Source organism: Bacillus sp. NPDC094077, from assembly GCF_050279465.1.
GTDB lineage: Bacteria > Bacillota > Bacilli > Bacillales > Bacillaceae_G > Bacillus_A.
On sequence record NZ_JBNNUF010000003.1, the window covers coordinates 119,242 to 176,446 of the forward strand.

Annotated in this window: 61 protein-coding genes, 2 pseudogenes and 1 other annotated feature (2 of these 64 running past the window's edge); of the genes and pseudogenes, 40 read left to right on the forward strand and 23 right to left on the reverse strand. The window is 36.3% G+C overall.

Going from position 1 to position 57,205, the window contains the following annotated elements:
- Both addA and ACQKNR_RS09255 read left to right on the forward strand, forming a co-directional pair.
- A protein-coding gene (gene addA, locus ACQKNR_RS09250) for a helicase-exonuclease AddAB subunit AddA (protein ID WP_427317226.1) crosses the window boundary here: on the forward strand, window positions 1-557 show its final stretch. Its footprint begins 3,169 nt before the window's first position; 557 of the gene's 3,726 nt are visible here — the last part of the coding sequence; the start codon falls outside the window, past its left edge; its stop codon occupies window positions 555-557.
- Window positions 558-580: 23 nt separating this feature from the next.
- Complete coding sequence (locus tag ACQKNR_RS09255; protein WP_427317228.1) at window positions 581-859, forward strand: RNA polymerase alpha subunit C-terminal domain-containing protein; 279 nt, start codon at window positions 581-583, stop codon at window positions 857-859.
- Between the two features lie 121 nt (window positions 860-980).
- On the opposite strand, the gene gerPF is transcribed toward ACQKNR_RS09255, so the two are convergent.
- The 7 genes from gerPF to ACQKNR_RS09290 all read right to left on the reverse strand — a co-directional run bounded on the left by gerPF (window position 981) and on the right by ACQKNR_RS09290 (window position 3,244).
- Entirely contained in the window at window positions 981-1,196 is a 216-nt protein-coding gene (gene gerPF / locus ACQKNR_RS09260) for a spore germination protein GerPF (RefSeq protein WP_001141570.1), read from the reverse strand.
- Between the two features lie 42 nt (window positions 1,197-1,238).
- Window positions 1,239-1,625, reverse strand: a complete 387-nt coding sequence (locus ACQKNR_RS09265; protein WP_427317230.1) for a spore germination protein GerPE — start codon at window positions 1,623-1,625, stop codon at window positions 1,239-1,241.
- A gap of 15 nt (window positions 1,626-1,640) precedes the next feature.
- A complete protein-coding gene (gene gerPD / locus ACQKNR_RS09270; RefSeq protein ID WP_193411667.1) occupies window positions 1,641-1,835 on the reverse strand; it encodes a spore germination protein GerPD in 195 nt (64 codons plus the stop codon).
- A 6-nt stretch (window positions 1,836-1,841) separates the two neighbouring features.
- Window positions 1,842-2,456, reverse strand: a complete 615-nt coding sequence (gene gerPC / locus ACQKNR_RS09275; RefSeq protein ID WP_427317231.1) for a spore germination protein GerPC — start codon at window positions 2,454-2,456, stop codon at window positions 1,842-1,844.
- Window positions 2,457-2,525: 69 nt separating this feature from the next.
- Window positions 2,526-2,732, reverse strand: coding sequence for a spore germination protein GerPB (gene gerPB / locus ACQKNR_RS09280; protein WP_087957704.1), 207 nt, complete (start codon window positions 2,730-2,732; stop codon window positions 2,526-2,528).
- Window positions 2,733-2,746: 14 nt separating this feature from the next.
- Window positions 2,747-2,968 carry a spore germination protein GerPA gene (gene gerPA / locus ACQKNR_RS09285; protein ID WP_193411665.1) on the reverse strand — a complete coding sequence of 74 codons (222 nt, stop codon included), beginning with the start codon at window positions 2,966-2,968 and terminating at the stop codon, window positions 2,747-2,749.
- Window positions 2,969-3,064: 96 nt separating this feature from the next.
- Window positions 3,065-3,244 carry an aspartyl-phosphate phosphatase Spo0E family protein gene (locus tag ACQKNR_RS09290; RefSeq protein WP_427317233.1) on the reverse strand — a complete coding sequence of 60 codons (180 nt, stop codon included), beginning with the start codon at window positions 3,242-3,244 and terminating at the stop codon, window positions 3,065-3,067.
- Window positions 3,245-3,491: 247 nt separating this feature from the next.
- On the opposite strand from ACQKNR_RS09290, the gene ACQKNR_RS09295 reads away from it, so the two are divergent.
- A complete protein-coding gene (locus ACQKNR_RS09295; protein WP_427317235.1) occupies window positions 3,492-4,391 on the forward strand; it encodes a fumarylacetoacetate hydrolase family protein in 900 nt (299 codons plus the stop codon).
- A 33-nt stretch (window positions 4,392-4,424) separates the two neighbouring features.
- Here ACQKNR_RS09295 and ACQKNR_RS09300 read toward each other — a convergent pair whose 3' ends face one another.
- Window positions 4,425-4,709 (reverse strand): hypothetical protein, encoded by a 285-nt coding sequence (locus ACQKNR_RS09300; protein WP_427317237.1) that lies wholly within the window; start codon window positions 4,707-4,709, stop codon window positions 4,425-4,427.
- A gap of 110 nt (window positions 4,710-4,819) precedes the next feature.
- Complete coding sequence (gene rocD, locus ACQKNR_RS09305) at window positions 4,820-6,010, reverse strand: ornithine aminotransferase (RefSeq protein WP_427317238.1); 1,191 nt, start codon at window positions 6,008-6,010, stop codon at window positions 4,820-4,822.
- Between the two features lie 150 nt (window positions 6,011-6,160).
- Between rocD and ACQKNR_RS09310 the strand changes: the two genes are divergently transcribed.
- Window positions 6,161-6,529 (forward strand): YisL family protein, encoded by a 369-nt coding sequence (locus ACQKNR_RS09310; protein ID WP_000233495.1) that lies wholly within the window; start codon window positions 6,161-6,163, stop codon window positions 6,527-6,529.
- Between the two features lie 206 nt (window positions 6,530-6,735).
- On the opposite strand, the gene ACQKNR_RS09315 is transcribed toward ACQKNR_RS09310, so the two are convergent.
- Window positions 6,736-7,290, reverse strand: coding sequence for a DUF2777 domain-containing protein (locus tag ACQKNR_RS09315; protein ID WP_427317240.1), 555 nt, complete (start codon window positions 7,288-7,290; stop codon window positions 6,736-6,738).
- Window positions 7,291-7,531: 241 nt separating this feature from the next.
- Between ACQKNR_RS09315 and asnB the strand changes: the two genes are divergently transcribed.
- The 11 genes and pseudogenes from asnB to ACQKNR_RS09370 all read left to right on the forward strand — a co-directional run bounded on the left by asnB (window position 7,532) and on the right by ACQKNR_RS09370 (window position 20,427).
- The gene (gene asnB, locus ACQKNR_RS09320; RefSeq protein WP_427317242.1) at window positions 7,532-9,379 is read left to right on the forward strand and encodes an asparagine synthase (glutamine-hydrolyzing); all 1,848 of its coding nucleotides are present in this window, start codon (window positions 7,532-7,534) and stop codon (window positions 9,377-9,379) included.
- Window positions 9,380-9,568: 189 nt separating this feature from the next.
- The gene (gene hemH, locus ACQKNR_RS09325) at window positions 9,569-10,528 is read left to right on the forward strand and encodes a ferrochelatase (protein WP_427317244.1); all 960 of its coding nucleotides are present in this window, start codon (window positions 9,569-9,571) and stop codon (window positions 10,526-10,528) included.
- A gap of 59 nt (window positions 10,529-10,587) precedes the next feature.
- Window positions 10,588-12,054: a catalase KatB gene (gene katB, locus ACQKNR_RS09330; RefSeq protein ID WP_427317992.1), complete on the forward strand. Its 1,467-nt coding sequence runs from the start codon at window positions 10,588-10,590 to the stop codon at window positions 12,052-12,054.
- A 127-nt stretch (window positions 12,055-12,181) separates the two neighbouring features.
- Window positions 12,182-12,396 (forward strand): annotated as a pseudogene (locus ACQKNR_RS09335) (hypothetical protein).
- 754 nt (window positions 12,397-13,150) lie between these two features.
- Window positions 13,151-13,501, forward strand: a complete 351-nt coding sequence (locus tag ACQKNR_RS09340) for a YtxH domain-containing protein (protein ID WP_427317246.1) — start codon at window positions 13,151-13,153, stop codon at window positions 13,499-13,501.
- Window positions 13,502-13,546: 45 nt separating this feature from the next.
- Window positions 13,547-18,079 (forward strand): HAD-IC family P-type ATPase, encoded by a 4,533-nt coding sequence (locus ACQKNR_RS09345; protein WP_427317248.1) that lies wholly within the window; start codon window positions 13,547-13,549, stop codon window positions 18,077-18,079.
- Window positions 18,080-18,092: 13 nt separating this feature from the next.
- Window positions 18,093-18,389, forward strand: coding sequence for a hypothetical protein (locus tag ACQKNR_RS09350; RefSeq protein WP_427317249.1), 297 nt, complete (start codon window positions 18,093-18,095; stop codon window positions 18,387-18,389).
- Window positions 18,379-18,612, forward strand: a complete 234-nt coding sequence (locus ACQKNR_RS09355) for a hypothetical protein (RefSeq protein ID WP_427317251.1) — start codon at window positions 18,379-18,381, stop codon at window positions 18,610-18,612. Before ACQKNR_RS09350 ends, ACQKNR_RS09355 begins: the two co-directional genes overlap by 11 nt.
- A 114-nt stretch (window positions 18,613-18,726) precedes the next feature.
- Window positions 18,727-19,344, forward strand: coding sequence for a sporulation membrane protein YtaF (ytaF, locus tag ACQKNR_RS09360; protein WP_427317253.1), 618 nt, complete (start codon window positions 18,727-18,729; stop codon window positions 19,342-19,344).
- Between the two features lie 20 nt (window positions 19,345-19,364).
- Window positions 19,365-19,601: a hypothetical protein gene (locus ACQKNR_RS09365; protein WP_427317255.1), complete on the forward strand. Its 237-nt coding sequence runs from the start codon at window positions 19,365-19,367 to the stop codon at window positions 19,599-19,601.
- Between the two features lie 184 nt (window positions 19,602-19,785).
- Window positions 19,786-20,427, forward strand: coding sequence for a DUF1232 domain-containing protein (locus ACQKNR_RS09370; RefSeq protein WP_427317256.1), 642 nt, complete (start codon window positions 19,786-19,788; stop codon window positions 20,425-20,427).
- Between the two features lie 120 nt (window positions 20,428-20,547).
- Here the strand turns inward: ACQKNR_RS09370 and ACQKNR_RS09375 are convergent, their stop codons facing one another.
- Window positions 20,548-21,783: an ammonium transporter gene (locus ACQKNR_RS09375; protein ID WP_427317258.1), complete on the reverse strand. Its 1,236-nt coding sequence runs from the start codon at window positions 21,781-21,783 to the stop codon at window positions 20,548-20,550.
- A gap of 212 nt (window positions 21,784-21,995) precedes the next feature.
- On the opposite strand from ACQKNR_RS09375, the gene ACQKNR_RS09380 reads away from it, so the two are divergent.
- From ACQKNR_RS09380 to ACQKNR_RS09395, 4 genes and pseudogenes are all read left to right on the forward strand, one after another.
- A complete protein-coding gene (locus ACQKNR_RS09380; RefSeq protein WP_427317260.1) occupies window positions 21,996-23,297 on the forward strand; it encodes an alpha-amylase family glycosyl hydrolase in 1,302 nt (433 codons plus the stop codon).
- A 10-nt stretch (window positions 23,298-23,307) separates the two neighbouring features.
- On the forward strand, window positions 23,308-23,535 hold the full coding sequence (locus ACQKNR_RS09385; RefSeq protein ID WP_427317262.1) for a hypothetical protein: 228 nt from the start codon (window positions 23,308-23,310) through the stop codon (window positions 23,533-23,535).
- Window positions 23,536-23,668: 133 nt separating this feature from the next.
- Window positions 23,669-24,063: pseudogene (locus tag ACQKNR_RS09390) on the forward strand (transposase); the annotation flags it as partial.
- 124 nt (window positions 24,064-24,187) lie between these two features.
- On the forward strand, window positions 24,188-25,081 hold the full coding sequence (locus ACQKNR_RS09395; protein WP_427317264.1) for a helix-turn-helix domain-containing protein: 894 nt from the start codon (window positions 24,188-24,190) through the stop codon (window positions 25,079-25,081).
- Between the two features lie 290 nt (window positions 25,082-25,371).
- Here the strand turns inward: ACQKNR_RS09395 and ACQKNR_RS09400 are convergent, their stop codons facing one another.
- A complete protein-coding gene (locus ACQKNR_RS09400; protein ID WP_001040149.1) occupies window positions 25,372-25,863 on the reverse strand; it encodes a YajQ family cyclic di-GMP-binding protein in 492 nt (163 codons plus the stop codon).
- Window positions 25,864-26,093: 230 nt separating this feature from the next.
- Between ACQKNR_RS09400 and ACQKNR_RS09405 the strand changes: the two genes are divergently transcribed.
- A complete protein-coding gene (locus tag ACQKNR_RS09405) occupies window positions 26,094-26,948 on the forward strand; it encodes a CvfB family protein (RefSeq protein ID WP_427317266.1) in 855 nt (284 codons plus the stop codon).
- Window positions 26,949-26,999: 51 nt separating this feature from the next.
- Here the strand turns inward: ACQKNR_RS09405 and prsA are convergent, their stop codons facing one another.
- Window positions 27,000-27,857 carry a peptidylprolyl isomerase PrsA gene (gene prsA, locus ACQKNR_RS09410; protein ID WP_427317268.1) on the reverse strand — a complete coding sequence of 286 codons (858 nt, stop codon included), beginning with the start codon at window positions 27,855-27,857 and terminating at the stop codon, window positions 27,000-27,002.
- A 130-nt stretch (window positions 27,858-27,987) separates the two neighbouring features.
- Window positions 27,988-28,119: a DUF3941 domain-containing protein gene (locus ACQKNR_RS09415; protein WP_001120847.1), complete on the reverse strand. Its 132-nt coding sequence runs from the start codon at window positions 28,117-28,119 to the stop codon at window positions 27,988-27,990.
- Window positions 28,120-28,219: 100 nt separating this feature from the next.
- On the opposite strand from ACQKNR_RS09415, the gene ACQKNR_RS09420 reads away from it, so the two are divergent.
- Window positions 28,220-29,077 (forward strand): YitT family protein, encoded by an 858-nt coding sequence (locus ACQKNR_RS09420; RefSeq protein WP_427317270.1) that lies wholly within the window; start codon window positions 28,220-28,222, stop codon window positions 29,075-29,077.
- Between the two features lie 26 nt (window positions 29,078-29,103).
- Here the strand turns inward: ACQKNR_RS09420 and ACQKNR_RS09425 are convergent, their stop codons facing one another.
- The 3 genes from ACQKNR_RS09425 to ACQKNR_RS09435 all read right to left on the reverse strand — a co-directional run bounded on the left by ACQKNR_RS09425 (window position 29,104) and on the right by ACQKNR_RS09435 (window position 30,359).
- Window positions 29,104-29,301, reverse strand: a complete 198-nt coding sequence (locus ACQKNR_RS09425) for a DUF3813 domain-containing protein (protein ID WP_427317272.1) — start codon at window positions 29,299-29,301, stop codon at window positions 29,104-29,106.
- A 3-nt stretch (window positions 29,302-29,304) separates the two neighbouring features.
- A complete protein-coding gene (locus ACQKNR_RS09430) occupies window positions 29,305-29,445 on the reverse strand; it encodes a competence protein (protein WP_193411641.1) in 141 nt (46 codons plus the stop codon).
- A gap of 104 nt (window positions 29,446-29,549) precedes the next feature.
- Entirely contained in the window at window positions 29,550-30,359 is an 810-nt protein-coding gene (locus ACQKNR_RS09435; RefSeq protein WP_427317274.1) for a Cof-type HAD-IIB family hydrolase, read from the reverse strand.
- 492 nt (window positions 30,360-30,851) lie between these two features.
- On the opposite strand from ACQKNR_RS09435, the gene ACQKNR_RS09440 reads away from it, so the two are divergent.
- On the forward strand, window positions 30,852-31,031 hold the full coding sequence (locus ACQKNR_RS09440; protein ID WP_000531421.1) for a YjzC family protein: 180 nt from the start codon (window positions 30,852-30,854) through the stop codon (window positions 31,029-31,031).
- A 212-nt stretch (window positions 31,032-31,243) separates the two neighbouring features.
- Entirely contained in the window at window positions 31,244-33,844 is a 2,601-nt protein-coding gene (gene clpB, locus ACQKNR_RS09445; RefSeq protein WP_427317276.1) for an ATP-dependent chaperone ClpB, read from the forward strand.
- Between the two features lie 38 nt (window positions 33,845-33,882).
- Here the strand turns inward: clpB and ACQKNR_RS09450 are convergent, their stop codons facing one another.
- Window positions 33,883-34,065: a YjzD family protein gene (locus ACQKNR_RS09450; RefSeq protein ID WP_193411638.1), complete on the reverse strand. Its 183-nt coding sequence runs from the start codon at window positions 34,063-34,065 to the stop codon at window positions 33,883-33,885.
- 156 nt (window positions 34,066-34,221) lie between these two features.
- Here ACQKNR_RS09450 and ACQKNR_RS09455 point away from each other — a divergent pair, with 156 nt between their 5' ends.
- From ACQKNR_RS09455 to ACQKNR_RS09485, 7 genes are all read left to right on the forward strand, one after another.
- On the forward strand, window positions 34,222-34,956 hold the full coding sequence (locus ACQKNR_RS09455) for an alpha/beta hydrolase (protein WP_427317277.1): 735 nt from the start codon (window positions 34,222-34,224) through the stop codon (window positions 34,954-34,956).
- Between the two features lie 29 nt (window positions 34,957-34,985).
- On the forward strand, window positions 34,986-35,858 hold the full coding sequence (locus tag ACQKNR_RS09460) for an NAD-dependent epimerase/dehydratase family protein (protein WP_427317279.1): 873 nt from the start codon (window positions 34,986-34,988) through the stop codon (window positions 35,856-35,858).
- A gap of 64 nt (window positions 35,859-35,922) precedes the next feature.
- Window positions 35,923-36,099, forward strand: coding sequence for a ComZ family protein (locus tag ACQKNR_RS09465; RefSeq protein ID WP_193411635.1), 177 nt, complete (start codon window positions 35,923-35,925; stop codon window positions 36,097-36,099).
- Between the two features lie 246 nt (window positions 36,100-36,345).
- Entirely contained in the window at window positions 36,346-37,278 is a 933-nt protein-coding gene (gene fabH, locus ACQKNR_RS09470; protein WP_427317281.1) for a beta-ketoacyl-ACP synthase III, read from the forward strand.
- Window positions 37,279-37,308: 30 nt separating this feature from the next.
- Window positions 37,309-38,547 carry a beta-ketoacyl-ACP synthase II gene (fabF, locus tag ACQKNR_RS09475; RefSeq protein ID WP_193411633.1) on the forward strand — a complete coding sequence of 413 codons (1,239 nt, stop codon included), beginning with the start codon at window positions 37,309-37,311 and terminating at the stop codon, window positions 38,545-38,547.
- A gap of 106 nt (window positions 38,548-38,653) precedes the next feature.
- Window positions 38,654-39,445 carry a DUF2268 domain-containing protein gene (locus ACQKNR_RS09480; protein WP_427317282.1) on the forward strand — a complete coding sequence of 264 codons (792 nt, stop codon included), beginning with the start codon at window positions 38,654-38,656 and terminating at the stop codon, window positions 39,443-39,445.
- 144 nt (window positions 39,446-39,589) lie between these two features.
- On the forward strand, window positions 39,590-40,336 hold the full coding sequence (locus ACQKNR_RS09485) for a YjbA family protein (protein ID WP_427317284.1): 747 nt from the start codon (window positions 39,590-39,592) through the stop codon (window positions 40,334-40,336).
- A gap of 81 nt (window positions 40,337-40,417) precedes the next feature.
- On the opposite strand, the gene trpS is transcribed toward ACQKNR_RS09485, so the two are convergent.
- A complete protein-coding gene (trpS, locus tag ACQKNR_RS09490) occupies window positions 40,418-41,407 on the reverse strand; it encodes a tryptophan--tRNA ligase (protein WP_427317286.1) in 990 nt (329 codons plus the stop codon).
- A 75-nt stretch (window positions 41,408-41,482) separates the two neighbouring features.
- Window positions 41,483-41,699, reverse strand: a binding site (T-box leader).
- 105 nt (window positions 41,700-41,804) lie between these two features.
- Window positions 41,805-42,185, reverse strand: a complete 381-nt coding sequence (locus ACQKNR_RS09495; protein ID WP_427317288.1) for a DUF3899 domain-containing protein — start codon at window positions 42,183-42,185, stop codon at window positions 41,805-41,807.
- Between the two features lie 319 nt (window positions 42,186-42,504).
- Between ACQKNR_RS09495 and ACQKNR_RS09500 the strand changes: the two genes are divergently transcribed.
- The 5 genes from ACQKNR_RS09500 (at window position 42,505) to ACQKNR_RS09520 (ending at window position 48,220) form a co-directional block, all read left to right on the forward strand.
- Window positions 42,505-44,160 (forward strand): peptide ABC transporter substrate-binding protein, encoded by a 1,656-nt coding sequence (locus ACQKNR_RS09500; RefSeq protein WP_427317290.1) that lies wholly within the window; start codon window positions 42,505-42,507, stop codon window positions 44,158-44,160.
- Window positions 44,161-44,287: 127 nt separating this feature from the next.
- The gene (opp3b, locus tag ACQKNR_RS09505; protein WP_427317292.1) at window positions 44,288-45,217 is read left to right on the forward strand and encodes an oligopeptide ABC transporter permease; all 930 of its coding nucleotides are present in this window, start codon (window positions 44,288-44,290) and stop codon (window positions 45,215-45,217) included.
- On the forward strand, window positions 45,214-46,230 hold the full coding sequence (gene opp3C, locus ACQKNR_RS09510; protein WP_427317294.1) for an oligopeptide ABC transporter permease: 1,017 nt from the start codon (window positions 45,214-45,216) through the stop codon (window positions 46,228-46,230). Before opp3b ends, opp3C begins: the two co-directional genes overlap by 4 nt.
- 18 nt (window positions 46,231-46,248) lie before the next feature.
- Entirely contained in the window at window positions 46,249-47,292 is a 1,044-nt protein-coding gene (locus ACQKNR_RS09515) for an ABC transporter ATP-binding protein (RefSeq protein WP_100061112.1), read from the forward strand.
- On the forward strand, window positions 47,285-48,220 hold the full coding sequence (locus ACQKNR_RS09520; RefSeq protein WP_427317296.1) for an ABC transporter ATP-binding protein: 936 nt from the start codon (window positions 47,285-47,287) through the stop codon (window positions 48,218-48,220). Before ACQKNR_RS09515 ends, ACQKNR_RS09520 begins: the two co-directional genes overlap by 8 nt.
- Before the next feature lie 102 nt (window positions 48,221-48,322).
- On the opposite strand, the gene ACQKNR_RS09525 is transcribed toward ACQKNR_RS09520, so the two are convergent.
- Window positions 48,323-49,768 (reverse strand): MATE family efflux transporter, encoded by a 1,446-nt coding sequence (locus ACQKNR_RS09525; protein ID WP_427317298.1) that lies wholly within the window; start codon window positions 49,766-49,768, stop codon window positions 48,323-48,325.
- 355 nt (window positions 49,769-50,123) lie between these two features.
- On the opposite strand from ACQKNR_RS09525, the gene ACQKNR_RS09530 reads away from it, so the two are divergent.
- Window positions 50,124-51,770 carry a peptide ABC transporter substrate-binding protein gene (locus ACQKNR_RS09530; protein ID WP_427317299.1) on the forward strand — a complete coding sequence of 549 codons (1,647 nt, stop codon included), beginning with the start codon at window positions 50,124-50,126 and terminating at the stop codon, window positions 51,768-51,770.
- Between the two features lie 26 nt (window positions 51,771-51,796).
- Here the strand turns inward: ACQKNR_RS09530 and ACQKNR_RS09535 are convergent, their stop codons facing one another.
- Window positions 51,797-52,000, reverse strand: a complete 204-nt coding sequence (locus ACQKNR_RS09535; RefSeq protein WP_427317301.1) for a hypothetical protein — start codon at window positions 51,998-52,000, stop codon at window positions 51,797-51,799.
- Window positions 52,001-52,592: 592 nt separating this feature from the next.
- Here ACQKNR_RS09535 and spx point away from each other — a divergent pair.
- Window positions 52,593-52,988, forward strand: coding sequence for a transcriptional regulator Spx (gene spx, locus ACQKNR_RS09540; RefSeq protein WP_000258267.1), 396 nt, complete (start codon window positions 52,593-52,595; stop codon window positions 52,986-52,988).
- A gap of 49 nt (window positions 52,989-53,037) precedes the next feature.
- On the opposite strand, the gene ACQKNR_RS09545 is transcribed toward spx, so the two are convergent.
- The gene (locus ACQKNR_RS09545) at window positions 53,038-53,712 is read right to left on the reverse strand and encodes a TerC family protein (RefSeq protein WP_427317303.1); all 675 of its coding nucleotides are present in this window, start codon (window positions 53,710-53,712) and stop codon (window positions 53,038-53,040) included.
- Window positions 53,713-54,082: 370 nt separating this feature from the next.
- Between ACQKNR_RS09545 and mecA the strand changes: the two genes are divergently transcribed.
- The 3 genes from mecA to ACQKNR_RS09560 all read left to right on the forward strand — a co-directional run.
- Window positions 54,083-54,766, forward strand: a complete 684-nt coding sequence (gene mecA / locus ACQKNR_RS09550; RefSeq protein WP_427317305.1) for an adaptor protein MecA — start codon at window positions 54,083-54,085, stop codon at window positions 54,764-54,766.
- 72 nt (window positions 54,767-54,838) lie between these two features.
- On the forward strand, window positions 54,839-56,383 hold the full coding sequence (locus tag ACQKNR_RS09555; protein WP_427317307.1) for a cardiolipin synthase: 1,545 nt from the start codon (window positions 54,839-54,841) through the stop codon (window positions 56,381-56,383).
- A 79-nt stretch (window positions 56,384-56,462) separates the two neighbouring features.
- Window positions 56,463-57,205: the 5' portion of a competence protein CoiA gene (locus tag ACQKNR_RS09560; protein WP_427317309.1), read on the forward strand. The gene runs 502 nt beyond the window's last position; only the first 743 of its 1,245 coding nucleotides appear in the window; its start codon is at window positions 56,463-56,465; the stop codon falls past the right edge of the window.

Here is a 57,205-nt window from a genome sequence, read left to right on the forward strand (position 1 = left end):
AGAAAAAAGGATTAACATATGCCGAAAGAGGAACGGCAGTCCATGCGGTTATGCAGCATGTTGATTTGAAGAAGCCGATTACAGAAGAAGTAATTCGGGAACAAATTAATGGCATGGTTAATAAAGAACTATTAACATTCGAACAAGCTGAAGAAATAGCAGTTGAAAAAGTAATTGCATTCTTTGAGAGTAACCTCGGTAAAAGGGTACTAGCAGCGAAAAGTGTAGAGCGTGAAGTACCATTTACGATGATGCTTCCAGCAGAAGAAGCGTATCAAGATTGGCAAGGGAAGAGTGAAGAGTCGATTCTTGTCCAAGGGGTTATCGACTGCATGATTGAAGAGGAAGACGGTATTACGTTAATCGACTTTAAAACAGATACGATTGAAGGAAAGTTCCCAGGCGGATTTGAACAAGCGAAACCGATTTTAGAAGAGCGTTATAAAGTGCAGCTTTCGTTATATGCAAAAGCACTCGAGAAAAGCTTGCAGCATCCTGTAAAAGAGAAATGTTTATACTTCTTTGATGGGAATCATGTTGTGGATATTGAGGAATAGACAAGGGAAAGGGGCTATAAAGAATGGCAACGTTAAGAACTTGTGAACGTGGACACGAGTACTATAAAAGTAGCGATTGTCCAACTTGCCCAACCTGTGAGAAAGAGAGAAAGCCAAAAGAAGGTTTTCTCTCTCTTCTTTCAGCACCAGCAAGAAGGGCATTAGAACATCATGGGATTCATTCGATAGCAGAACTCTCGAAATATAGTGAAAAAGAAATTTTACAATTCCATGGTATGGGACCAGCATCTTTGCCAAAGCTTAGAAAGGCTTTGGAGGAGAGTGGATTATCATTTAAATAAAAGGTGATGTGATGAATAGTTTTAAAAGAAAAGATATGAATGTAGAACCTATTCATGAAAAATTAAATGTATTGCGTAATGAAATAAAAGAGGTGTCACCTAGTAGGGGACACCTCTTTTTTTACGCTGTTCCAATCTGATCTTGATCGGCCACATCAGAATCAAACGTATTTGTTGCACTAACGCCGCTAAACGTATTCACGACAAATCCAACATTGGAAGCACCAGATCCGTTATAAGCTTTCGTATTTTCTTTCGGAGACACGTTATAAAAATCCCCTAAATTGAAAGAACCATTACTGTTTTGAACGACAAGATTTCCTACAACCGAAGGCATACCATCCACCTACTTTACTAAGCTTTTTAATTATTATATGAATTATTGAGCGGAAGGTTCATCAGTAATATATTGACGGATTTGCATAAAACGAGAGTTACTAAAAACATAATCAACATTTCCAATTTGAAAGCAACCAGAATTTAAAAGTGTTCGCAACTCAACGTTATTTACTTCAATAAAAGGGCATTCATTTATAATATTTAATTTTACATCTGTCGTTCTTTTTGGGATTGTGATGTGTTCATCTGTGAAGATTTCGAATGCATCTAAGCGACCTTCGCCTTTTATATAACAAGGGATTTCTCGGTGGACGGCAAGAGACCTACTTTTTAATTCTATTTGATTGGCATCCCCAACTTGAAATACGGCAGCAATCCCTAAAGAAATAATAGAAACATCTTGAACAACTGATACGTGATGTAACATAATTTTTCAGTCTCCTTAACCTGGAGTAGAAGGGACATCTGTTACTAATGGTACAAATGGCCCCTCCGTAACAGTTTCAAATGGTGTATCAAGAATGGAAGATAGAATGAGGAAATTGGCATCCCCAATTAAAAAGAGTGCGGACGACGATACACCGTTCATTTTAATCTGTCCGACTTTTAACTCGCGATTGACAACGTTAACATTCATACATACTTACTCCTTTCGGAAATTGCCTGGTATGTGTTGAATAAAGGATAGGAAGGCTTTGTCGATATCTTGTTTCATTGCTTGAATAATGATATCTCGTAAATAATCTGGATTTGTTGAAACACCTTCATATGATTGAGCTTGTGATAAATAATAAGGAAGTCTATGCTCCATCTGTTTTTTTATGTCATCAACCATCATTTGTCGATACATTTCATCAAGCGGTGTTCTCTCTTCTTGTTCAAAATGGAGAATTCGATTATATGCTTCTTCATCTAAGTATCGATGCATTTCTTGAAGAATACCTTGGTAAAAATCTGGATTTGTTTCAGTTTCAGGATTTACTTTCAATGTTTCTGTATCCACTTGAAAATCTTCAATTTGTTGTCCTTTTGTTGCAAATGGATTTAAGCCAATATTTAAAGTACCGTTTAAGTTTTCTACTTTTAATTGGTCGAATTTATATTCCACTTTTCCTATAGAAGAGGAGGGGCGACTTTTTAATTCATTAAGCTCTTCTTGTAATAGGCGTACTTGATCTTCTAGGTTAAGAATGGTTGCTTGTTGTGCTTGGAGAGCTTGCTGAAGTTGGTGTAAGTAAGTATATATATCTTGATTCATTTTGTGAAACCTCCTTTTCAATAGGGAGGGTATATACATTCCTGCTATATATTTTATGACAAGGATGCCTTAAGAAGAACTAGTTGATGGTTTGATAGAAATAATTTGTCCTTTCGCCTGTAATGGACGAAGGGGCTCCGTAAATCCACCAGTATTTGAAAATTTAGATAGAGCTTTAATACTTCCGGCAGTACCAATTTGGAATACAGAAGAGGTTGTAATGCTATCAATTCTAATGCTGTTAATGATGATACTTTGGTTTACATAAAAATTCAATGCAATCGCCTCCTTTAAGTTGAGCCAATTATCGCTTGATCAATGAAATCTGAATCATTGACGGTCGTTGAACTTTGATAATTGTAGACAGAAATATTATCTCCAACATTAAAGGAGCCGGCCCCAGCGAAAGCACGTGAATAACTAATAGGCCTAATCGCAAATACATCTCCAATATGAAAAATACCACTGGATCCAATATTGACGATACGAATATGTCCGACCATAGCTGGCATACAAAACACCTTTCGTTTTTAAAATTTTCTTTTCTACTATTGTATGGGCGTTTTCAATAAAATGTGTACTTTTTTGAAATAAAAGAAACACACACGTTATTGCGTGTGTGTTTCGAGCGTTTGAATAGGTTGGAAATCCGTGTGCACATGCCAAATCACATTTAAGAGCCTGTCCAGTTCTTGGCTACAATTCACTGTTTTTTGAGAAGTCATTCCGTAGCGTTCAGCAAAATAGATCATTTTTTCGCGTTTTTTTTCAATAGCTTGCTCAAACATTGAAATCGGCTCCATCTCTAAATGAAATTTTTAGTATATATGTAGTACATATTATACAAAAATTCCATAAAAAAGAAACACCTTCGCTAAAAAAAGTAGAATTTCTACATTTTATGTCAAATGATGAATGAGTAACGAATAGAATACGAGAGGAATATTGTAAAAATTAGCGTAAATGAGAAGGTTTTTTTCTTACGGATGCGAATACAATTAAAGGGTATGAGTTTTAGGATGGAGAGTGGAAATATTGCGTTTTGTAACAGCGAAGAAAGAAGAAAAGGTATTTGTAGGTATTGTGGATGAAGAAGAAAAAAAGGTATTGCATGTACGAGAAGCGCAAAGGCAAAAAGGGGAAAAGGTTACAATCCCTATTACAATGTTAGAGTGTATTGAAAGAGGGAATGAATGCTTTGGGAAAATATGTGATATTGTAGATTGGGCAAAGGAAAATGAAGGGGCAGCGTATTATCCATTAACAGAGGTGAAAATATTAGCACCAATTCCAAGACCGAGAAAGAATATTCTTTGCGTTGGAAAAAACTATCGTGAGCATGCGATCGAGATGGGCGGAGTAGAGTCTATTCCGGAAAATATAATGATCTTTACGAAAGCGCCAACAACAGTTATTGGAACTGATGAGAAAATCAATGGCCATCCCCACGCAACGAATGAACTAGATTATGAAGGAGAACTAGCCATTATTATTGGTAAGCGAGGGAAACAAATCAAAAAAGAAAAAGCGCTTAATTATGTTTTTGGATATACAGTTATAAATGATATAACTGCTCGCGACATTCAAAGGAAACATAAACAGTTTTTCCTAGGGAAAAGTTTTGATACATTTTGTCCAATGGGCCCGTATTTGGTTCATAAATCATTCATTGAAACGCCGAATGCATTACACATTGAAACAGTAGTAAATGGAGAAGTAAGACAAACTTCAAACACAAATAAAATGATTTTTTCAATAGAAGAAATTATTTCAACGATAAGTAAAGGGATGACATTAGAACCAGGGGATATTATTGCAACAGGAACGCCGGCTGGTGTCGGAAAAGGTTTTACACCGCCGAAGTTTTTGCATGCTGGTGATGAAGTTGTTGTTACAGTAGAAGGAATTGGTACTTTGCGAAATGTAGTGAAATGAAAAAAAGCTATCTTGTATAAAGATAGCTTTTTGCTATGGCCGTGGGTTATAGAAATAACTTATAATGGAAAAAGTGTAAAAACCAATGAGTGCAAGCGTACAAATACCAAATAGCATAACTACAAGCGCACTTTTTTCTTGTCTAAATCCAATAATAGTAAGAATAACAGCAGTCCAAAATGATGCTTTCAGTAGTGTGAATGTAGTAGAAGTTGAGTAGTGACTAAGCCATGTTGTGGAAAGTAGGAAGCCAAGAAATGTAACTAAAATAAAAGATGTAGCTAAATAGTTAATATGTTTGCCATATTTTAATAACATATAGTACCTCCTTTCATGATGTTAAATACAGAAAATTACAATTTTGTTTTATTGTAAATCAATATAAAAAGAAAGAGGTTGTCCCAACATGTAGGACAACCTCTCTATCATTAAGATAATACAGCTTTAATTTTTTGGAATGCCCACTCTAAATCTTCTTCAGAGATTACTAGAGGTGGTGCGATACGAATTACGTTTTCGTGTGTTTCTTTACATAATAGACCAGCTGCTTTTAGTTGTTCACAGTAAGGACGAGCTGGCTCGTTTAATTCGATACCGATGAATAAACCTTTACCTCGAACTTCAGTGATCATTGGGTTATCAATTTCTTTTAATTGCCCAACTAATTTTTCTCCTAATTGAAGAGAACGTTCTGTTAATTTTTCTTCTTCTAACACTTCAAGAGCCGCGATAGAAACAGCACATGCAAGTGGGTTACCACCGAATGTAGAACCGTGAGAACCTGGCTCGAATACACCTAAAATTTCGCGGTTTGCTGCAACGCAAGAGATTGGGAACACGCCGCCGCCAAGTGCTTTACCAAGTATGTACATGTCAGGAGTTACATTGTGCCAATCGCAAGCGAATACTTTACCAGTACGGCCTAAGCCTGTTTGGATTTCATCAGCTACGAATAAAACGTTTTCTTTTTTACATACTTCAAATGCTTCTTTTAAGAAACCAGCTGGTGGGATGTTAATTCCTGCTTCACCTTGAATTGGTTCTAAAATGAATGCAGCTGTGTTTGGTGTAATAGCAGCTTTTAATGCTTCTAAATCACCGTAAGGAATTACAATAATGCCAGGAAGCATTGGACCGAAGCCACGCTTGTACTCTTCGTTTGATGACATAGAAACAGCACCCATTGTACGTCCGTGGAAGTTATCTTCACAAACGATGATTTCAGCACGGTTTGCTTCTACTTTTTTCACGTCATAAGCCCAGCGGCGAGCGGTTTTAATTGCAGTTTCAACAGCTTCTGCACCTGTATTCATTGGAAGTACCATTTCTTTATTAGTTAGTTTCGCAACTTTTTCGTACCAAGGACCCAATTGATCACTATGGAAAGCACGAGAAGTTAACGTAACACGATTAGCTTGATCAATTAAAGCGTTAATAATTTTTGGGTGACGATGACCTTGGTTTACTGCAGAATATGCACTTAGTAAGTCCATATAGCGGTTTCCTTCAGGATCTTCTACCCAAACACCTTCCGCTTTAGAAATAACGATTGGAAGTGGATGATAGTTATTTGCCCCGTATGTGTCTGTAAGTTCGATAATATCCTTAGTTTGAATCATGATTGTTCCCCCTTTTGTTATTACAAGAAGTTTATAAATACTCTAAATATTATATCATTTAAATGTAAAAAAGCGAAACATTTCCTGAAAATAAGTGAACATGTTATCATATAGAGTGAAAAAGTGTGAAAAGAGGAGGTAAGGGATACGATGGTACATATGCATATTACAGCATGGGCGTTAGGTTTAATTTTATTTTTTGTAGCGTATTCTCTTTATTCAGCAGGAAGAAAAGGGAAAGGTGTACATATGGGGCTTCGCCTAATGTATATTATTATTATTGTGACAGGTTTCATGTTGTACATGAGTATCGTGAAGACAGCAACAGGTAGCATGCACATGTGGTATGGTTTAAAAATGTTAGCGGGTATTTTAGTTATCGGTGGAATGGAAATGGTGCTTGTAAAAATGAGCAAAAACAAACCAACAGGGGCGGTTTGGGGCTTATTTATTGTCGCGCTTGTAGCGGTATTATATTTAGGACTAAAATTACCACTGGGCTGGTACGTATTCAAATAAAAATAAAACCACCTTATGATCTCAAATGTTTGAGAGATAGGGTGGTTTTTATTTTATCCCGCTATTTGCGGTCAGTAAGACTCCCACCTTAAAATTCGGCGAATGTGAGGAAGTTAGGTGGGAGATAACTTCCCGTAAAAGCCCGATTGGTGTGGGCAAATAATCAGTGGGGGATGAACAAAACCCTCACTGATTAAAGTTTCACTTTATGTCGCATCGATATGCAACTCTTCTCCGTTTACTTTTGTAAAACGGAGAATATTTTTATTTGAAGTAGAGTGACGAACGAAATGGTGCTGTAATGTACAAATCATCTCTTCATTATCGAATAAAAGAATATTTACTCCTTCGCATGCTTCTTCTTTCGGCAAGAAGGATAAATAATTATGACAATACATGCAATCATATAAAGAGTAATGAAGTGATTGTAATGCCTCTGTTAATAATATAAAGACAGAATCAGGTAATTCCTCAAGCCATTCATTGTAACTAAGAAGTAATTTTTTTCGAATTCGTATCATTTCCCCATTTTGCAGAGGGTGTTGTTCATTTGCAATTTGTAATATGTTTTGTTCATAAAAACGCGCTGGTAGCCAGTTGTTGTTATATAAAATCTCAAAACCATCTTCGGCAATATCTTCTAATAAAAATGCTTCATCATTTTCATCATCAAAAAATACCCATTCATTGTTTATATATTCTACATTACCGAATGTATGAGCGCGAGGCTGATTATATAAAATATGTTTACGTTGTATCATACATGATTCCTCCTTTATTGAAAGTAGTTATTCTTGTTATAGACAGTTCGTGCATTCTTTATAACTAGACACACCTAGACATAGGTGGGCATACAATAAAACACGTTTTACTGAGTGAAATTACTATTCCATATGTGGATAGTAGGTTATCGTCAAGAGTTTGTCATTATTTTGATCCGCACTCATAGGGTGGGGATTACTGCTTGTTTAGGAAAAGAAATAAGATGGAAGGATGATTCGTATGTGCGGGATTACAGGATGGGTGGATTATAAACGCTCATTAGAAGGAGAAAGGGATGTTGTTACGAAGATGGCTGAGACGTTAGCAAAACGTGGTCCGGATGATAATAAAGTTTGGATTAAAGGCAATGTCGCATTTGGGCATAAACGTTTAATCGTTGTGGACCCTGAAGGTGGTAAACAGCCGATGACTTGTTTAAAGGATGAAACAAATTATGCCATTTGCTACAACGGCGAACTGTATAACACTGAAGACATTCGAAAGGAATTGTTAAGAAGAGGATATACGTTCAAAGGTCATTCCGATACGGAAGTATTATTAGCGTCGTATATTGAATGGAAAGAAGAATGTGTTGATCATTTAAACGGTATATATGCGTTTGCAGTATGGGATGAACAGAAAGAACAAGTGTTTATTGCGAGAGATCGATTAGGTGTAAAGCCACTTTTTTATAAATATGATAGTGGAAGATTATTATTTGGCTCAGAGTTAAAGGCGATACTAGCGCATCCAGATGTGAAGGCGGAAGTAACGTTAGAAGGATTATCGGAAATATTCGGTCTTGGACCGTCTAGAACGCCTGGTCACGGTATTTATGCTGGTATAAAAGAATTACGCCCAGGCCATGCGATGACATTTTCGAAGAATGGTTTGTGTATATGGAGATATTGGAATGTAGAAAGCAAAAAGCATGAAGAGTCCTTTGAAGAAACAGTAGAGAAGACACGTTTTTTATTACAAGATGCAATAACAAGGCAACTCGTTTCTGACGTACCGCTATGCACTTTTTTATCGGGCGGAGTAGATTCGAGTGCAATTACAGCAATTGCTGCGAAAGAGTATGAAAGGTCGGGAAAAGGTCAATTACACACGTATTCTATTGATTACGAAGATAATGACAAATACTTTAAAGCAAATGCATTTCAGCCAAATTCAGATGCGCCATTTATTAACTTAATGACTGAGACATTTGAAACGATCCATCATCGTTGCGTCATTTCAAATGAACTGCTGGCAGAGTATTTAACAGAAGCAGTACTCGTTCGTGATTTGCCTGGGATGGCAGATATCGATTCTTCATTATTATGGTTTTGCCGCGAAATTAAACAAGATTTTGTCGTTGGTTTATCTGGAGAATGTGCAGATGAAATATTCGGTGGGTATCCGTGGTTTTATAGAGAAGATGATTTACAATCGAGTGCATTTCCGTGGATGCGTTCTACAGAAGCGCGGGAACAACTTTTGAAAAAAGAATGGAGAAATAAATTGAATTTACAACAATACGTACAGCAGCGTTATGAAGAATCCATTCAAGAAGTTCCTATTTTAGAGGGAGAAAGCCCATTAGAAGCGAAGAGACGACAATTATTTTATTTAAACATGGTATGGTTTATGACAACATTATTAGACAGAAAAGACCGCATGAGTATGGGAGCAAGCTTAGAAGTGCGTGTTCCATTTGCGGACCACCGACTTGTCGAATATGCGTGGAATATTCCTTGGGAAATGAAAATGTATGAAAACCGCGAAAAAGGTCTATTGCGTAAAGCATTAGAAGGGATACTTCCACATGACATCTTATATAGAAAGAAAAGCCCGTATCCGAAAACGCACAATCCACACTATACAAAAGCGGTAACGGTGTGGCTACAGGATTTATTAGCGGATAAAGGCTCAATTTTGCATGAACTGTTTGATAAAGAGCAACTGAGTGGATTAATTCAATCTGGCGGCAGTGCATTCCAATCGCCTTGGTTCGGTCAATTAATGACTGGGCCACAACTTTTAGCTCATTTAGCACAAATTCACGTTTGGTTTAAAGAGTATGGAGTGAATATTAAAGAATAGCAGAAAAGCGGCTTACACGTATGTGAGCCGCTGTTTGATTAAAAAAAATGTCATATAAAATTAAAAATCATATTAGAAAAAATACTTATTTAGAATTATTATTTTGACGTACTTATTATTGTTTGTTATAATCGGAAACAAACGTTCTTGAAAAAGATTCTCATTTTCGAAAATTGAGGTGTTACATAGATGACAAAGAAAAAAATAGGTTTGCTAGTAATGGCGTATGGAACGCCGGAGTCATTGGATGATGTAGAGGCGTATTATACACACATTCGTCATGGACGTAAGCCATCCGAAGAAGCACTCCAAGATTTAATTGGGCGTTATAAAGCGATTGGAGGAATATCACCGCTTGCAAAAATTACGAAAGAGCAAGCGCATAAATTAACAGATTCAATGAATAACATATTTAAAGAGTATGAATTTACTTGTTACTTAGGTTTAAAACATATTGCACCATTTATAGAAGATGCAGTAGAAGAGATGAAGAGAGATGGGATTGAGCAAGCGATTAGTATCGTATTAGCACCGCATTATTCTACATTCAGCGTTAAAGCATATAATGACCGTGCAATCCGCCTTTCAAAAGAAATTGGTGGTCCTGTTATTGAACCAATTGAACAATGGTACGAAGAACCGAAGTTTATTTCTTATTGGGCAAATCAAATAAAAGAAACGTTTATTAACATTGCAGATAAAGAGAAGGCAGTCGTAATTTTTTCGGCGCATAGTTTGCCAGAAAAAATTATTGCAGCAGGTGACCCGTACGTAGAGCAATTACAGCATACAGCGGATTTAATTGCAGCAGCTGCAAATATTCAAAACTATACAATCGGTTGGCAAAGTGCTGGTAATACTCCAGATCCGTGGATTGGACCAGATGTGCAAGATTTAACGAGAGATTTATATGAAGAGAATGGCTATGTATCTTTCATATATTGCCCAGTTGGTTTTGTGGCGGAGCATTTAGAAGTTTTATATGACAACGATTATGAATGTAAAGTTGTAACGGATGAATTAAATGTCGCATATTTTAGACCAAATATGCCGAATGCACAATCTGTATTTATCGATTGCTTAGCTGAAATTGTTTCTAAAAAAATGAAGGAAATAGTTGACAAAAAAATAGTTTTGAATAATAATTAAATTATAATAATTTTAAATAAGTAATTATTCTTATGAAAGAAAGAGGAGGATCTCCCTTGATGAATCCAAATAATCGCTTAACAACAAACCAAGGTGCTCCAGTTGGAGATAACCAAAATTCTCGTACAGCTGGTCGCCGTGGACCGGTATTGTTAGAAGACTATCATTTAGTAGAAAAACTAGCGCATTTTGATCGTGAACGTATTCCGGAGCGCGTGGTGCATGCACGTGGTGCGGGTGCTCACGGGGTATTCGTAACGAAAAACAGCATGAAGCAATATACGAAAGCAGCATTTTTACAAAATGAAGGAACTGAGACACCTGTATTCGTTCGTTTCTCAACGGTTATTCATGGTCAAGGTTCTCCGGAAACAGCTCGTGATCCACGTGGGTTCGCTGTTAAATTTTATACAGAAGAAGGAAACTACGATATCGTAGGTAACCATTTGCCTGTTTTCTTCATTCGTGATGCAATTAAATTCCCTGACATGGTGCATTCTTTAAAACCAGCACCTGATACAAACGTTCAAACACCAGATCGTTATTGGGATTTTATGACGTTAACTCCAGAATCTACACATATGATGACATGGGTATTTTCTGATTATGGTACACCGGCAAACTACCGTGAAATGGAAGGCTTCGGCGTCCATTCATTTAAATGGATTAATGCAGAAGGTAAAATTGTTTACATTAAATATCACTGGAAACCACAGCAAGGTGTACGTAATTTAAGTGCGAAAGAAGTGCAAGAAGTACAAGGAAATGACTTCAACCATGCAACTCGTGACTTATTCAATGCAATCGAAAAAGGAAACTATCCGAAATGGGATTTACACGTACAAGTTATGCAACTAGATGAAATGGATTCTTTAGACTTTGATCCATTAGATCCAACGAAAGTATGGTCAGAAGATCGCTTCCCATTAATCGAAGTAGGGACAATGACATTAAATCGTAACCCGAAAAACTTCTTTGCAGAAGTAGAGCAAGCGGCATTCTCTCCAAGTGCAACTGTAAATGGTATTGAACCATCTGAAGATAAATTATTACAAGGGCGTTTATTCTCTTACCCAGATACACAGCGTTATCGCCTTGGGGCAAACTACTTACAAATTCCTGTAAACTGCCCATACGCAGCTGTTCGTAACCAACAACGTGATGGTGCGATGCAAACGAATCAAAACCCATCTACAATAAACTACGAACCGAGCCGTCATACAGAAAATCCAGTTGAAGATCCAACTTACCGCGATTCAACTATGAAAGTAGAAGGCTACGTATCTCGTGAAAAAATTGAGAAACCAAATGACTTCAAACAAGCGGGTGAGCGTTACCGTTCATTCTCTAAAGAAGAGCAAGATAACTTAATTGCAAACTTAACAAACGACTTAAAAGACGTAAATGAGCGCACGAAATTACTAGCTATTTGCAACTTCTTCCGTGCGGATCACGACTACGGAATGCGTTTAGCACAAGCGTTAAATGTTGATATTTCGCAATATGTAGGGAATACTCCAAAATAAATAGGAAAAGACGGCCGATTCGGTCGTCTATTTTTTGTAAAATATGTTTTGCATAATATGTAAAAGGTTTTGTGCTTTTGTCGAATAAGTTTGACATACTTTATTTGTATTGTTTGCTATTGTAAAGATGTTTATAGCAATCGGGAAACAGGGTGATGAGCGCGCCATGTTTATAGAAAATAAAGCGATGGCTGAAATCTTTCAAATCGCTATGGGGTTAATGGTATTTGAGATGATCCCCTTCATTTATCACCGTTTAATCCGGTTCGCTTTTTAGCTGTAATAGCAATTGCGTTTCTTATTATACTAAGCGCAAATAAAAGGAAGTACGGTGATTCGTAAGGTATTGTTCTTTCAGTCATGTCGGAATTTGTTGTGTCGAAACGTCGATATATTTAAAGGAGCGATCGATATAATTGAAAAATCGTTGATATATTTACGATAATACTAAGTGGGGTATGCACGGGTTTGAATAATTAATATGTATCAATCCCGATATAAAGCGGAAACGATAATTATAACTTAATAGAGTTAAGCAGCCTGAGTTCTACATCGATAGGAACTCAGGCTTTTTTATGCAAAAAATTTATGAAATCTTTTTGGAATAAAACTTAAGACAAGAAAGAGCGCGATTTCACCTAAAATAGCGACAGTGATATTGAATAAAAAGGTGCGGAAATTTGCAGTAATGTGATTGAGGATAGCGTATTTCCAATAGGATAAGCTCATGAAAGTCACTCCTTATAGCATTTTTTATAGTATATAAAATTTGTTTCGTAAAAGTGCATGTCCTGGTTTGTAATTTGTAAAAAAAACAAAATGAATTCTCAATATAATCTCAACAATTAAGTAAGTTGAATGGAATATATTACCTGTATCGTTACATAGAAATAGGAGTGTTCGCGAATTATTTTTTAGAATTAACATAAAATTCACAAAAAACTAATAAATTGTTGAAATAATACAAACGAAAATATATACTCGTTATATACTTTTTACAAAATAAGGATGTGATGTAATGAATAACATGTTTACTTAGTTGTATATGATTGATTTGTTTTACAAATTCGAAAAAATTAAGTGAGGAGAAATGTACATGTTTCGATTTATGAAATCACCAATCGGTATAGCGGTTGGGGTAGCAGCGGTTATATTGGCGTCACCAAAAGCGAGAAAGGGACTAAGAAACTTAGCGGTAAAAACAGTATCTGCTTTTCTCGGTGCAAAAGAACAAATTCAAAGTGCTGGTTCAGAAATGGAAGAAGCTTTACCGAAAGTAAAAGAAGCGGCACGTAAAGTGGCAGTAAAAACAGTATCACCAATTATTGGAGCGGTAGAAGCTGTCCCAACTACAATTTCTAAATTCCAGGAAAAATGGGCGTCTCGTATAAATGCATATCATTCCAATGAGAGTATAGATTACGAAAGCTTACCTGTCACTCCTTAGATAGTAAGTGATTTTACTTCCTTTACAAGGATAAGGAGGATGATGATGCAGAGTAAAACATTAAAAGCGAGATTTATAAGATCGTTACCTGGAAGAATTCGAATTGAAATATATAAACTAAAATACAACATGAACATGGCGAACTTGATAGTAGAACGTTTTCGTGACGTGGAAGGTATTTATCAAGTGAGTCCCTCTATTTCTACAGGAAGAGCCCTTATTATTTACGATATCAACAAGACCTCTCTACATACAATTTGCGAAATAATTCAACTCCTAGAAGAACAAATTACAAAGAATAATAACCTTAATAATATTGAAAAAACGAAGAAAGTAGAAGATTCTTCATCTAGTGAAGTTTCTTACGAGAAAAAAGGTGAAGGTGTTCCGATACCGCTAGCACTTTCTGTCGTTGGATTAGGTGCTTTCGGCATAAAACAATTGTTTATGGGCAGATCGACTTTAGCGAGAAGTCCGGGACTTTTTTACGCATCCGGTGCTTTATCCGTTGTGACGGGATATCCGTTTCTGAAACGTGGATTCAAAAAAATGGTTGCTAGCAAAAAAGTGAACTCCGATTTAGTACTTGGCATAGGAACGCTTGCACTTGCGCTCGCACGAGAAAACATTGTCGTGCTGGCGGGACTTGGTCTATTAAACTATTTAAATTGGAAGCGTAGTCAAGTGAAGATAGATGACGCTTATGAGGAAAGACTTTTGCCTCCGGAGATTAAAGCGTATAGCGAAAAACAATCAAAATGGGGCATGCTTTTTGGAGGAGCAACGTGGGCCTTTACGAGAAACCCATTGCGCGGAATGGCGGTTTTATTAGCTGCGAATCCGAAACCTGCTGTTTCATCTGCCGAGTATGCTTGGCGGCAAGGAGATCTCGTTGCAAGAGAAAGAGGGTATCTCATTCCAAACGAGGGATCATTATCTCAATTGTCTCGAACGAGAACAATCGTATTTGACGATACCTCGCGCATTTTCCACAAGGAAGAAGTGGAGACTAACTGCATTTCACAAGATGGAGATGAAGGGCAAGTTTGGTGCACGGCAGCCTCACTACTTGAGAAAAGTGAGTATGAATGGAACGATGAGGTTGTGCAGAAAGCGAAACAAACAGGAAGAACGTTAAGGAGAGCTTTTGAAGTCGAAGTTGATGATGAAGGGATAAAAGGTGAAATACAAGGTATTCCTTCCTTTGTCGGTAGTAAAGTGTTTGTAGAACGAAATGGTGTAGATACAAGCACTTATGAGTTAGAGGCAAAGAGACTTAGCAAAGAAGGGTTCAATGTTCATTTTGTTGCTAAAGGTCAAAAGTGCCTCGGATTGTTAGTTGGTTCAAAAATAGCTATTGTTCCTGAGTTTGCGGACATCTTTCATGAGTTAAATGAAAATAAATGGACGATAGCTGTTATGAAAAATAGTTTAAATATGAATCATAGCGTTCTTTCGCAGTATGGTATTGATACAAGCTGGCAACATAGTGATGTCACTAAGCGGGTGGAAAATATCAGGGCCAGCGGAGAAGAAGTGTTATTTGTCTGTGAGGATAACAGTGAATTTCCGTCAGTGCCTCCTCATGAGACGAAAAATATTTTTCAATCAAAAGCCTATGCGAAACGAATCGATATGTTGGTGAAAGAACATTTTCGAGTAGCAAAAATGTGGAATATTGCCGGAGAGATGCTGGCTGTTTGGTCTATATTCACAGCGCCTGTCATCGCTTTAATGGCGAACGCTCTATCTTTAACGTTTTTATCTAGAGCGAAGCGGGTGAGTGAGAAGATTTTTTCTAATAAAGAGCTATTGAATGTGAAGCACTCTATAGCGAAAGAAACTTCTAGTAAGTGGTATACACTCTCGCAAGAAGATGTAATGAATGATTTGCAAGTGGAAAAGCAGCAAGGGTTAAGCGATAGAGAAGTGCAAGTGCGACAAGAAAAGTATGGAATGAATAGAATTGAACCGAAGCAGTCCATCTCTTGGATTGTGTCATTTATGGGGCAATTTAAAGAGTTTACATCGCTTATTTTACTTGGAGCAGCTGGATTGTCTGTATTATCGGGCGGGGTGTTTGATGGATTAGCGATGGGGACAATTCTCATTGTGAATGCGGTAATTGGAACGCTTCAAGAGCGAAAGGCCGAAAAAGTAGTGGAAGCTTTAAATCAATTCCGTGCGCCGAACTGTACAGTAATCCGAGAAGGAGAAGAAGTAGAAATAGCAAGTAGTGAACTCGTTCCTGGTGATATTGTCTGCCTTCAAGCTGGAGATCGTGTGCCTGCTGACCTTCGTGTTATGCACTCTTGGAATTTAGAAGTTAATGAAGCGATGTTAACTGGAGAGTCTCTTCCTGTTGAAAAGAAAGTGAATGCTATAGAAGAATGCTCGTTAGCTGAGCGGAACAATATGGTCTTTATGGGAACGTCCGTAACGCGTGGCAAAGCGAGAGCGATAGTAGTAGAAACAGGGATGGGAACAGAAATGGGCTATATGATTTCCTTAATAAAAGGAGAAGAAACAGAGCCTACACCACTTCAGCAAAAGGTGACCTCTATTAGTAAAACATTTATTAAAGGGGCATTTGTAGCTGGTGGTATTGTGCTTGTGGCGGGGTTACTACGCGGTTTACCGATTACGCAAATGATTACAACGTCGGTTGCTCTTACGGCATCGGCTGTTCCAGAAGGTTTGCCGATTATGATTACAATTGCTTTAAGTGCAGGGATATTCCGTATGCAAAAGCAAAATGCACTCGTTCGGAAACTTTCTAGTTTAGAAACGCTAGGCCGGACAACTGTTATTTGCTCTGATAAAACAGGTACTCTTACGAAAAATGAAATGACAGTTAAAGTCATCGCTACGCCGAATCGTGTATGGAGTGTATCAGGTAACGGATATGAACCAGTTGGTACGATTTCGGATGTAACGTCATCTAAAGTCGCTGCTGCTGTAGAGATGGAAGTAGAAGAAGCGACTTATCATGAAAGTGAAAAAACACCGTTAGAACATCCAGATTTAATCCGCGTTCTTCAAATTAGTGTTCTTTGTAACAATAGTAAATTAGAACAAGAGGACGATCAGTGGATTGTGAAAGGTGACCCGACTGAAGGAGCTTTATTAAGTTTGGCTTCTAAAGCGGGTGTGTCACATGAAGGTATGACATCATTTGAACGGCATCATGAAGAACCGTTCGACTCTGAGACGAAAATTATGAGTGTCGTTTGTAAGGAAAATGAAGCGATATATAAGTTTTCGAAAGGATCTGTAGAGGCGATTCTTACTAGGTGTAAATGGTATCAACATAATGGTGAAATATATCCGTTAGGTGATAAAGAAAAAGAAGTCATTTTACAACAAAATGAAGAGTTTGCAGAACAGGCGTTACGGGTATTAGGCTTTGCGTACAGTGATGGTGAAAATGATGATCTTATTTTTGTTGGATTAGTTGGTATGATTGATCCGCCGAAACCTGAAGTAGAAGAGAGTATACGTGAAGCAATTGAACTTGGTGTAAAGCCTGTCATGATTACTGGGGATCATCCGACTACAGCGATTTCTATCGCGAAGCAGACTGGTATTTGGAATCGTGATGATCGTGTTTTAACAGGGATAGAAATTGATAGTTTGACAGATGAAGAATTAAAAGAAGTTGTAAAAAATACTTCAGTCTTTGCTCGGGTAACACCGGCTCATAAATTACGCATAGTGATTGCATACCAAGATGACGGTCAAATTGTTGCAATGACTGGAGATGGTGTGAATGACACGCCTGCTATAAAGAAGGCGAACATCGGTATTGCAATGGGGCAAACGGGAACAGAAGTAACGAAAGAAGCTGCGGATCTCATATTGAAAAAAGATCACTTCGGTTCCATTGTTGAAGGGGTAAAAGAAGGTAGAACGATCATTGGTAATATTCGTAAAGCAGTTGGATGTTTATTAACGGGGAATTTAGCTGAAGTATTAGTAACAAGTGTGGCGGTTATTGCTGGGATGCCGATTCCGTTAGTGCCAATTCAAATTTTATTGATGAACCTTATTACAGATGCTTTACCGGCAATGATTTTAGCAGTAAATCCAGGAAATAAAACGAAGCAAACGAAACGTCAAGATATTGTTGATAAAGAGTTGTACAAAAAGGTTGTAACACGCGGCATACTGCTTGGAGCGGGTTCACTTGCTTTATTTGGTGTGAGTTTAGCGGCTGGGGTTCCTCTTGCAGTAGCGCAAACATCAGCATTTGCTGCATTAGTTGCAGGTCAACTTATTCAAACGTTCTCTTGGAGACAAGAAGGATCGGACGAAACAATGCGCGATTGGTCAAAAGATCGTTTCTTTGTGACAGCGCTAGGAACATCTTGGCTCGTATTGCTATCAGCTATATATGTTCCGCCGTTCGCCCGTATATTCCATACAGTACCATTAACACTTATGCAATGGATACCTGTTCTTCTTGTAGCCGGCACAGTTTCTCAAATTTCAAAACCTATTATTAATTTAATTTCATATAAGAATGATGACTCAGAAAAGCCAGTAGTTAATGAACTAGCATTATTAAAAACAGTGTAAAGGAGCAATGAAAATGATACGGAAAATTGTTATTGGATCTACTTTAGCATTAGCAAGTGCCGCTTTATTACCTGTTGTAAGAAATACACTTCGTCCACTTGTTGAATCAGGGGCAAAAGGTGTGAAATCTACTTTTGAAACGATTAAAGAAGAAGTAGAAGATATTATTGTAGAAGCGCAAATGGATAGAATGCAGAAGCAATTTGAGAAAGAACTTTCTTATGTCGAAGATGATCATGATGATGAACAAGAGATAATAGAAGCGGCCGCGAAGATTGAGGAAAAGGAGGAAGTAAGAAATGACGCATAAAGCTGTGGAACAAGATGTAGATTACCATTTAGAAAAAGCGTTAGAGCATTTTGAGCAGGCGTTAGATTTAAGTATAAAAGCAGCATTAGAAAATAAATCGATGCAAAAGGAAATTTCTACTAAAATGGGATCCTTTACGGGAGAAATTTTTCAATCTGTTCGTGAAAAAGGGAAAGTGAATCGCATAAATATAATGAAGTGGTTCACTCTTCCTCGTTTTTAAAAAGAGGTGTTAAGTGGAAGGAATATAGGGAGTTTTTTCTCCCTTATTCATATTCCATACTATGTATGTCACGTTAGTTTCCGAAATGTTTAATGATACGAAGGGGTGAACGAAATGGCAGCATGGATGATGGTATTAGCACTGACATTTTCATCAAGCATCGATAACTTAGGGGTAGGAATTTCTTACGGTATTCGAAATATAAAAATTAGTCATCTATCAAATTTTATTATTTCGGTAATTTGTTTTTTATTTAGTGTAGTAGGAATATATTTTGGTTTATGGCTATCAAAAATTTTGCCAGGGATTATGCCAGTTGTAATCGGTTCGTTCTTATTAGTTATAATCGGTCTCCGAATTATTTTACTAGCTATTCCTCGTAAGGCTTCGGTGCAAGAGACTGAAGGTGAAGTGCAGGCGGCAGAAATAAATGGTTTAACGAAAAATATTGGTAGATCTGGGGAAATTGGTTTTGTGGAGTCTATCTTTCTTGGAATTGGTTTGTCTGCTAATGCGCTCACAAATGGATTAGGAGCAGGTTTATTCGGTTTGAATCCAATTGCTATTTGTATTGCAGCTGCAGTTGGTAGTTTTATTACAGTATGGGGCGGAGTTGTATTGGGAAGAAAGATAGCTCACGTTCGCATCGGTAAATTCACTTTAGGTCAGTTTGGTACATTGATTAGCGGAGCGTTACTATTACTTATTGCGTTTGCTGCTTTTTTGGATTAATTCGTAGAAGGTGAGTGAAATTGAGATTACTGTATAAAAGGCTAAAGTATTCGGAGCTAGAGTCGGAGTTACAATTAGTAGAAAGTGTTTTAAGTTCAGGCTACTTTATTTTATTAGATTTACTCTTTCTATCTTTCTTATTAATGGTACTAACCTTCTCTCTACATCATTCATTTTTTATGGCAATTATTATTTTCGTAGGTTCTTACATAAGTTGCGGTAGTGTATTTTTTTTATTGAGAAAATGGTTAAAATGATTTAGGAAAGCTATCTTATAAATTTAAGATAGCTTTCTTTTATATGTTTGCAAAATGTAAATGTATAATAGAGCTTCTATCTTGTAAATAGTCAAAAAAATTTGTTAATATGAATTATATAGAGGTTGTAGTTAATTTTCGTATAACAGCTATGATTATTCTCGTGAATAAAGGGGAATGGGATATGTCTCAAGACAATGATAAAAGTAATCTTGGATTGTTGTTGAAAAAATTACTGAAGGAAAAATCTTTATCAATGCGAAAACTGAGTTCGCTTACTGAAATTGATACCGCTACCATTTCAATGATTGTAAATGGTAAGCGAAAAGCAAACCCGAAGCATTTGCAAAAGTTTGCAGAGAGCCTTGATGTTCCGGTTGGTGATTTGTTTGTGGCGGCAGGTTATTCTATTGAAATGAAACAGGAGGAGCAATCTGATATTCATGTTTCCATTAATAATATTGAACATTTACTTGAATCTGCCCAGCTCTATGATCAAAAGTTTAGTATATCGAATGTAGAGCAGCAATTAGCGAATTATGAACAATATTCGCAAACAGAAGAGGGAAAAGAAACGATTGAAAAGGGGTTTCTTGAAAAGATTCAAAAAGTAAGCAGTATTGGCCCGTTTATTAATGATTTAAAAGAATTGTACGAGAGATTTACGAAGAAGAAGGGGACAACTGCAGAACTTGCTTTAATGGGAAGTGCGCTAATCTACTTTATATTATCGGTCGATGTAATTCCAGATTATATATTTCCAATCGGCTATTTAGATGATGCAGTTGCGGTACAACTCGTTTTAAATGCACTAATGAAGAGATAAGGTGCTTATATGAATAGATAGATAAATATATTTGTATACCGATAGTTTGGGATGATTGTGTCATTATGAATATACGAAAAAGGTGTACCCCGTGTTAGAACGGAGTACACCTTTTTCGTTTTAATTTGCGGATTTTTCTACATACTCATAAGCTTTCTCCCCGTGCATCGAAATATCAAGCCCCATATGTTCCTCATGTTCATCGACACGAACAGGGAGGAAGAAGTTAATTGCTTTAATAATGGCATACGTCATTATAATTGTGAATGCATATGTTGCCCCAATTGCTACGAGTTGTTTAAATAGTAAAGCGGTGTTTCCGTAAAACAACCCGTTGGCGCCATCACCGTTTACAGCAGTAGTTGCGAATAGTCCTGTTGCAATACCGCCCCAAGTTCCTCCGATGCCGTGGCATCCAAACGCATCAAGTGTGTCATCATATCCGAATTTATTTTTTAAGAAGAAGACAGCGCCGAAGCATAATACGCCTCCAATTGCTCCGATAAGAAGAGCGGAGAAAGGTGTAACAAATCCGCAAGCCGGTGTAATTGCGACTAACCCAGAAACAACCCCGCAAGCAGCTCCCATCGCAGTCGGTTTTGATTGGAAGAACCATTCAGATAGCATCCAAGTTAGAGCAGCGGCAGCAGCGGCTATATTTGTATTAATAAATGCAGTTAAAGCTACGTCGTTTAAGGATAATGCGCTCCCGACGTTGAAACCGAACCAGCCGAACCATAGTAGACCGGCGCCTAACATCGTAAATGGTAAATGGTGAGGAGAGGTACCGCTTATGTTTTTTCGTTTTCCGAGGAAAATAGCTAATACAAGACCAGCAACACCAGATGTGATATGAACGACATTACCGCCAGCGAAGTCTAACGCGCCGAGTTCTTTTAGCCATCCGCCGACGCCCCATACCCAATGAGCGACGGGGTTGTAAACGATTGTTGTCCAGAGAAGGATAAAAATAAGAAAGGCTGAAAATCGCATTCTTTCAGCGAATGCACCTGAAATTAGAGCGGGAGTTAAAATAGCGAACATGAGTTGGAACATCATAAATAAATTGTGAGGAATAGTAGATGAGTAGTCTGGATTTGGTGCGTAGGTAACTCTGTTTAGGCCGAACCAATCGAGATTGCCTATAAGCCCGTGCCAATCTGGTCCGAAAGATAAAGAATATCCGATCACAATCCACTGAATCGAAACGATAGCCATTGCGCTATAACTATGCATTGTCGTACTCAAGACATTTTTGCTGCGAACCATGCCCCCATAAAAAAGTGCCAATCCTGGTGTCATTAACATGACCATTACTGTCGTTACAAACATAAAAACCGTATCTCCCGTATTCATTCAATCCCCTCCTGTAATGTTAGATAATGTTACGTTATTTTGTTATGTTTCATATCATATTCGAAATTAAAGTGAAAATCAACTGATTTTTTAGAAAATTCAATTATACATGTAAGGAAATCTGACATGATGTATTTTTGAAGGAATGAAATCAGCGTATGCGCTTCGTCTGAATAATTGGTATAATATTCTTACAATTAAAAACTTGGGGGATGCGTGTGGGAAAAATACGGACTAGGAAACTATTCACTTGTTTTTGTTTAGCTGTCGTTTTGTTTGTACCAATACATACTTTTGCAGACGAAAAAAGAGAGTGGCGAGACGAAGTCATATATTCTATTATGGTTGATCGCTTCAATAATGGAGAACCGAAAAATGACAAGCAGTTAGACGTTGGTAATTTAGAAGGTTATCAGGGCGGGGATATAAGAGGAATTATAAAAAGACTGGATTACATAAAAGATATGGGATTTACCACTGTTATGCTTTCTCCGCTTTTTGAAAGTGGAAAGTACGATGGATTAGACGTGCGAAATTTTCAAAAAGTAAATGAACATTTCGGAACGGAAAATGATGTGAAAGAGCTTGTAAAAGAAGCTCACGAAAAAGGAATAAAAGTTGTATTTCAATTTCCGCTTGGAGAAAACGAACAACAAGCAATCGACTCGATGAAATGGTGGATAAAAGAAGTCGATTTAGACGGGGGTTATGTAATACATAGTGAAAAAAAACCGCGCTCTTTTTGGGATGACGTGCAAAAAGATATGCAAGTGATAAAGAAAGATTTTCGCATTATGACAAAGGAAGATAGTGAATACAATGAAAAAATAGTAGAATCGTTTTCTAAAGCGGATGTATCGGTGAAATCGTTATATGATGTGAGTAAAAAAGAAGAGGAATTTGTTACGTTTTTAGATAATCAAGACACAAAAAGATTTGCACGTATCGCCAAAGAGAATATGTATTACCCGCCATCTCGTTTAAAACTAGCGCTCACTTACTTATTAACATCACCAGGAATTCCGAACTTTTATTACGGAACTGAAATCGCATTAGATGGAGGAAGTGTACCGGATAATAGACGATTAATGGATTTTAAATCAGATGAAAAGTTTATGCAGCACATAACAAAACTCGGTGAACTTAGACAAATGAGGCCATCTTTACGACATGGTACGTTTGAACTTTTATATGATAAAGATGGAATGAGTATACTAAAACGAAAGTATAAAGATGAAGTAACATTAGTAGCGATTAATAATACGAAAGAAACACAAAAAGTTTCCTTACCTGCAAGTACGATTGGTGAAAAACAAGAGTTAAGAGGATTGTTAGAAGATGAAATTATAAGAGAAGAAAACGGGAAGTTTTATCTCGTTTTAAAGCGTGAAGAATCGAATGTGTATACAGTTAGTAAAGAAACAGGTGTGAATTGGTTATTTATCTCCTTAATAGTCGGTGTGAACGTATTATTTATTGCGTTTTTAATTACGGTTAAAAGGAAACGTAGATGAGGTGAGATATTTGCGGAAAAAGAAGTTGCTCGCTCTATGTTCATGTCTGCTTATTGGATTTGTAAGTTTGTATTTTTGGGACAACGGTGAAGATGGGGAATTTGTTCGGTGGGGCGATAGTGTTCATACTGTTAATACAGCAGTTCTTAAGAGGAATAATATTAAATACAAAATCGAAAACGATAAAGTATATATTCCGGAAAAATCATTTGATAAAGCAATATGGTGCTGCTCTTAATGAATATAAAAACTCCTCTAATGAGAGGAGTTTTCCAGGCTGTGGAGAAAGTCTTCTCCCTAGCCTGTTTTTGTGTCTTAATCCCTTTTTTGTTTCGACATGGATAAAAAAGGAAACGAAGAGATTTCTTATGATGGCATTCAAAAATCATCGTGATGAACGTGTATCAGTTTCTATAGAAGGGTTAGTTCGCAAGACCGTTTTCTTCGTGCGATTGAAGCAACAATTAGTTTTAATTTTACTGAAGAAAAGCTACGTCCTTATTACTGTGAAAACAATGGTCGTCCTTCTATTCATCCTATTGTTTTATTTAAGATGATGTTTATCGGATATTTTTATGGCATTCGCACAGAACGTCAGCTAGAAAAAGAAATTAAAACAAATATCGCATAACGTTGGTTTTTATGGTTTTCTCTATCAGATACGATTCCGGATCATTCTACAATCAGTTGGAATCGCCGTACCCGTTTCATCCATACAAATATTTTTGAAGAAATCTTTGGTGAGATTGTGGGTCAAGCGACGGAGTAGCGTATGATGGGAGGAAAAAACCTTTAAAACAAACAATAATTGCAACTATATTGATTTTACATTACATTAAAAGTTAGAGAATATTCTTATACTAATAAAGTGCTAAATATTAGGGGGGAAAATGGAATTTTACGATTTGGGTATTACCATTAAAGAACTTAGAATTAAAAAAAATATATCACAATCCGAATTATGTCATGGAATTTGTTCACAAAGTCAAATTAGCAAAATAGAAAAAGGTATGATTTATCCATCTAGCATATTGTTATATCAATTATCTGAAAGACTTGGTATTGATCCAAATAGCATATTTGCACTAACTCAAAACAAGAGATTGAGATATACAGAAAATGTAAAATGCGTAATGAAAGATTGCATAAGGCAACAACAATATAAAGAAATTCATGAAATAGTAAAAAAAGAAAAAAATGAAAATAACTTCCAAACAAAAGAGGATAAACAATTTCTAATATGGCATGAAGCGATTGCTATATTTCATGTGAATAACTCAATAAAAACAGCTTTAAACCTTTTAAATAATGCATTAAAACTAACTTTAACCAATGTTGATGTTTTATCAGAAAGGGAAATAGATATTCTGCATACAATGGCCTTATTTCATGCGAAAAATAAAGAATACGAAAAAAGTATTAATATATTGAGAAGATGTTTAAATAATTTTAATAAATTAGACTTTCCTAGAAACAAAGAAATTAAATTAAAAATAATTTATAATTTAGCAAAATCTTTAGGCCTGACATATCAACATGAAGAGGCAATAAAATACCTTGATAAGGGCATCAAATTAGCTATTAATCTAAATACTTTATACTTATTGGGTGAACTATACTATGGGAAAGGCTGGAATTTATTGAGACTTAAACAACCTAATGAAGAAGATGTTGCTAATAACATGAAAAAAGCGTTATTTATATTTGAACTAACAGAAAACGAAAATAAAATAAAAATCATTAAAGAAAAATATTTTGAAAACCAAAATAAAAAACAACCATAATTTCTAAAAAACTATTGGAAAAGGCACCCTTATATAGGTGCCTTTTCTTTATAAAATATTGCTAGTAAAAAAAGAATGCTTAGATGAATCCTTTTAATCATAATTTATCATATGATTTTTTACCTGCTTGTTTTCACTTCTGTCTCTTTACGTGATTTGTGCATTTCGTCAATTTGTTTCATTTTCTTATCATCCATATGAGAGTTCTCTTTTATATCCACTGGCTTGTCCTTGTAATATCGTCCCTACACGTTAAAAAGAAAACTCCTCTCATTAGAGGAGTTTTCTTTTTAGCGGTAGTTAATAAATTGTACGTCAATCGGTAAGTCAGCGCTGCGAACGGCTGCGATTACTGCTTGTAAGTCATCACGGCTTTTCGCTGTAACACGTACTTGATCATCTTGTACTTGTGTTTTTACTTTTAATTTCATTTCTTTAATGATGTTGTTAATTTTTTTCGCATTATCTTTATCGATACCTTGTTGAAGTGTTGCGCGTTGGCGAACAGTGTTACCAGTCGCAGCTTCAACTTTTCCGTAATCTAAGTTCTTAATTGGAACGTTACGTTTTACAAGTTTAGAAATAAGAACGTCTTTTACTTGCTCTAATTTGAACTCGTCGTCAGAAGTTAAAACAAGTACTTCTTTTTCTAATTTAATATCACTTTTACTTCCTTTAAAATCATATCGGTTTTGGATTTCCTTTAATGCGATGTTAATTGCGTTTGTTACTTCAGGTAATTCGACTTTCGAAACGATGTCAAAAGAACTATCTTTTGCCATAGTTAGCACCTCCAAATAAATTTCTAATCTTTTTATGTACTGTACATACTAAAGTATAGCTGAAAACGCGTCTAGACTTAAGTGTTTTCATACTTATATTCATGTAACCTCATTTTATTATAGTGAATTTTGGGCAGTTGGACAAATAAAGGAAAAATCGTGTTATAATTAACTTTTGTTTGGAATGATAAAAAAGATAATTTTATATATATAGAAGGGAATTAAAAAATATGTATTTGCAATTAGGATCGATTGAACAGGTAACTGTTTTACGCGAAACGGAAATCGGATATATGGTTGGGAATGAAGAAGAAGAAATCTTCCTACATAAAAACGAAGTAGCTGGAGAAATTGAAGAAGGCGATACGATTGATGCATTCTTATATCTTGATCATCAAAATCGTATTTCAGCAACAATGAAGGAACCAATTATTACAACACATGATTGGAATTGGGTAAAGGTTGTAGAAGTTATTCCTAGTTTAGGTGTGTTTGTTGATATTGGTGTATCAAAAGATATACTAATTCCAGCTGATGAGTTCCCAATTTACACACCAGTTTGGCCAGAAGTAGGCGACGAATTATATTGTACGTTAAAATTAACGAATCGTGATCGTTTAATTGCTCTTCCAGCAAGAGACAGTGATATGCAAGAAATCGTCGTAGATGCGACGCCATCCATGCGTAATAAAAATGTAAATGGACGTGTATATCGTTCACTTCAAGTAGGTTCATTCGTATTAACAGATGAGCATTTCCGTGCATTTTTACACCATACAGAAAGAAAAGAACAAGTCCGCATTGGTGAGCGTGTAACAGGTCGTATTATTGACGTGAAAGACGACGGTACAATTAACATTTCACTTCTTCCTCGTAAAGAAGAAGGAATGGAAGATGACGCAGCGGTTATTTTTGAGTACATGGAAAGCCGCGGCGGAGCAATGCCGTTTTGGGATAAGAGCCACCCGGAAGATATTAAAGAACGCTTCAATATGAGTAAAGCTGCGTTTAAGCGTGCACTTGGTAAGTTGATGAAAGAAGAAAAGGCTTACCAAGAAGAGGGCTGGACGTACTTTAAGAAATAAATTGAATAAAAAGCACCGCCTTACTTTTTATAAAAATAGGGCGGTGCTTTTTTAGTTCGCTGGCTCAGACACAAGTGTAAATGTATCTTTCAAATCACTGTCATTTATTTTAATATTTGCCTTTTTTAATTCATCTTGTAATAATTTTTGCCTGAAGGAAGGGTCTGCAATGCGCTCTTCTTCTAAGCGTTTACGTATAGAGTCTTTCACTTCATCGTAAGGTTTTAAATCTTTTTTACCAGTTAATTTAATAATGTGATAACCGTTTGGTGATTTAACGGGATTGCTAATTTCTCCAACCTTTAGTTTGTAGGCAGCTGTTTCAAATTCAGGTGCCATTGTACCTGACACGAAGTATCCGAGGTCACCGCCTTTATCTTTTGATAGTAGATCTTGCGATTCTTGTTTTGCTAATTCTTCAAAGGAAGCACCAGCGTCTAATTGTTTCTTTATTTCTTTCGCTTCATTTTCGTCACTGACTAAAATGTGACTCGCTTGAATTTCTGGTTTATAGTGGTCTTTCACGTCTTTTTCTGTAACACTTTTCTTAATCGCTTCGTTTATAGCGAGTTTGAACCTAATTTGATTTTTGAAATCAGCTTCATCTTTTAAACGATTGTTTTCTAGTACTGTTTTGAATTGGTCTCCATATTGATTTTTCGCTTTTTGTACTTCTTTATTTACATCATCGTCAGATACTTTATATTTTTTCGTGATAACGTCTTGTGCCATCATTTCATATAGCATGTCTTTTCCGTAACGGTCTTTCAACTGTTTTTCGAAGTCGCTCTGCGTTATGGTTGAGTCTGTTGCTGTAGCGACTGTAGCTGAGCCGTTTTTTTGTCCACAAGCAGATAGCATTAATATACTTATTAGTGCAGTAATAATGAAAATATGTTTTCCTTTCATGCTAACACCTCATCCGAATATGTTATCGCTATTGTAGAATATAGAAGTGAACATGAAGTGAATTTTTAATGTTTTTTTCCTGCAAAATGTAAAAAAAGTACATCAACATAATTGTTGATGTACGATGTAATCAAAGGTGATCAGTCTTCTTGGAATATGCACGCTTGCCTTGCTGAATATTTTTTTGCTCTTGCTCATTTTTTTGCGCACGTTTTGCATTGTTATCACGTGCCTTTTTGTCGTTATCACTCGTATGTGGCATATGTATCAACTCCATTTCTAAACGTTGTACGTTTATCATTTCCTTTTTCGTAAAGACTATGTATAGCGGTGCATTTATGAATCATAAAGGTGGATTAGAAATGGATTTGAAGTTAAATTATACCGAACTTATAAAGAAATTAATCGTTGTAATCGTCGCAGGTTTATTAAATGCGATTGGAATGAATTTGTTTTTAACACCAGCAAAAGTGTATGCGAGTGGATTTGCAGGATTGTCACAATTAATATCGCAGCTATTAGGTGATTTTTTATCTATTCATATATCTACAGGGGTATTGTTTAGCTTATTTAATATTCCAGTCGTTATTTTAGCGTGGAAAAAGGTTGGGAAGGCTTTTACGTTTTTTAGTTTTCTGTGCGTTATATTTATGACTTTGTTTTTAGAAATTATCCCAGTTCGAGCGGTTTCGAACGATATTATATTAAATGCGATTTTTGGCGGGATTATTTCAGCGATTGGGGTAGGGATCGCGTTAAAATGGGGTGCTTCTACAGGTGGTTTAGATATCATTGCGATGATTTTATCTAAGATAAAAGATAAACCTGTCGGCACATACTTTTTCTTTTTTAATGCAATTATCATTATCGCTGCGGGTTATGTATATGGGTGGGAAAAAGCGTTATATACGTTAGTGACTTTATATGTGTCAACGAGAATTATTGATGCCATCCATACTCGTCATGTGAAAATCACAGCGTTAATTGTTACGAAGAATGGTGCAGACGTACGAAAGGCAATTCACTCCCGATTAGTGAGAGGGATTACGACTATACCTGCAACAGGTGCTTATACAAATGAAAATAAAGAAATGTTAATGATGGTTATTACCCGTTATGAGTTGTATGAATTAGAGAGGATTATTAAACAAGTGGATCCAGGTGCATTTACAAATATACTGCAAACAGTTGGGGTGTTCGGATTGTTTCGAAAAGATTAAAGAGGACCAAAGCTGGTCCTCTTTTTTTAATGCAAATTCGTAATGTTTTGCAACTGCTCCTGCATTTCACGTAGCTGAACTTTTTCAGCAGTTGAAGAGTTTGCGTAAGCAGAGTGCAAAGCGTTTTTTGCTCTATAAACGAGTTCTTGTTGCTCAGCGCCACTTGAACAAGAAACGGCACTTGCGACAGCATCTCTAGCTTGTTGGAATAGTAAGTTCCCCATTATTTAGACCCCTCCAAGAGAAGAGTTGTTTCTTGCTTTTTCTGCCTCAGCTAATGTACCTCTGTACGGGAATCTTGCATCATGCTTCATAACAGCATCGGCTCCTTGCTGGATAAAACGTTTTGATTTGTTCTTTTTACCCATTCCAAAAACCTCCCTTATTTAGCTGAAAACAATTGACGCGCTTTTTTCGCGTCTAATCATAGTATGAGCGTTTTGCGAGAAACTATAAGTAGGGAATTTTTAGATTACAGCCCAAGAACCTCTTCTAAATAAAGAGCAATGCCGTCTTCTTCGTTCGTTAATGTCGTATGGTTTGCGAGTGATTTTAATTCAGGAATTGCATTACCCATTGCGATTCCATGACCAGCAAATTCAATCATTTCAAAATCGTTATCTTCATCACCGAAAGCAATAATTCGCTCTTGAGGGATATTATAATGGCCTGAAATTTTTTGTAATCCGACAGCTTTATTTAATCCGCTTTTTACAATTTCAATAATTGGCCAAGGTGCACCCCATTTTCTATGGTCGATAACTTCAGCGTGCATATCTGTTAAATGTTGACGAATGGCAGCGGAATGCTCATCATGTGCGTCGATTAATAAACAAGTTGGATGATCGTTTAAAATATTTAATAAGTCTCCTGTAAAAATCTTCGGAGAACCGAATTCGAAAATATGCTTTTTATCTTCATCAATTTCACGAACATACACATCATCCATAACTTCAGCGTATATATTCTTTACACCAAAATCAAAGCAAGCTCGGACAATTTCTTGCGCTGTTGAAAGCTCAAGAGGAGAGTGGTGTGTGCCCCAGTTTGAATCAAGTGGATGGTGCACGTAAGCGCCATTAAAGTTTACGATAGGTGTATTCAGACCGAGTTCTTTATAGTAATCATAACTAGCGCGGAATGGGCGTCCTGTTGAAATGACGACAATATGCCCTTGTTCCTTTGCTTTTGCAATTGTATGTTTTGTTCGAGTGGAAATTATTTTGTTGTCTGTTAATAAAGTGCCGTCTAAGTCTAATGCGATTAAATGTTGTTTATTCATAATTTCACCTCTTATAATAATTTTTTTATTTATATCTGTATTTCCGTTTTTAATATGCAGAAATAAGAGGTAAGACTCGGTGAGACCACCATAGATGGGAAGTTCACTATATATCCATCTTACGTCGCAAAGTGCTGTGGTGTCTACTATTTATCGTTGGAAATTAGGAAAAGTCAACATCTTTTTAGAAAGTTCAAACAATGTTTCTTTCATTATGTACAAATTGTGAAAAGGGTTACATCGCTTGCATGATGAGGCTTATAATGAACATGTAATCTTCTCGTATATGTTTGACTCTCCTTTGAAACTAGCCTAAAGTAGGTTGGTTTCTTTTTTTTCTACAAATAGGAAAGAAATCCCTGCTTAAGCTTGTGTCATTCATATATATGTACAAGAAGGAGATGTAGTACTTGTTTCCTAAACATGACAGAAAAGCTTTCTTTTAAAATGGATATACTAATGAGGCAAAGACGTCATGGAAGGAGAATGAAAATGGGACAAAATCGCAGGTTTCGTTCTGGACAAAAAGCGCCAAATGATGGTATTTACGTAGAAATTGGTGAAACGGGAAGTATGGTGAAAGATCCGCAAATGGTAAAATTAACTGCCGGTGAAAAGTTTCCAGATAACACGAATCATAACCGTCAGTGGACATATAAAAGAAAACCGTAACAGAAGCCGCAATCGTTATTGCGGCTTTTTTGTCGTTACGTTTCATAATTTTATTTACTGTATCTTTCTTGAGAAACATAATGAATGTCCCCTTTTTCTTTTTCCAATAATAAGTTTGAAAATACATAAGCAAATTTATTGTATAAAAAAGTCAGTTGGCGTATAATCAAATCAAAGGTCAAAGAAAGTCAAACATTTGGAGGGCTGTAAAGATGGACTTAAATCAAATGACAACGAAAACACAAGAGGCGATTATGAGTGCCCAATCTTTAGCGGTATCTCATCATCATCAAGAAGTGGATACTGTTCATCTATTACTTGCATTATTAGAAGAGCAAGATGGATTGGCAGTACGTATATTTCAAAAAATGAATGTCGATATAGAAGCATTAAAGCAAGCTGTAGAAAGCTTAATTAAAAAGAAACCTTCTGTAACGGGAAGCGGAGCAGAAGCTGGGAAATTGTATATAACAAATGCTTTACAACAACTGCTTGTAAGAGCAGAGAAAGAAGCAGAGAAACTGCAGGATGATTACATTTCAGTAGAACATGTATTGCTTGCTTTTTCAGAAGAAAAAGGCGATATCAATCAATTATTTACAAGATTTCATATTACGAAAGATAACTTATTGCAGTCTTTAATGACAGTTCGGGGGAATCAAAGAGTGACTAGTCAAAATCCAGAAGCAACTTATGAAGCGTTAGAAAAATATGGTCGTGATTTAGTGGCGGAAGTGAGAGCAGGGAAAATTGATCCTGTTATCGGTAGAGATAGTGAAATTCGCCGCGTTATTCGTATTCTTTCACGTAAAACGAAAAATAACCCTGTTTTAATTGGTGAACCAGGTGTTGGTAAAACAGCAATCGTTGAAGGATTAGCACAGCGTATAGTGAAAAAGGATGTACCAGAAGGATTAAAAGATAGAACAATCTTTGCGTTAGATATGAGTGCACTTGTAGCTGGTGCGAAATTTCGTGGTGAATTTGAAGAGCGTCTGCAAGCTGTATTAAATGAAATTAAAAAGAGTGAAGGTCGCATTTTATTATTCATTGATGAACTTCATACAATCGTCGGCGCTGGTAAAACAGAAGGAGCGATGGATGCAGGAAATATGTTGAAACCAATGCTTGCGCGTGGCGAACTGCATTGTATTGGGGCAACGACATTAGACGAATATCGCAAATATATTGAGAAAGATCCAGCGCTAGAAAGACGTTTCCAACAAGTATTAGCAGAAGAACCAACTGTTGAAGATACAATTTCAATTTTACGTGGTTTAAAAGAGCGTTTTGAAATTTATCACGGTGTAAATATTCATGACCGCGCAATTGTAGCAGCGTCCGTTTTATCAGATCGATATATTTCAGATCGTTTCTTACCAGATAAAGCGATTGATCTTGTTGACGAAGCGTGCGCAACAATTCGTACAGAAATTGATTCTATGCCAACAGAATTAGACGAAGTAACGCGTCGCATTATGCAGTTAGAAATTGAGGAAGCGGCTCTTGGGAAAGAAACGGACCGTGGTAGCCAAGAACGTCTAAAAACGTTGCAACGTGAATTATCGGATTTAAAAGAAGTTGCAAGTGGCATGAGAGCGAAATGGGAGAAAGAAAAAGAAGATATTCACAAAGTTCGTGACTTACGTGAACATTTAGAGCGCTTGCGCCGTGAGTTAGAAGAAGCAGAAGGTAATTATGATTTAAATAAAGCAGCTGAACTTCGTCACGGGAAAATTCCTGCTATTGAAAAAGAGTTAAAAGAAGCAGAAGAAATGGGCGCGCATAATAAGCAAGAAAACCGTTTATTACGTGAGGAAGTAAGTGAAGAAGAAATTGCCGAGATTGTTTCACGCTGGACTGGTATTCCTGTCGCAAAACTCGTTGAAGGTGAACGTGAGAAATTACTACGCCTAGAGCAAATTTTATCAGAGCGTGTAATTGGACAAGAAGAAGCGGTAAGCTTAGTATCAGATGCAGTGCTTCGCGCTCGTGCTGGTATTAAAGATCCGAATCGTCCGATTGGTTCCTTCATTTTCTTAGGACCGACAGGTGTTGGTAAAACAGAACTTGCGAAAACGTTAGCACAGTCTTTATTCGATAGTGAAGAGCAAATGATCCGTATCGATATGTCTGAGTATATGGAGAAACACGCAGTGTCACGTTTAATCGGTGCGCCTCCTGGATACGTAGGATATGAAGAGGGCGGTCAATTAACAGAAGCAGTGAGACGTAAACCGTATTCCGTTATTTTGTTAGATGAAATTGAAAAAGCGCACCCAGAAGTGTTCAACATTTTATTACAAATGTTAGATGATGGACGCATTACAGATTCACAGGGCCGTACAGTAGACTTTAAAAACACAGTTATTATTATGACTTCAAATATTGGATCTGCTCACTTATTAGACGGATTAGAAGAAGATGGTTCGATTAAAGAAGAATCAAGAGAGCTTGTAATGGGCCAATTAAGAGGACATTTCCGACCAGAATTTTTAAACCGTGTCGATGAAATTATATTATTCAAACCACTTACAACGAATGAAATTAAAGGTATTGTTGATAAAATTGTAAAAGAATTACAGAGTCGTTTAGCTGACCGTCATATTACGGTAGAATTAACAGACTCTGCAAAAGAATTCGTTGTAGAAGCTGGCTTTGATCCAATGTACGGGGCTCGTCCATTAAAACGATATGTACAGCGCCAAGTGGAAACAAAATTAGCACGCGAATTAATTGCAGGCACAATTACTGACAATAGTCACGTAGTTGTCGATGTTGAAAATAACGAATTAGTCGTTCATGTGAAATAAAAATAAAAAAGAGTTCGGATAAAATCCGGACTCTTTTTTTAGTGTTGTTCTACTGGCTCGTTTGGAATCGTAGCTGAAATCGCTAGTACTAATACAGCAAGAACAACTGAGAAAATAGACGCTTGGTTAAAATCGTATGCACCGCCAGTCATAGAGCCGATTACATAGCTCATCATATGTACAAGCAAGAACGACCAAATTAATGCCCAAATGAAACGCATATTTTACACCTCTATTCGTTCAATCTGTCCTTATTGTAACACAATTGAAAAAAGAATATAGAAAAATATTTGTAGATTTTTCAACGCAAATTCGCATTCCTTTCATACAGTATAAAAGAGTGGTTTTATATGTTTAGAAAATAAGGCGGGAGAAAAATGAGTGTTACGGAACGTTTTTTTTACTTAGAAAAAGAACCATGTGTAATTTATTTACCGGAGAAGCCGAATGGATTTTCTGTTATGCTTCTCGGTGATTACAACTACTTTATTGAGAATGGTACAAGTTTATGGACACAGCATGCAGGAAGAGCTTATTTTTTACATGGTCTTATTGAGGAAGGCTACACGGTCTTTTCCTCTAATTTATACGGGAGACATTGGGGGAACGATCAATCTGTTTGTCTAGCAAAACGTTTATATGATGTTGTTTTAAGAAAAGAGACGTTAAATGCGAAAATGCACATTATGGCAGATGGTATGGGGGCACTTGTAGCGCTTGAGATGATGAACAAATACCCTGAATGTATACGTTCTGTCGTTATGCTAAATCCTTGTTTAGATTTACCAGAATATGTAGAGTTTGAGAAAGAGCATAAGTTTTTTTACAAAAGATTATTGAAGGAATTAAGTTTGGCGTATGATTCCAAAGAAGAAGAATTAGAATCAAAAATTAACAAGAAATCATTTGCACTTCTTCCGTCTTGTGTACCTGTTAAAATTTTCGTATCAACACAAGAAAAAAGAGGAAGAAAACAATTGTTACGTAAATATGAGAAAATGAGGCAATTAAATCAATGCGATACTTCTGTCTTATTTCATCTGCAAGATGTGAAATATAAAATGGTTAGACAAACGAATGATTTCTTTAAAAAATATGAAGAAGAATTGTGAAGCTCCCATATACATAAATGAGGAGCTATTTGTTTCAAGGGGAAAGGGTTGGTGGTATGGAACGCGTGCTGATTATAGGTGCACTTACGTTTGTAGGTTATCACCTTGTGAATAAAATGATTGCAGAAGAAGTAGAAGTGTATGGTCTTGATTTTGATGAATTCGATAGTATGACAAAAATTAATGAAGAGAAGTTATTGTTAATTGGGCGAAATGCGTTATTTACGTATTATTCGATAAGAGATGAAGATGGCTGGAGATCAGTGGAGGAAGAAAACTTCGATACCGTTTACTTTTGCTTGTATGAACCAAATCAGCAAAGCGGCTTTCGAAATGAAAGAGTCATATTACAATATTTAAAGCGGATTATAAGAATGTGTGAAGAACAGAAAGTAAAGTTAAATTTACTTTCTTCTATTGAAATAGGAAGCGCGGACGAATCCGAAAATAAACGTCTATTTTCAAAAGTGGAAGAAGGATTGAAAAAGTGGAAATTACAATATAGTGTATTTCGAGTTCCTACATTATATGGGCCGTGGCAACCATCCTTTATGATGTATCATCAGCTCATTTTATCAGAGCTGGATGAGAAAGAATGCCATTGTACGAGTGAGGAGCAAGGAAGCGATTTACTTTACGTTGAAGATGTATGTGAATACTTATGGGAAAATGGAACGAATGGGGAGTATCTTGGTATATACAATTTACTTAGTGGTAAACAGTCGTTATGGGCAAAAGGTATGAACCTTTTGCGTGCAGATGATAAAGTGAATGAAAAAAATAAGGAAGTAAGAGATGAAGCTGTCGAGGTTGTTACGATAAAAAGAAATACCCCGTTAGAATACGGTTTAAATAAGCAATTGGCACATATGAAAAAATATAAAGAGTTATACGAAGGGTAGTGCACGTGTTACACTATTGTATGGATAATGGATTGAAAGCTTTGTATGGAAAGGGAGATAAAACATGAATGAAAAAAACATGCAATTTTTACAAATCGCAATGAAGCATTTACCAGAAGCAAAGGCAATTTTAGATTCAAATGGAATTGCGCTTGATATGGAGAAAGCACAGCCAGTATTAGAGTTATTGATGAAAGTTATGAACGAAGCATATGAGCTTGGGAAAGCGGATAAAGAATAAAACAAAAACCTTCTTTTTGAGGGGAGAGGCTCGAACCGCGGGTAGAAGCGGTTAGGGCCTTTTTTATTTCGAGCGAAGTAAGGATAAGGATAGGGAAAGGTATGTTTCTGTTTCTTTTCATGAAAAATAAGGTGAATCATGCGCTAGCTTTATGCTTTAGCTGAAATATATTCTAGACAAAAATACATTTATGTTTTAAAATTAGTACCAAGTCATAACAATTGATATAAAACGGAGGGCTGCGATGTGAACGTGGGCATTTTAGGGATCGGAAGATATGTGCCGGAGAAAGTAGTCACAAATCACGATTTAGAGAAAGTAATGGATACATCCGATGAATGGATTCGTACGAGAACGGGCATTGCAGAAAGACGCATTGCCGATGATACAATAGATACTTCATATATGGCCGTAGAGGCTTCTAAAAAAGCACTTGAAAACGCTGGGGTTAGCGGAGAGGATATCGATCTTATTTTAGTGGCAACAGTAACGCCAGATCGTGCTTTTCCAGCAGTAGCTTGTGTGATTCAAGAAGCTATTGGAGCGAAGCACGCAGCTGCAATGGATTTAAGTGCAGCGTGTGCTGGCTTTATGTACGGAATGATTACAGCGCAGCAATTTATACAAACGGGAACTTATAAAAATGTATTAGTAGTTGGCAGTGATAAATTATCTAAAATTGTAGACTGGAATGATCGAAATACAGCAGTACTATTTGGAGACGGAGCCGGCGCTATCGTAATGGGAGCTGTTTCAGAAGGAAGAGGCGTTCTATCTTTCGAACTAGGAGCAGATGGAAGTGGTGGCAAGCACCTTTATCAAGACGAGTATGTTATGATGAATGGCAGAGAAGTCTTTAAATTTGCTGTTCGTCAACTTGGGGATTCTTGTCTTCGTGTGTTAGATAAAGCTGGCCTTACGAAAGAGGATGTGGATTTCTTAGTACCGCATCAAGCGAATATTCGTATTATGGAATCTGCAAGGGAGAGATTAAATTTACCACAAGAGAAAATGAGTATGACAATTGAAAAGTTTGGTAATACATCAGCTTCTTCAATTCCAATTGCAATGGTAGAGGAATTGCAAAATGGACGTATTCAAGACGGTGATTTAATTATACTTGTTGGTTTTGGCGGCGGATTAACATGGGGAGCAGTCGCTCTTCGTTGGGGTAAATAAGGACTGAGAGAAAAAAGGAGTGTATTTTGTATGGAAAAAAAGAGGGTCGTAATTACAGGACTAGGAGCTGTTACACCGGTCGGAACAGATGTTGAAACAGCTTGGGAAAACATTAAAAAGGGTGTATCTGGAATCAGACGACTTACAAGAATTGATCCGGAACTATTTCCAGCAAAAGTAGCAGCAGAAATTAACGACTTTGAAGTCGAGAAATATATTGATAAAAAAGAAGCGCGTCGTATGGATCGCTTTACACAATATGCAGTAGCAGCAGCGAAAATGGCAGTTGCGGATGCAAAGCTTGAAATTACAGAAGAAAACGGACCTCGAATTGGTGTATGGATTGGTTCTGGTATTGGTGGTATGGAAACATACGAAGAACAATTTAAGATTTTTACTGAGAAAGGTCCACGCCGTGTGAGTCCATTCTTCGTACCGATGATGATTCCAGATATGGCGGCAGGTCAAGTATCAATCGCGACTGGAGCAAAAGGAATTAATACTTGTTCTGTAACGGCTTGTGCATCTGGTGCAAACTCAATTGGTGATGCATTTAAAGCGATTCAGCGCGGTGATGCTGATGCAATGATAACTGGCGGAGCAGAAGCGCCGTTAACAAGTATGGCATTCGCAGGATTTAGTTCAGCGAAAGCTTTAACATTTAATGAAGATCCAGCAACAGCTTGCCGTCCGTTCGATAAAAACCGTAGCGGTTTCGTAATGGGTGAAGGATCGGGTATTCTGATTCTTGAAGAATTAGAGCACGCATTAGCTCGTGGTGCTCACATTTACGCGGAAATTGCTGGTTATGGTGCAACGGGTGATGCATTCCATATTACAATGCCTGCTCCTGGCGGTGAGGGCGGAGTACGTGCAATGCGTCAAGCTTTAGCGGATGCAGGTCTAGAGCCAGAAGATATTGATTACATTAATGCGCATGGTACAAGTACAGATGCGAATGAAAAGTATGAAACGATGGCAATTAAAGAAACGTTCGGTGAGCATGCTTATAAAGTAGCAATTAGCTCAACGAAATCAATGACAGGTCACTTATTAGGAGCAGCTGGTGCTGTAGAAGCGATCTTCTCTATTAAATCAATTACAGACGGAGTAATTCCTCCAACAATTAACTATGAAACACCAGATCCAGAATGTGACCTAGATTACGTACCAAATAAAGCGAGACATCAAGAAGTAAAAGCGGTATTAAGTAACTCACTAGGATTCGGTGGTCATAACGCAGTATTAGTATTTAAATCGTATAAATAATAGATGAAATAAGGTGTTTTTTCGTAATAAACTACGAAAAAACACCTTATTTATTTTTACGCCTTTTTCTTTTTTTGCATATACATAAGAAAAAGGAGGGATAAAGATGGGGATTGTTGAAACGGCCGAGTGGTTACATCTATATTATGGACGGCCAGAAAAGCTTTGTGAGAAATTTACGAAATATATTCCACTGCCAAAAGAAAGGTTGTATCGCTTTTTAATTTCTAAAGGTATGTATCGCCCGGTCATGCGAGGAGAACAGGAAATTAAAGAATTAGAGGAAAAAGAAATTTGGAAAAAACTTAGCATGGAGTATGAAAAATTGAAAAATTGGTTAAAGGGTCCAGATGTCCCTATCTTTATTTTGTTATCAGATTCCTATAATCGGACTGTACAAGAAGAATATAACGGAAAATCTGGATTATCTATGCGCCACGTTATTTTCTTGTTCGTGTGTGGACGGAATTCGGTGGAAGAATTAAAAGCTTTATTAGCGCATGAATATCACCATATATGCAGATTACATCAAATTGAGACGAAAGAAACGGAGTATACATTACTCGATACGATGATTATGGAGGGATTAGCTGAACAGGCAGTAACGGAAAGATATACAGAAAAAAATAATGCCCCATGGACGACGTATCTTTCAAAAGAAGAAGCAATTTATTATTGGGAAAATGTTGTACACGAAAGAATAAGTATAAAGCGAGGAACAAGAGAGCACGACATTTTATTAAATGGACTTCATTCCTATCCGAAAATGCTTGGCTACGCACTTGGATTTCATATTGTAAAAGATTGTGTAGCATTGGAAGAAGAAGATACACTATCTTTATTATCTATAGATGCGAAAGAAATATTGAGTAAAGCAAATACGTTTCATGTTTCATGAAAACACAGGAGCTCTATCTCCTGTGTTTCTTAGATATTATAGAAGAAAAAATAATAATTAGAATATATTTCCTTAAGTGGAATAAAGTTAAGCAAAAATGAACATAATGATTGGTACAAACAGTAGTGAAGTGAGGGGTAGAGAATGTTATATCTACATGATGTATGGGTAAATTGGTTTGAAGGTGAAGAAAATGGGTATAACGTTTGTCATTTTTACGAATGGCGGAAAGATGATACGATTGAGCTATTAGATCAAGTGCCATTATTAAAAGTAGATGCCACATTATATCATTACATCGAGAACGAATTGTTAGAGCTTCCACAAAAATTGTTGGAAGACGTACATCATAAGGCTTATATTCGTAAAAATCATGAACGTTTGCAGCAAGAGTATTGTTTTGTTGTTACAGATGGAAAAGGAATTATTGCGATTGATACAATTGGTTACAATGTACCAATTCGAAAAAGTAGACTGATACCTCGCCAAGAGCAGATGGTATATGAGATGGTAGAAAGCGTACAAGCAGAAAAGTATGAGTTTGAAGTAGAAGAAACAGCAAAAGAACATCATATTTTATCACCATCGCCTTTCATTATGAATGGCTTAACTCGTAAAGAAAGACAGCTAAAACAATTGTTATTTATGGCGTTAGATCAATTACATACAACGAAAAATACAGCGGAAATTCGCTATTGGTACACAGAATGGGATCCAGCAGCATATGGAATGGTCCAACATATGGAGTTTGAAGATATTTGGGCTAGACTATATGATGAAGCAAAAGCAGGCTGGTCTGAGAAGCATGAACAATTATGTGAGCGCCTTGTAAAAGGACAGCCATTTTTCGAAAAGTTATGGGAGATGGAAAATGAGCAGAAGGTAAATTAAAAAACCGCCAATTGGCGGTTTTTTAATTTTGTAGTAATCTAGCTCCAGCGGTAAGAATGTTCGGTGGCTTCGCTTTTTATGTTATCTACGTTTTCTGCTCAGTCCCATTGCGTTTTCTACTTTGCGTAGTTGTTTGAACGCAACGCGGTTTGCTTTTTCGGCACCTTTGTCTAGAATCTCGTCTAGTTCTGATGAGTTGATTAGTTCGTTATATTTGTCTTGGATTGGACGGATAGCTTCTACGACTACTTGTGCTAGGTCACCTTTGAAGTCGCCGTATCCTTTTCCTTCGTACATTGCTTCTATTTCTTCAACTGTTTTTCCAGAGAATGAAGAGTAGATTGTTAATAAGTTAGAGATTCCAGGTTTGTTTTCTTTATCAAATTTCACGATACCCTCTGAATCAGTTACAGCACTTTTAATTTTCTTTTCAATTGTTTTTGGTTCATCAAGCATACTGATCATTGATTTTGGATTCGGATCAGATTTACTCATTTTTTTCGTAGGTTCTGTTAATGACATAACGCGAGCTCCTACTTTTGGAATGCGAATTTCAGGAATTGTGAACACTTCACGGAAGCGTTTGTTGAAACGCTCTGCTAGATCGCGTGTTAATTCCATATGTTGTTTTTGGTCATCACCAACAGGCACGATTTCAGTGTTGTAAAGTAAAATATCAGCGGCCATTAATGGTGGATACGTAAGTAATCCAGCTGGAACTGAATCTCTACCAGAAGCTTTATCTTTATATTGAGTCATACGCTCTAATTCTCCAACGTAAGCAACAGATTGCATAATCCATCCTAGTTGAGCGTGTGCTGGTACTTCTGACTGTACAAATAGAGTAGCTTTTTCAGGATCGATGCCGCATGCAACATAAAGTGCAGCAAGGCTACGAATGTTTTTGCGAAGTTGTACAGGATCTTGAGGTACTGTAATAGCATGTTGGTTTACAATACAGAAATAACAGTCGTGTTCATTTTGAAGCTCTGTAAATTGCTTCATAGCTCCTAAATAGTTTCCAAGTGTAATCGTTCCACTCGGCTGAATACCAGAAAAGATAACTGACATAAGTAATTCCTCCTAAAATTGAATGCGTGATAGGGAAGAGAAGGCAAATAAAAAAGCCCATTCATCCCCAAAAACTATAGGGACGAATGGACCGCGGTACCACCCTAATTATTCCACTACTGTGAAATCTCTTTAATCCAAAATAACGTTTGGATATAACGCCAAAGCCTACTACTTTCGGTTCGGTTTGGTGCTCAAAAGCCCATTCCATATTGCGCAATTACTTGTTCACACCAGCCACAAGCTCTCTGAAACTGCCTCAATATGTACTCTTCTTTATCATCGCATACATATAAATTTATTTATTGTTAACTGAGCTCTTTTAATATGAAAGAACTAAAGTTTTATAACAAAATGTTTTGCTGATTATTATATCATATGGGATAGTGTTTGCAAACTACATCAAAATAGTAAAGCTGATAAGGGTCGAGAATACCCCGAGTATGATACCTGTAATACAAATAGGATATGTCCATTTGAATGAATATGTTTTATAAATACGTTCTTTCTTATTAACAGGTTCTTCTGATTCTTCGATTAAAGAGTCTATTTTTTTATTCGTACCAAATACTTTTTGGAAGGCGTAAAGAGTTATGTTGAAAAATCCATTTTGAAATATGAATAAAAAACCACCTATGAGAATAAAAAATAGTGCGATATAAAACGAGATATTGACAAAATTCAACAAAAATTGAGATGAAACGAGAAATGCGCCTATACTAGAAGTGATTATCGATACAAAAATTAGTATACAAGTATGAAAAAAATTTTTATTCAAAATATTCCCCTCCATCAAAATATTACTAGAATTATTATACTATAAAAGCTATAATAAGTACTAGAATTAATTTTTTGAAAATTATACGCAATTAGAGGTCTGATTTCAAGATGATGGTATCAATGTTAACCTATCCCTTTACAAAAAATTTAAAATATAAATATTTTATTAAAAATTTTAACAAAAAAACAAAAAACTATATTCACAATCGTCGTATTATATGTATAATGAAAATTGTAGAAACTTGGAGATTATTCTTTCAATTCTACTTTTTAACAAGTGAGGGTACAGGAAGTGCAATTAGGGGAGGCAACACAACATGAAGAAAAAGATACCGTTATTACTTGCATCAACTTTAACTGCAAGTATGTTGCTTGGCGCGTGTAGCTACCAAAAAGATGACGCAAAAGCAAAAGGGAAAGAGAACGCTACGAGTAGTAGTAACGGAAAACAGATTCTTAATTTAACAGAGTTATCTGAAATTCCGTCAATGGATGCATCATTAGCATCTGACTCTGCATCTTCTACAGCATTAAATAATACGATGGAAGGATTGTATCGTACCGGCAAAGATCAAAAGAGAATGCCTGGAGTTGCTGAAGATGTTCAAAAGCTAGATGATGGAAAGAAATACATATTTAAATTAAGAAAAGATGCGAAATGGTCGAATGGGGAACCTGTAACAGCTAAAGACTTTGTATATTCGTGGAAAAGAGCAGTAAATCCAGATACAAAAGCGACGTATTCGTACATTATGTTTGATATTAAAAATGCAGAGAAGATTCATAAAAAAGAATTACCTGCTGACCAATTAGGTGTAAAAGCGATTGATGATTATACATTAGAAGTGGAATTAGATAATCCCGTTCCTTACTTTGTTGATTTAACAGTGTATCCAGTATTTTACCCACTAAATGAAAACTTTGTAAAAGCACAAGGTGATAAGTTTGGATTAGAGGCAAATACAACATTATATAATGGGCCATTCGTTATGAGTGATTGGAAACATGAGCAAAGCTTCCAATTTAAGAAGAACCCATCGTATTGGGATAATAAAACGGTTAAAATCGAAGAAATCAATTTTAATATTGTAAAAAATACAGCAACTGATGTAAATTTATATGAGACAAATGCGATTGATCGTGCGGCTTTAACGTCTGAATTTGTTGATAAGTTTAGACAAAGCCCAGAGTTCCAAACAAGAAAAGAAGCCGGGGTTGCTTACTTAAGGTTTAATCAAAGTAATCAGTACTTAAGTAATAAGAACTTAAGAAAAGCAATTTCAATGTCCTTTGACCGTGATAACATTGCAAAAGTTATTTTAAATAACGGTGCAATTGGAGCTTACGGATTTGTTGGAAAAGATTTCGCTGAAGGTCCGAATAAAAAAGACTTCCGAGCTGAAAATGGAAAGTTGGCTGAAACGAATCCAAAAGAAGCGAAAAAGCTTTGGGAAACAGCGAAGAAAGAGCTTGGCACTGATAAAATCGAACTAGAATTCTTAAACTTTGATAATGAAGATGCTAAAAAGGTTGGCGAATTCTTAAAAGGTGAGATGGAAAAGAACTTACCTGGTTTATCGATTAAAATTAAACAACAGCCATTCGCTCAAAAAAATAAATTAGAAGATTCTCAGCAATATGATATTGCGTTTGGTATTTGGAGTCCAGATTTCCCAGATCCAATCTCATATTTAGATATGTTTGTTACAAATGGGTCTCAAAATAAAACAGGGTATTCTAATCCGAAATATGATGAGTTAATTCTAAAAGCTAAAACAGATACAAAAGATTTACAAGCTCGCTGGAATAACCTTTTAGAAGTAGAAAAAATGCTAGTTAAAGAGGATGCGGTAATCGCTCCGATCTTCCAAAAAGGTTCAGCGTATGTAGTAAAAGGTGCTGTAAAAGATATTATCCCAATCAACTATGGTGGTAGATTAACTTACAAATGGGCATCTGTTGAACAAAAATAATCTTTTTTTCCATCGTTTACAAGGGTATATGCCTATGATGGGCATATGCTCTTATTTTAAAAAAATAAAAGTAAGAATATTTTAAACTATCTTATTGCTTTTGAGAAAAACGGGGAGGTGCTTAACTATGGGACGTTATGTATTAAAACGTTTCGTGTACATGGCTTTGACATTATTTTTAATTACTACACTGACTTTCTTTTTGATGAAATTACTTCCGGGTTCTCCACTTAAAAACCAGGAGAAGCTATCACCGGCACAAAAGGAAATCATTCTTGAAAAATACGGATTGAATGATCCGGTACCAGTTCAATACGCACGTTACTTAGGTAACTTAGCAAAAGGTGATTTAGGGGTATCATTCCAATATGATAACCGCCCAGTAACAGACATGATTGTGGATCGTATTGGACCATCGGCACAACTAGGTTTACAAGCGATCATATTAGGAACATTTATTGGTTTAATTTTAGGAATCGTTGCGGCACTTCGTAACAATACATGGGTCGATTATGGGGCGACAATTATTTCCGTACTCGGGATGTCGGTACCATCGTTTGTATTCGCCGCATTACTACAATATTTCGTAGGGGTAAAACTTGGTTGGTTCCCAGTAGCATTCTGGAAAGGACCAGAGTTTACAGTAATGCCTACCATCGCTTTATCGATGGCAGTTATCGCAACAATCGCACGTTTCGCTCGTGCAGAATTAATTGAAGTTATGCAGTCTGACTACATTTTAACAGCGAAAGCGAAAGGAATTAGCCAAGGCGTTATCATTATCAAACACGCACTTCGTAACGCGTTAATTCCAGTTGTAACAATTTTAGGACCAATGGTTGCAGGTTTAATTACAGGGACACTAGTTATTGAGCAAATTTATGCTGTACCTGGACTTGGGGAACAGTTCGTTAAATCTATTACAGTGAATGACTATACAGTTATTATGGGAACTACAATTTTCTATAGTGCGATTTTCATCTTAGTTATTTTCATTGTCGATATTTTATACGGAATTATTGATCCTCGTATTCGTTTAGCGGGAGGGAAAAAATGATGAAAGATGTACAAAAATTATCTCCAGATTTATTTCAACCAGCCAATCAAAATAATGTTGATAATGAAGTCATTGCCCGTCCAAGCTTAACGTTTTGGCAAGATGTAAGAAGACGTTTGTTCCAACATAAAGGTGCGATGTTTGGCTTAGTATTATTAGGCCTTATTATATTACTAGCAATTTTTGGACCGATGGTAAGTAAACACTCGTATAAAGAGCAAGATTTAGGTCGTGCGAAATTACCACCAAAAATTCCTGTTATTGAAAATGTTCATTGGCTACCATTTGACGGTACAGATCAATATGGTGTTGACCAATATGAAAAACGTGATATTAAAGAGTATTTCTGGTTTGGTACAGATGATCTTGGCCGTGATTTATGGACAAGAACATGGGAAGGTACGCGTGTATCATTATATATCGCTCTTTTAGCAGCAGCAATTGACTTAATAATTGGGGTTGCATACGGAGGTATTTCAGCGTTCTATGGCGGCAGAGTAGATAATATTATGCAACGTATTATGGAGATTATTAACGGTATTCCATACTTAATCATCGTTATTTTAATGGTAATCATTATGGGATCTGGTATATGGTCAATTACACTGGCGATGGCGATTACAGGTTGGATAGGGATGTCGCGTATCGTTCGTGGACAAATCCTAAAATTAAAAAACCAAGAATATGTATTAGCATCTCGTACATTAGGTGCAACAAATACACAATTAATTGTAAAACACTTAATCCCGAACGTAATGGGACCAATTATCGTAATGACAATGTTTACAATTCCAACAGCAGTGTTTGGTGAGGCGTTCTTAAGCTTCATCGGTTTAGGTATTCAGCCACCATTCGCATCACTTGGTTCTCTTGTAAATGATGGTTATAAATCAATTCAAACGTATCCGCATATGATGTTCATCCCTGCGGTTGTCATCAGTATATTAATTTTGGCATTTAACTTAATGGCAGACGGATTACGCGACGCGTTAGATCCAAAAATGCGTAAGTAAAAGAGGGGAGAGGTAAAAATGAAAACATTGTTAGAGGTAAAAGATTTACAAGTCTCCTTTGATACACATGCAGGTGAAGTACAAGCTGTACGCGGCGTTACTTTTGATTTGAAAAAAGGAGAAACATTAGCAATTGTAGGAGAATCTGGTTCAGGGAAATCAGTTACTTCTAAAGCGTTAATGGGATTAATTCCGAATCCTCCTGGACGTATTAAAAATGGTGAAATCGTATTTGATGGCCGTGATTTAACAAAACTAACAGAAAAAGAAATGCAACAAGTACGTGGTAAAGATATCGCGATGATTTTCCAAGATCCAATGACATCATTAAACCCAACGATGACGATTGGAAATCAAATTATGGAAGGCCTTATTAAACACCAAGGGATGAGTAAAGCAGACGCACGTAAAGTTGCTTTAGAATTAATCGACCTTGTAGGTATTCCAAATCCAGAAGCGCGTTTAAAACAATATCCTCACCAATTCTCAGGTGGTATGAGACAGCGTGTAGTTATTGCGATGGCGTTAGCTTGTAACCCGAAATTATTAATTGCCGATGAGCCGACAACAGCGCTAGACGTTACAATTCAGGCGCAAATTTTAGAGCTTATGAAAGACATTCAGCAAAAAACAGAAGCGGCAATCATTTTCATTACGCATGACTTAGGTGTAGTAGCGAATGTTGCTGACCGAGTTGCGGTTATGTACGCTGGTAAAGTTGTTGAAATTGGAACTGTTGATGAAATTTTCTACAATCCAAAACATCCATACACATGGGGCTTAATCGCATCTATGCCAAGCTTAGATGGATCAGAGGAAGAATTATATGCAATCCCTGGAACGCCTCCAGACTTATTAAAACCGCCTAAGGGGGATGCTTTTGCACCACGTAACCCACAGGCACTGAAAATTGATTTTGAAATGGAACCACCTTTATTTAAAGTAAGTGATACACACTATGCGGCAACTTGGTTACTTCACGAGCAAGCTCCAGAAGTAAAGCCACCGGCAGTCGTTGAGAAACGCATTCTTCAAATGAAAGCAGGTGAACAACATGACTAAACAACGTGAGAAATTAATTGAAGTAAAAAATGTAATGCAGCACTTCGACGTGAGTGGTGGTGTTGTCAAAGCGGTTAATGATATTTCATTTGATATTTACCGCGGAGAAACATTCGGGCTTGTAGGAGAATCTGGTTGTGGTAAATCAACAACTGGAAGAACGATTATTCGTTTATATGATGCAACTGCTGGTGAAGTGTTGTTCGATGGTGAAAATGTACATGGTAAGAAATCACGCGCAGAACTGAAGAAATTCAATCGTAAAATGCAAATGATTTTCCAAGATCCATATGCGTCATTAAACCCTCGTATGACAGTAGGGGATATTATTGCAGAAGGTATTGATATTCACGGACTAGCAAAAAGCAAAAAAGAGCGTATGGACCGTGTTCATGAACTGTTAAACACAGTTGGTTTAAATAAAGAACACGCAAACCGTTTCCCACACGAATTCTCAGGTGGACAACGTCAACGTATCGGTATCGCTCGTGCACTTGCTGTAGAGCCTGAATTTATCATTGCCGATGAGCCAATCTCAGCGCTTGACGTATCGATTCAGGCGCAAGTTGTAAACTTGCTAAAACAGTTACAAAGAGAAAAAGGCTTAACATACTTATTCATTGCCCATGATTTATCGATGGTAAAATACATTAGTGATCGCATTGGTGTAATGTACCGTGGTCAAATCGTTGAGCTAACAACAAGTGATGAGTTATATGCGAATCCAATTCATCCATATACAAAATCACTATTATCAGCAATTCCGCTTCCAGACCCAGATTATGAGCGTAATCGTAAACGTATCGTATACGACCCATCACAGCATAATTATGGTAGTGAAGTGCCAACAATGCGTGAAATTCGCCCAGGACATTTCGTATTATGTTCTGAAGCAGAATATAAGAAATATAAAGAGATCTATCAATAAGAAAAAGAGCCATTCTTCTTTTACGGAAGGATGGCTCTTTCTACTATATAAAACATTTATATTATAAACCTTTGTCAATAAATCGATATATTTAAAGAATTGTTATTGCGCCTGAACAGGAACACTCTCATCTTGCTCTTCAGGCTTAACAAGCGCATAATTTTCCCACGCTCTACTTCTCCAGCGAAAGAACATAATAATTGCACGCGTCCATTCGTCGATAGCAATCGCTAGCCAAATACCAACGAGTCCCATATCTAAATGGAAGACGAAAAAGTAACCGAGCGGTAAACTCATTAACACCATGGAAAATGCGCCAATTAAAACTGGATATTTTGCATCGCCAGCTGCGCGAAGTGAATTAATGATGACGATGTTCATCGTACGTCCCGTTTCCAGTATTACACTTAGTAAAAGAACGTTTGCCCCTAGAGAGATAATATGAGGATTATCTGTAAATAGCCCCATTAATTGTGTGCGGAATGTAATAACGAGAGCAACCATACATAAAGTGACGCCAATCGCCCATTTTACACTTTTCCATACGCGTTCATATGCTTCATCTTTTTCGCCACCGCCAACAAGGCGCCCGATAATAATTGCTGTTCCCATACCAATTGCAATTGCAAATAAATAAGTGAACATGGAGATGTTAGTAGCGTATTGTCTAGCAGCTAATGATTCTGTTCCTAAGTATGTTGCGTAATATAGGAAGACAATTTGACAAGCTTGATACATGACTTGTTCAAATGCAGATGGAATGCCGATTTTTAAAATTTTCCCGACGTATTCTTTTGATAAAGTGAAGTAATATTGTAATTTTACACGGTATTCCATAACGCGGTATAGTAACCAGAAGAACACAATAAGTGCGATTAATCGGCTGACAGCAGAAGAAATTGCAGCTCCTTGCACACCGAGTTCAGGGAAACCAAATTTCCCGAAAATGAGTACGTAGTTTCCAGCAATATGAATAATATTCATTCCAAGTGAAATAAACATCGCTTGCTTTGTAAAACCGTGTACGCGGATAATTGCGGCTAATGAGTTAATAATAGCCTGAAGGAAGATAGCACCTCCGACGATGGATAAGTAGCTTTGTGCATACGTTAGTACATCGCCTTGTAAGTTCATTGCCATCATCATATGTTTTGAAAATAAAAGAAAAACAGCGCTTATAACGAGCCCAACCACTAAATTTAATGTGACTGCTAATGCTGATATTTTAGATGCCTCCATAAATCGTTTGGAACCGAGGTATTGAGATACGACGATAGCTGCGCCGTTCCCGATGACTTCTAGTACCAAAATAGCGATATGAAGATATTGATTCGCTGCACCAACCCCAGATACAGCATCGTCTGATAATGCACTTAACATGAAAGTATCAGCGATCCCCATTAACATAAAAAGAAAAACTTCTAGAAAAATAGGCCATGTTAATAAGAATAAACTTAATTTTTCTGTCGGCCCATTTTGGGAGTGAATTGCTGTCATGTCCGTCCCCTCTTTACAGATATCTATTTTTAGCAAAGTGTATCGTAACATACTTTTCTATCCTTTGCACTCATTTTAGCTTACATATTTTCAATATGAAGGAACCTTCATTTTATGACAAAAAGAGGAGAATAATTATACATAAGATATTATAAAATATAAAATTTATTTTTATCTGATAATTTAGAAAAAAATAAAAATTATTAATTTTGACGCTTTGGTCAGGTTAAACGGTAATATGAAACGTTTACAAAGGTTTATTTTTTAAACAGAAAATTTTAATAAGATAGAAATATAAATATACAAAGATTATATTTGTGTGTATAATATGAATTGTTAGAACATATATATATTTCTTTTTGTTTGAAAATGAAAGGGCTAACATTTTTTTTTGGAGGGTGGAAATATGAAAAAAAAGATGCCGATTTTTGTAGTATCAACGGTAGCAATGAGCATGATTTTAGGGGCATGTAGCTACCAAAAAGATGAACCGCAAGCAAACGCAAAAGGGGATAGCGGGAAAAGCGGTGCGAAGCAAGTTATTAATCTAACAGAAGTGTCTGAAATTCCGACAATGGATACAACACTTTCCTCGGATGCTGCTTCTTCAAAAGTTATGAATAATACAATGGAAGGGCTGTATCGACTTGGAAAAGGCGATAAGTTAGTTCCGGGTGTGGCAAAATCTCATACGAAGTCTGAAGATGGTAAAAAATATACATTTAAATTGCGTGAAGACGCAAAATGGTCGAATGGTGACCCTGTAACAGCAAAAGATTTTGTCTATGCATGGCAAAGAGCTGTTAACCCTGATACGGCAGCGAAATCAGGATATATTATGTTAGATGTGAAAAATGCAGAAAAAATTAATAAAAGAGAGCTATCACCGGATCAATTAGGTGTAAAAGCGATAGATGATCATACATTAGAAGTTGAATTGGATAATCCAGTTCCATATTTTCTCGATTTAACGGTGTATCCACTATTTTTCCCACTAAATGAGAAGTATATGAAAGAGCAGGGAGAAAAATTTGGTTTGGAAGCAAATACAACTTTGTATAACGGTCCATTTGTATTAAATGAATGGAAACATGAACAAAGTTTCCAATTAAAGAAAAATCCAACTTATTGGGATCAAAAAGAAGTGAAATTAGAAGAAATTAACTTTAACGTTGTAAAAGATACTGGAGCGGCTGTTAATTTGTACAATACTAATGCGATTGACAGAGTTGGTTTAACAGCGGAATTAGTTGATAAGTATAAAGGGCAAAAAGACTTTAAAACAATTAATGATCCAACTGTATTCTTCTTACGTTTTAATCAAAAAAATCCAGTTTTAGCTAACAAAAATATTCGTAAGGCCATTTCTAGCGCATACGATCGAGATGGTATTGGAGAGGTTATTTTAAACAACGGTTCTAAGGGAGCGTATGGTTTAGTACCATCTGATTTTGTTAAGGGACCAGATAAGCAAGATTTCAGAAAAGAAAATGGAAAACTTTCGAAAGTCGATGTGAAGGAAGCTAAAAAATTCTGGGAAGCAGGAAAGAAAGAATTAGGTAAGGATAAAATAGAACTAGAATTTTTAAACTTTGATAATGAAGAATCTAAGAAAATTGGTGAGTATGTAAAGGGAGAATTAGAAAAGAATTTACCAGGTCTAACAGTAACAATTAAGATGCAACCATTTGCACAAAAATTAAAACTTGAAGATAGTGGACAGTTTGATATTTCATTTACTGGATGGGGACCTGATTTCCCAGATGCAATCACATTCCTTGATATGTTTATAACAGATGGTTCACAAAATAAAATGGGCTATTCTAATGCTCAGTATGATGACATTATTAAAAAGGCAAAGCAAGAAGGGTCAGATGTAAAAGGACGTTGGAATGAACTGTTAAAAGCGGAAAAAATCTTATTTGAGGATGCAGCAATTGCGCCAGTATTCCAACGCGGTAGATCAATATTAGAAAGAGAAACAATTAAAGATTTATATATCCACAAATATGGCGGCGAATTAAGCTTTAAGTGGGCATCCGTAGAAAAATAAAAAAAGCAGGTGATTACCTGCTTTTTTTAATACGTACGTTTTCTATAAATACCTTTCCCACCAACTTGGTTCCAGCCAGTTTGTACATCTAAGCTTTTGTTAACAAATTTCATTTTTTCTTTTCCGCCAAAGAGTTTTTCACCGATGCTATTTGTAATGACACCAATCAATGCTGTTATTCCAATGATGAGGGCAGCAACAGTGACAAAATCAATAAAAAAAGCAATCATTTGCAAATTCCCCCTTTGCCTGTCTCTATGTTTATTGTATGAGATAAAAGATAAAAAAGAAAGAAATGTCAGAAAAATATTTCGTTTACTTTGGAAATCATGTAGACATGGGTGAGAATGTTTGTTAAAATAAGAACAAATGTTCCTTTCTCTTCTTCTTTGTATAGTCTTACATTTCTTCATTGATTTATCAGGAAAAGGTAAGAAAACGTTCTCTTTTTCATAGAGAAAATTATAAAAAAATAACTGTATATCAAATGAAAAATCTATGAAAAGTGAGTGTTAAAAGGATTGAAGGTTATTGTTAAAGGACAGTTAAAGTGAGTGTAATCATGTTACATAGCAGGGAAATACGTGGAAGAGTTTTCTCAACTAGCAGGAAATTTACTGTATATTTCTTGCAAAATCTATTGTATAATGATTATAGAAGTTACTTATTAAAAGTAATTGTTGTTTATTATAAGTTGTTGCTTACATGAAAAGTGATTTTTTACTTTGCTATAAGACAAGTTATCGTGAAAAATTGCTGAAGTTAGAAATTTAAACTGTAATTAGTACAGAATTTGTACTCTTTAAGGAGAGTGAGCTTTGTATGGTAACATTATATAGTTCTCCAAGCTGTACGTCTTGTAGAAAGGCGAAATTATGGCTAGAGGAAAATCATATTCCTTATACAGAACGTAATATTTTCTCAGATCCATTAACGATTGAGGAAATTAAAGAAATTTTACGTATGACTGAAAGCGGAACGGATGAAATTATTTCTACTCGTTCGAAAGTTTTCCAAGAATTAAATGTGAACTTAGAGTCTTTACCACTTCAAGATTTATATAAGATGATTCGTGACTATCCAGGTATTTTACGTCGTCCAATTATGATTGACGAAAAGCGTCTTCAAGTAGGTTATAACGAAGATGAAATCCGTCGTTTCTTACCACGTACAGTAAGAACGTTTCAATTACGCGAAGCACAACGTCTTGTAAATTAATTATAATAATATGAAAACCTTCTACTTATTATATAGTAGAAGGTTTTTTTTACTGTTTCACATTTCGTAATCGTATTTGTTGAACGATAAAGCCTACACATAAAACCGTGAAAATGAACAAGTAAGGGATACTTGTAGTAAAACTAGGATTATAATGAAAAAAGGTTGCGAGTCTGTCTTCATGTGTAATCATTTTTCCTGCTGTATAGGCGAGAACGGCCGCTCCGCAATAAATGAGGAATGGAATGCGTTCCATAAGGATTAAAATAAGTTTGCTACCCCAAATAATAATCGGGATAGAAATGAGTAAACCAATTATTACGAGTAATAATCTTCCGTGTGCTGCTCCTGCAATGGCAATAACATTATCAAACCCCATAACGAGATCTGCGAATACAATTGTACGCACAGCTTGGAATAAAGTGGTTTTCCCTTGAATAGAAGAAAGATCGTTGCTATTATCAGTTAATAAATTTACTGCAATTAACGTAAGCAAAATACCGCCAATGAGTTGTAAGAATGGGATATCGAGTAAATAAACAGCTAGTATTGTAAGAAGAATCCGTAGCACAATCGCTAAAAGAGTACCAATCAAAATGGCTTTATTTCGTTTTGATTCAGGTAAATTTCGGCTAGCTAGTGCGATGACAATTGCGTTGTCACCACCTAATACAACATCGATACCGACAATCATTAGTACAGATGTTAAAAATTCTAAGTCCATTCGACTGCCTCCATTTATGATGTTTTAATAAGTGAAATATATGTATGTCATGAAAATAGGTTGTCTAGCTTTTATCCTACACTTCGTGGACTAAATAATCTCCTTCAATAGAAGTTTCACTTTATTACATTGTACGGGGGAATATAGAAATGTATGTCCAAATTTTTTGTAAGTAAGAAATCGCTTTAATGATATATTTATGTAGATGATCGAGTAAAGATAGGCATATAACTATTTTTGTAAAATAAATCGATTTTATTTCCATTCTGGAGAATCTTATCATAAAATGAGAGTACAAGAATCTATTGATTTGTCATATGAGTGGGGAATCCCTTCATAACAATTCTAAGCAGGAAGGGAGAGTTGTATTTTGGATATTGAAAGAATTAATGATCATACGATGAAATTTTTTATTACGTACATTGATATAGAGGACAGAGGGTTTAATCGTGAAGAAATTTGGTATGACCGCGAACGAAGTGAAGAGCTCTTTTGGGAGATGATGGATGAAGCTCGTGATCATGACGATTTCTTTATTGATGGGCCGTTATGGATTCAAGTGCAAGCAGTCGATAAAGGGATTGAAGTACTTGTCACGAAAGCAGAGCTTTCAAAGGATGGACAAAAGTTGGAGCTACCGATAGGGGTAGACAAAATTATAGATATTCCTTTAGATGAAGGAATTGAATCGTTATTCCAGCAAGAATTAGTGGAAGAGGTAGAAGAACAAGCAGGAACAAACTTTAATGAAGATGGTACGTTAGGCTTTTTAATTAAGTTTAATGATTTGGAAGATGTCATTTCATTAAGTCATCGCCTTATCTTTGAGGATATAAAAGATGAGCTGTATTCATTTGATGACCGCTATTATGTATATGTGGAATTCGATGAAGTGCTACATGATGAAGAAGAAATTGATCGTATTTTAAGTATTATTTTAGAATATGGAGAAGAATCAACTTTAACAATTCATCGTGTAAGTGAGTATGGGAAACAAATTGTGAAAGAGCATGCGCTTGAAACAATTCGCAATAATTTTCCTGCTAAAACGTAGGCCGATTTCTGTAGTATGAAATCGGCTTTTTGCATGAAGAATAGGAAAGCTTTCTTAGTGAGGAGGTAAGAGATGAAAAATACGTTAAAGTTGATTTTCTTTATCCTACTATTGTTCGCATTATTTGTTTCGTTACGTATGTTTATTGATGTAGCATTTTATTCGGATGTAATTGGGATAAAAGATGTTTCGATTCTAGGTATTATTAGTATTTTATTTACGGTATCTGCATTTTTAATTGGCTGCGTTATTTTCTTAGAAAATCGCCATCCGTCTAAAACACTTACATGGTTAATTGTGTTAGGTATTTTTCCGGTATTTGGATTCTTCGCTTATTTATTATTTGGACAAAACTTTCGGAGGAAGAGAATGTTCCAAAAGAAGGCGTTACTTGATGAACAAGCGTTTTTACAATATAAAGGGCATGAAGATTACGAAGAACAAATTTTGCGCAATCATAAACATCAAGAGTTGTTATTTCGTTTAGCGGACCGATTAGGCGCTTTAAATATTTCATTTCAAACTGAAACGAGAACATTAACAAATGGAGATGAAACGTTTCAGGCCATTTTAGATGGATTGAAACGAGCGAAACATCACATTCATATGGAATATTACATTGTACGTGATGATAAGCTAGGAACAGAAATTAAAGATATTTTAATACAAAAATCAAAAGAGGGCGTTGTCGTTCGTTTTTTATATGATGCAGTTGGAAGTTTTAAATTATCGAAATCGTATATTGAAGAATTAAACGACGCAGGGGTAGAAATGATTCCGTTCTTTCCTGTACGCTTTCCGATTTTAAACGATAAGATTAATTATCGAAACCACCGGAAAATCGTTGTTATTGATGGAAATGAAGGATTTGTAGGTGGATTAAATATTGGTGATGAGTATTTAGGAAAAGATAAATATTTCGGTTTTTGGCGAGATACACATTTATATTTGCGTGGTGAAGCTGTTCAAAGTTTGCAGCTTATTTTCCTTCAAGATTGGTTTTATATGACTGGTGAGGCAGTGTTAGCCCCTGAATATTTACAAGCAAAAGCAGTCGAGGGTGATCATTGGGGGGGCGTGCAACTCGTTGCAGGTGGACCAGATAATAAATGGGAAACGATTAAACATTTATATTTTGCAATGATCGCTTCTGCTCGGAAATCCATTTGGATTGCAACGCCGTATTTCATTCCTGATGATGATATTTTGTCTGCATTAAAGGTTGCTGCACTTGCTGGTATTGATGTACGTTTGTTAATGCCGAGTAAGCCTGATAAGCGCACTGTTTTTTATGCATCGAGGTCGTACTTCCCAGAACTTTTAGATGCAGGAGTAAAGATATATGAATATGAAAAAGGTTTTCTTCATAGTAAAGTTGTCATTGTCGATTCTGATTTAGCTTCAATTGGAACAGCTAATATGGATATGAGAAGTTTCCATTTGAACTTTGAAGTGAATGCCTTTTTATATGATACAGATAGCATTCGAAAACTCGTTCAAGATTTTAAAGAGGATATAGAAGAATCAAGTGAAATTCATGTCGATCGTTTTCATAAAAGACGTCTTCATAGACGAATTGTTGAATCAACGTACCGGTTATTATCACCTTTATTATAAGAAGAGATGTCCGAAATTGGGACATCTCTTTTTTAAAGGAATTTGTAATAAATTGTAGAATATAAGGAGCTGAAAGGGTGTGATTATGATGTTTATCGCCAAAAGAGAAAACGGAGAAAAAATTCATCTACTCTATAATCATGATGAAGAGCTTTTACATCGTATGCGCAAAAAGGAACGCTTCTTTTGCGTAACTTGCGGAAAGGAAGTGCAAATGAAGTTAGGGAAACAAAAAAGTTGGCATTTTGCTCATAAGAAAGTGGATGTATGTCTCGCCTTTTATGAAGCAGAATCTATATATCATATGCGCGGTAAAGAATTGTTATATAGATGGTTGAAACGTCAAAAGTTTCATGTGGATATAGAGCATTACCTTCCAGAAATCCAGCAACGACCAGATATTTTCGTAGAGAGGGCAGGTAGAAAAATTGCGATTGAATATCAATGCGCCAATCTCTCCGTAGAGCAACTTTATAAACGAACGTATTCATATTGGCAAGCTAATATACAGGTCATCTGGATCATTGGTGGAAATCAATTGAAAAAGCAATCTGCATATTGGATGAAATTCTCCTTACTTATGGCTTTCTCTTTACAATCTTATCCTCAGCCATTCCTCATTTTCTTCTGCCCGAAGCAAAAATCATTTATGAAATGTGCCTTTATTACTCCATTTTCTACAAATGTCTCTTTCTCGCATATTGTATATTTATCAGCCGATACGACTACTTTTGAAACGCTCTTTTCTGCCGTTCCTTTCCAAAAAGAAAAATTAGAGAAAGAATGGAAGAAAAGGAAGAACTATTTTCGGCAAAATGCTTT

Excerpts from the sequence above, each read along its gene's own strand:
- ACQKNR_RS09450 (WP_193411638.1), bottom strand. The coding sequence starts at position 34,065 with ATGCGTTTCATTTGGGCATTAATTTGGTCGTTCTTGCTTGTACATATG.
- asnB (WP_427317242.1), top strand. The coding sequence starts at position 7,532 with ATGTGCGGGATTACAGGATGGGTGGATTATAAACGCTCATTAGAAGGA.
- katB (WP_427317992.1), top strand. The coding sequence starts at position 10,588 with ATGAATCCAAATAATCGCTTAACAACAAACCAAGGTGCTCCAGTTGGA.
- gerPD (WP_193411667.1), bottom strand. The coding sequence starts at position 1,835 with ATGAATGTTAACGTTGTCAATCGCGAGTTAAAAGTCGGACAGATTAAA.
- gerPA (WP_193411665.1), bottom strand. The coding sequence starts at position 2,968 with ATGCCAGCTATGGTCGGACATATTCGTATCGTCAATATTGGATCCAGT.
- ACQKNR_RS09300 (WP_427317237.1), bottom strand. The coding sequence starts at position 4,709 with ATGTTATTAAAATATGGCAAACATATTAACTATTTAGCTACATCTTTT.
- ACQKNR_RS09310 (WP_000233495.1), top strand. The coding sequence starts at position 6,161 with ATGGTACATATGCATATTACAGCATGGGCGTTAGGTTTAATTTTATTT.
- ACQKNR_RS09530 (WP_427317299.1), top strand. The coding sequence starts at position 50,124 with ATGAAAAAAAAGATGCCGATTTTTGTAGTATCAACGGTAGCAATGAGC.
- opp3b (WP_427317292.1), top strand. The coding sequence starts at position 44,288 with ATGGGACGTTATGTATTAAAACGTTTCGTGTACATGGCTTTGACATTA.
- ACQKNR_RS09345 (WP_427317248.1), top strand. The coding sequence starts at position 13,547 with ATGCAGAGTAAAACATTAAAAGCGAGATTTATAAGATCGTTACCTGGA.
- ACQKNR_RS09485 (WP_427317284.1), top strand. The coding sequence starts at position 39,590 with ATGTTATATCTACATGATGTATGGGTAAATTGGTTTGAAGGTGAAGAA.
- ACQKNR_RS09355 (WP_427317251.1), top strand. The coding sequence starts at position 18,379 with ATGACGCATAAAGCTGTGGAACAAGATGTAGATTACCATTTAGAAAAA.
- ACQKNR_RS09430 (WP_193411641.1), bottom strand. The coding sequence starts at position 29,445 with ATGGGTAAAAAGAACAAATCAAAACGTTTTATCCAGCAAGGAGCCGAT.
- ACQKNR_RS09440 (WP_000531421.1), top strand. The coding sequence starts at position 30,852 with ATGGGACAAAATCGCAGGTTTCGTTCTGGACAAAAAGCGCCAAATGAT.
- fabF (WP_193411633.1), top strand. The coding sequence starts at position 37,309 with ATGGAAAAAAAGAGGGTCGTAATTACAGGACTAGGAGCTGTTACACCG.
- ACQKNR_RS09500 (WP_427317290.1), top strand. The coding sequence starts at position 42,505 with ATGAAGAAAAAGATACCGTTATTACTTGCATCAACTTTAACTGCAAGT.
- ACQKNR_RS09290 (WP_427317233.1), bottom strand. The coding sequence starts at position 3,244 with ATGTTTGAGCAAGCTATTGAAAAAAAACGCGAAAAAATGATCTATTTT.
- ACQKNR_RS09375 (WP_427317258.1), bottom strand. The coding sequence starts at position 21,783 with ATGAATACGGGAGATACGGTTTTTATGTTTGTAACGACAGTAATGGTC.
- trpS (WP_427317286.1), bottom strand. The coding sequence starts at position 41,407 with ATGTCAGTTATCTTTTCTGGTATTCAGCCGAGTGGAACGATTACACTT.
- ACQKNR_RS09520 (WP_427317296.1), top strand. The coding sequence starts at position 47,285 with ATGACTAAACAACGTGAGAAATTAATTGAAGTAAAAAATGTAATGCAG.
- gerPF (WP_001141570.1), bottom strand. The coding sequence starts at position 1,196 with ATGCCTTCGGTTGTAGGAAATCTTGTCGTTCAAAACAGTAATGGTTCT.
- rocD (WP_427317238.1), bottom strand. The coding sequence starts at position 6,010 with ATGATTCAAACTAAGGATATTATCGAACTTACAGACACATACGGGGCA.
- ACQKNR_RS09255 (WP_427317228.1), top strand. The coding sequence starts at position 581 with ATGGCAACGTTAAGAACTTGTGAACGTGGACACGAGTACTATAAAAGT.
- ACQKNR_RS09370 (WP_427317256.1), top strand. The coding sequence starts at position 19,786 with ATGTCTCAAGACAATGATAAAAGTAATCTTGGATTGTTGTTGAAAAAA.
- spx (WP_000258267.1), top strand. The coding sequence starts at position 52,593 with ATGGTAACATTATATAGTTCTCCAAGCTGTACGTCTTGTAGAAAGGCG.
- ACQKNR_RS09395 (WP_427317264.1), top strand. The coding sequence starts at position 24,188 with ATGGAATTTTACGATTTGGGTATTACCATTAAAGAACTTAGAATTAAA.
- ACQKNR_RS09480 (WP_427317282.1), top strand. The coding sequence starts at position 38,654 with ATGGGGATTGTTGAAACGGCCGAGTGGTTACATCTATATTATGGACGG.
- ACQKNR_RS09415 (WP_001120847.1), bottom strand. The coding sequence starts at position 28,119 with ATGCCACATACGAGTGATAACGACAAAAAGGCACGTGATAACAATGCA.
- ACQKNR_RS09535 (WP_427317301.1), bottom strand. The coding sequence starts at position 52,000 with ATGATTGCTTTTTTTATTGATTTTGTCACTGTTGCTGCCCTCATCATT.
- ACQKNR_RS09350 (WP_427317249.1), top strand. The coding sequence starts at position 18,093 with ATGATACGGAAAATTGTTATTGGATCTACTTTAGCATTAGCAAGTGCC.
- opp3C (WP_427317294.1), top strand. The coding sequence starts at position 45,214 with ATGATGAAAGATGTACAAAAATTATCTCCAGATTTATTTCAACCAGCC.
- ACQKNR_RS09515 (WP_100061112.1), top strand. The coding sequence starts at position 46,249 with ATGAAAACATTGTTAGAGGTAAAAGATTTACAAGTCTCCTTTGATACA.
- ytaF (WP_427317253.1), top strand. The coding sequence starts at position 18,727 with ATGGCAGCATGGATGATGGTATTAGCACTGACATTTTCATCAAGCATC.
- ACQKNR_RS09435 (WP_427317274.1), bottom strand. The coding sequence starts at position 30,359 with ATGAATAAACAACATTTAATCGCATTAGACTTAGACGGCACTTTATTA.
- ACQKNR_RS09380 (WP_427317260.1), top strand. The coding sequence starts at position 21,996 with ATGCGTGTGGGAAAAATACGGACTAGGAAACTATTCACTTGTTTTTGT.
- ACQKNR_RS09425 (WP_427317272.1), bottom strand. The coding sequence starts at position 29,301 with ATGGGGAACTTACTATTCCAACAAGCTAGAGATGCTGTCGCAAGTGCC.
- ACQKNR_RS09465 (WP_193411635.1), top strand. The coding sequence starts at position 35,923 with ATGAATGAAAAAAACATGCAATTTTTACAAATCGCAATGAAGCATTTA.
- ACQKNR_RS09420 (WP_427317270.1), top strand. The coding sequence starts at position 28,220 with ATGGATTTGAAGTTAAATTATACCGAACTTATAAAGAAATTAATCGTT.
- hemH (WP_427317244.1), top strand. The coding sequence starts at position 9,569 with ATGACAAAGAAAAAAATAGGTTTGCTAGTAATGGCGTATGGAACGCCG.
- ACQKNR_RS09315 (WP_427317240.1), bottom strand. The coding sequence starts at position 7,290 with ATGATACAACGTAAACATATTTTATATAATCAGCCTCGCGCTCATACA.
- ACQKNR_RS09525 (WP_427317298.1), bottom strand. The coding sequence starts at position 49,768 with ATGTTACGATACACTTTGCTAAAAATAGATATCTGTAAAGAGGGGACG.
- ACQKNR_RS09405 (WP_427317266.1), top strand. The coding sequence starts at position 26,094 with ATGTATTTGCAATTAGGATCGATTGAACAGGTAACTGTTTTACGCGAA.
- ACQKNR_RS09265 (WP_427317230.1), bottom strand. The coding sequence starts at position 1,625 with ATGTTACATCACGTATCAGTTGTTCAAGATGTTTCTATTATTTCTTTA.
- ACQKNR_RS09545 (WP_427317303.1), bottom strand. The coding sequence starts at position 53,712 with ATGGACTTAGAATTTTTAACATCTGTACTAATGATTGTCGGTATCGAT.
- ACQKNR_RS09555 (WP_427317307.1), top strand. The coding sequence starts at position 54,839 with ATGAAAAATACGTTAAAGTTGATTTTCTTTATCCTACTATTGTTCGCA.
- ACQKNR_RS09455 (WP_427317277.1), top strand. The coding sequence starts at position 34,222 with ATGAGTGTTACGGAACGTTTTTTTTACTTAGAAAAAGAACCATGTGTA.
- ACQKNR_RS09400 (WP_001040149.1), bottom strand. The coding sequence starts at position 25,863 with ATGGCAAAAGATAGTTCTTTTGACATCGTTTCGAAAGTCGAATTACCT.
- clpB (WP_427317276.1), top strand. The coding sequence starts at position 31,244 with ATGGACTTAAATCAAATGACAACGAAAACACAAGAGGCGATTATGAGT.
- prsA (WP_427317268.1), bottom strand. The coding sequence starts at position 27,857 with ATGAAAGGAAAACATATTTTCATTATTACTGCACTAATAAGTATATTA.
- ACQKNR_RS09340 (WP_427317246.1), top strand. The coding sequence starts at position 13,151 with ATGTTTCGATTTATGAAATCACCAATCGGTATAGCGGTTGGGGTAGCA.
- gerPC (WP_427317231.1), bottom strand. The coding sequence starts at position 2,456 with ATGAATCAAGATATATATACTTACTTACACCAACTTCAGCAAGCTCTC.